General features: G+C 72.5%; 54 protein-coding genes (1 of these 54 cut by a window edge). 21 read left to right on the forward strand and 33 right to left on the reverse strand.

The genetic code is table 11. The features are described from left to right. From ACIBNA_RS26165 to ACIBNA_RS26175, 3 genes are all read right to left on the reverse strand, one after another. Positions 1-572, reverse strand: a 572-nt coding sequence (locus ACIBNA_RS26165; RefSeq protein WP_399167554.1) for a two-component system response regulator, incomplete at its 3' end; no start/stop codon positions are given. Between the two features lie 141 nt (positions 573-713). Then, positions 714-1064: a chorismate mutase gene (locus tag ACIBNA_RS26170; RefSeq protein ID WP_399167555.1), complete on the reverse strand. Its 351-nt coding sequence runs from the start codon at positions 1062-1064 to the stop codon at positions 714-716. Positions 1065-1109: 45 nt separating this feature from the next. Continuing rightward, the gene (locus tag ACIBNA_RS26175) at positions 1110-1562 is read right to left on the reverse strand and encodes a GNAT family N-acetyltransferase (RefSeq protein WP_399167556.1); all 453 of its coding nucleotides are present in this window, start codon (positions 1560-1562) and stop codon (positions 1110-1112) included. Between the two features lie 122 nt (positions 1563-1684). Between ACIBNA_RS26175 and ACIBNA_RS26180 the strand changes: the two genes are divergently transcribed. Further along, positions 1685-2572 carry a hypothetical protein gene (locus ACIBNA_RS26180; RefSeq protein ID WP_399167557.1) on the forward strand — a complete coding sequence of 296 codons (888 nt, stop codon included), beginning with the start codon at positions 1685-1687 and terminating at the stop codon, positions 2570-2572. 41 nt (positions 2573-2613) lie between these two features. Here the strand turns inward: ACIBNA_RS26180 and ACIBNA_RS26185 are convergent, their stop codons facing one another. After that, the gene (locus ACIBNA_RS26185; protein WP_399167558.1) at positions 2614-3537 is read right to left on the reverse strand and encodes an SDR family oxidoreductase; all 924 of its coding nucleotides are present in this window, start codon (positions 3535-3537) and stop codon (positions 2614-2616) included. A gap of 15 nt (positions 3538-3552) precedes the next feature. Continuing rightward, positions 3553-4287, reverse strand: coding sequence for an SDR family oxidoreductase (locus ACIBNA_RS26190; protein WP_399167559.1), 735 nt, complete (start codon positions 4285-4287; stop codon positions 3553-3555). 54 nt (positions 4288-4341) lie between these two features. Between ACIBNA_RS26190 and ACIBNA_RS26195 the strand changes: the two genes are divergently transcribed. The 4 genes from ACIBNA_RS26195 to ACIBNA_RS26210 are packed head-to-tail and all read left to right on the forward strand — an operon-like array spanning position 4342 to position 7690. Then, positions 4342-5085, forward strand: a complete 744-nt coding sequence (locus tag ACIBNA_RS26195; RefSeq protein ID WP_399167560.1) for an enoyl-CoA hydratase family protein — start codon at positions 4342-4344, stop codon at positions 5083-5085. Further along, positions 5086-5922, forward strand: coding sequence for a CoA transferase subunit A (locus ACIBNA_RS26200; protein ID WP_399167562.1), 837 nt, complete (start codon positions 5086-5088; stop codon positions 5920-5922). Further along, positions 5919-6641: a CoA-transferase subunit beta gene (locus ACIBNA_RS26205; protein WP_399167563.1), complete on the forward strand. Its 723-nt coding sequence runs from the start codon at positions 5919-5921 to the stop codon at positions 6639-6641. Before ACIBNA_RS26200 ends, ACIBNA_RS26205 begins: the two co-directional genes overlap by 4 nt. Then, entirely contained in the window at positions 6641-7690 is a 1050-nt protein-coding gene (locus tag ACIBNA_RS26210; RefSeq protein ID WP_399167665.1) for an NAD(P)H-dependent flavin oxidoreductase, read from the forward strand. Before ACIBNA_RS26205 ends, ACIBNA_RS26210 begins: the two co-directional genes overlap by 1 nt. Here ACIBNA_RS26210 and ACIBNA_RS26215 read toward each other — a convergent pair. The 3 genes from ACIBNA_RS26215 to ACIBNA_RS26225 are packed head-to-tail and all read right to left on the reverse strand — an operon-like array spanning position 7674 to position 10295. Then, positions 7674-8831 carry an acetyl-CoA C-acetyltransferase gene (locus ACIBNA_RS26215; RefSeq protein WP_399167564.1) on the reverse strand — a complete coding sequence of 386 codons (1158 nt, stop codon included), beginning with the start codon at positions 8829-8831 and terminating at the stop codon, positions 7674-7676. The two genes, ACIBNA_RS26210 and ACIBNA_RS26215, sit on opposite strands and share 17 nt — an antisense overlap. A gap of 23 nt (positions 8832-8854) precedes the next feature. Next, on the reverse strand, positions 8855-9502 hold the full coding sequence (locus tag ACIBNA_RS26220) for a TetR/AcrR family transcriptional regulator (protein WP_399167565.1): 648 nt from the start codon (positions 9500-9502) through the stop codon (positions 8855-8857). Positions 9503-9509: 7 nt separating this feature from the next. After that, entirely contained in the window at positions 9510-10295 is a 786-nt protein-coding gene (locus tag ACIBNA_RS26225; protein ID WP_399167566.1) for an SDR family oxidoreductase, read from the reverse strand. Between the two features lie 47 nt (positions 10296-10342). Here ACIBNA_RS26225 and ACIBNA_RS26230 point away from each other — a divergent pair, with 47 nt between their 5' ends. Beyond that, positions 10343-11482: an acyl-CoA dehydrogenase family protein gene (locus ACIBNA_RS26230; RefSeq protein ID WP_399167567.1), complete on the forward strand. Its 1140-nt coding sequence runs from the start codon at positions 10343-10345 to the stop codon at positions 11480-11482. Then, positions 11482-12447: an acyl-CoA dehydrogenase family protein gene (locus ACIBNA_RS26235; RefSeq protein WP_399167568.1), complete on the forward strand. Its 966-nt coding sequence runs from the start codon at positions 11482-11484 to the stop codon at positions 12445-12447. The genes ACIBNA_RS26230 and ACIBNA_RS26235 overlap by 1 nt, the downstream gene beginning before the upstream one ends. Here the strand turns inward: ACIBNA_RS26235 and ACIBNA_RS26240 are convergent. The 3 genes from ACIBNA_RS26240 to ACIBNA_RS26250 all read right to left on the reverse strand — a co-directional run bounded on the left by ACIBNA_RS26240 (position 12419) and on the right by ACIBNA_RS26250 (position 15892). Then, a complete protein-coding gene (locus tag ACIBNA_RS26240; protein ID WP_399167569.1) occupies positions 12419-14125 on the reverse strand; it encodes a cytochrome bc complex cytochrome b subunit in 1707 nt (568 codons plus the stop codon). The two genes, ACIBNA_RS26235 and ACIBNA_RS26240, sit on opposite strands and share 29 nt — an antisense overlap. Positions 14126-14422: 297 nt before the next feature. Next, positions 14423-15148 carry a vWA domain-containing protein gene (locus tag ACIBNA_RS26245; RefSeq protein ID WP_399167570.1) on the reverse strand — a complete coding sequence of 242 codons (726 nt, stop codon included), beginning with the start codon at positions 15146-15148 and terminating at the stop codon, positions 14423-14425. 12 nt (positions 15149-15160) lie between these two features. After that, the gene (locus ACIBNA_RS26250; protein WP_399167571.1) at positions 15161-15892 is read right to left on the reverse strand and encodes an ABC transporter ATP-binding protein; all 732 of its coding nucleotides are present in this window, start codon (positions 15890-15892) and stop codon (positions 15161-15163) included. Positions 15893-16030: 138 nt separating this feature from the next. Between ACIBNA_RS26250 and ACIBNA_RS26255 the strand changes: the two genes are divergently transcribed. Genes ACIBNA_RS26255 through ACIBNA_RS26265 form a run of 3 tightly spaced genes read left to right on the forward strand, consistent with a single transcriptional unit; the run spans position 16031 to position 23068 of the window. Next, positions 16031-19366, forward strand: a complete 3336-nt coding sequence (locus ACIBNA_RS26255; protein ID WP_399167572.1) for an FtsX-like permease family protein — start codon at positions 16031-16033, stop codon at positions 19364-19366. Position 19367: 1 nt separating this feature from the next. Further along, entirely contained in the window at positions 19368-22103 is a 2736-nt protein-coding gene (locus tag ACIBNA_RS26260; RefSeq protein WP_399167573.1) for an ABC transporter permease, read from the forward strand. After that, the gene (locus tag ACIBNA_RS26265; protein WP_399167574.1) at positions 22100-23068 is read left to right on the forward strand and encodes an ABC transporter ATP-binding protein; all 969 of its coding nucleotides are present in this window, start codon (positions 22100-22102) and stop codon (positions 23066-23068) included. The genes ACIBNA_RS26260 and ACIBNA_RS26265 overlap by 4 nt, the downstream gene beginning before the upstream one ends. 124 nt (positions 23069-23192) lie before the next feature. Here ACIBNA_RS26265 and ACIBNA_RS26270 read toward each other — a convergent pair whose 3' ends face one another. The 3 genes from ACIBNA_RS26270 to ACIBNA_RS26280 form a co-directional block, all read right to left on the reverse strand. Beyond that, positions 23193-24656 (reverse strand): glutamate synthase subunit beta, encoded by a 1464-nt coding sequence (locus ACIBNA_RS26270; protein WP_399167575.1) that lies wholly within the window; start codon positions 24654-24656, stop codon positions 23193-23195. Then, positions 24649-29256, reverse strand: a complete 4608-nt coding sequence (gene gltB, locus ACIBNA_RS26275) for a glutamate synthase large subunit (RefSeq protein ID WP_399167666.1) — start codon at positions 29254-29256, stop codon at positions 24649-24651. Before gltB ends, ACIBNA_RS26270 begins: the two co-directional genes overlap by 8 nt. A 381-nt stretch (positions 29257-29637) precedes the next feature. After that, positions 29638-30369, reverse strand: a complete 732-nt coding sequence (locus ACIBNA_RS26280) for a VIT1/CCC1 transporter family protein (RefSeq protein ID WP_399167576.1) — start codon at positions 30367-30369, stop codon at positions 29638-29640. 227 nt (positions 30370-30596) lie between these two features. Between ACIBNA_RS26280 and ACIBNA_RS26285 the strand changes: the two genes are divergently transcribed. The 6 genes from ACIBNA_RS26285 to ACIBNA_RS26310 all read left to right on the forward strand — a co-directional run bounded on the left by ACIBNA_RS26285 (position 30597) and on the right by ACIBNA_RS26310 (position 37448). Then, on the forward strand, positions 30597-31640 hold the full coding sequence (locus ACIBNA_RS26285) for an ADP-ribosylglycohydrolase family protein (protein ID WP_399167577.1): 1044 nt from the start codon (positions 30597-30599) through the stop codon (positions 31638-31640). Between the two features lie 86 nt (positions 31641-31726). Further along, complete coding sequence (locus tag ACIBNA_RS26290) at positions 31727-32845, forward strand: ADP-ribosylglycohydrolase family protein (RefSeq protein WP_399167578.1); 1119 nt, start codon at positions 31727-31729, stop codon at positions 32843-32845. Positions 32846-32852: 7 nt separating this feature from the next. Next, complete coding sequence (locus tag ACIBNA_RS26295) at positions 32853-34022, forward strand: ADP-ribosylglycohydrolase family protein (RefSeq protein WP_399167579.1); 1170 nt, start codon at positions 32853-32855, stop codon at positions 34020-34022. Beyond that, positions 34010-35446, forward strand: coding sequence for an ADP-ribosylglycohydrolase family protein (locus ACIBNA_RS26300; RefSeq protein WP_399167580.1), 1437 nt, complete (start codon positions 34010-34012; stop codon positions 35444-35446). Before ACIBNA_RS26295 ends, ACIBNA_RS26300 begins: the two co-directional genes overlap by 13 nt. Continuing rightward, positions 35443-36630: a CaiB/BaiF CoA transferase family protein gene (locus tag ACIBNA_RS26305; protein WP_399167581.1), complete on the forward strand. Its 1188-nt coding sequence runs from the start codon at positions 35443-35445 to the stop codon at positions 36628-36630. Before ACIBNA_RS26300 ends, ACIBNA_RS26305 begins: the two co-directional genes overlap by 4 nt. After that, positions 36627-37448, forward strand: coding sequence for an HpcH/HpaI aldolase/citrate lyase family protein (locus ACIBNA_RS26310; protein WP_399167582.1), 822 nt, complete (start codon positions 36627-36629; stop codon positions 37446-37448). The genes ACIBNA_RS26305 and ACIBNA_RS26310 overlap by 4 nt, the downstream gene beginning before the upstream one ends. 71 nt (positions 37449-37519) lie before the next feature. Here the strand turns inward: ACIBNA_RS26310 and lgt are convergent, their stop codons facing one another. From lgt to hisI, 11 genes are all read right to left on the reverse strand, one after another. Next, on the reverse strand, positions 37520-38455 hold the full coding sequence (gene lgt, locus ACIBNA_RS26315) for a prolipoprotein diacylglyceryl transferase (RefSeq protein WP_399167583.1): 936 nt from the start codon (positions 38453-38455) through the stop codon (positions 37520-37522). Positions 38456-38539: 84 nt separating this feature from the next. Then, entirely contained in the window at positions 38540-39316 is a 777-nt protein-coding gene (locus ACIBNA_RS26320; protein ID WP_399167584.1) for a DsbA family protein, read from the reverse strand. Between the two features lie 86 nt (positions 39317-39402). Then, entirely contained in the window at positions 39403-40221 is an 819-nt protein-coding gene (gene trpA / locus ACIBNA_RS26325) for a tryptophan synthase subunit alpha (protein WP_399167586.1), read from the reverse strand. Further along, the gene (gene trpB, locus ACIBNA_RS26330) at positions 40218-41504 is read right to left on the reverse strand and encodes a tryptophan synthase subunit beta (protein ID WP_399167587.1); all 1287 of its coding nucleotides are present in this window, start codon (positions 41502-41504) and stop codon (positions 40218-40220) included. The genes trpA and trpB overlap by 4 nt, the downstream gene beginning before the upstream one ends. A 57-nt stretch (positions 41505-41561) precedes the next feature. Continuing rightward, on the reverse strand, positions 41562-41783 hold the full coding sequence (trpM, locus tag ACIBNA_RS26335; protein ID WP_399167588.1) for a tryptophan biosynthesis modulator TrpM: 222 nt from the start codon (positions 41781-41783) through the stop codon (positions 41562-41564). Between the two features lie 21 nt (positions 41784-41804). After that, positions 41805-42614, reverse strand: coding sequence for an indole-3-glycerol phosphate synthase TrpC (gene trpC, locus ACIBNA_RS26340; protein WP_037668094.1), 810 nt, complete (start codon positions 42612-42614; stop codon positions 41805-41807). Positions 42615-42752: 138 nt separating this feature from the next. Continuing rightward, positions 42753-43187 (reverse strand): DUF2752 domain-containing protein, encoded by a 435-nt coding sequence (locus ACIBNA_RS26345; protein WP_399167589.1) that lies wholly within the window; start codon positions 43185-43187, stop codon positions 42753-42755. Positions 43188-43270: 83 nt separating this feature from the next. Further along, positions 43271-43522 (reverse strand): HGxxPAAW family protein, encoded by a 252-nt coding sequence (locus tag ACIBNA_RS26350; protein ID WP_399167590.1) that lies wholly within the window; start codon positions 43520-43522, stop codon positions 43271-43273. A gap of 120 nt (positions 43523-43642) precedes the next feature. After that, positions 43643-44284, reverse strand: a complete 642-nt coding sequence (locus tag ACIBNA_RS26355; RefSeq protein WP_399167591.1) for a TIGR02234 family membrane protein — start codon at positions 44282-44284, stop codon at positions 43643-43645. 41 nt (positions 44285-44325) lie between these two features. Continuing rightward, positions 44326-45807: an anthranilate synthase component I gene (locus ACIBNA_RS26360; RefSeq protein WP_399167592.1), complete on the reverse strand. Its 1482-nt coding sequence runs from the start codon at positions 45805-45807 to the stop codon at positions 44326-44328. An 11-nt stretch (positions 45808-45818) separates the two neighbouring features. Continuing rightward, positions 45819-46214, reverse strand: a complete 396-nt coding sequence (hisI, locus tag ACIBNA_RS26365) for a phosphoribosyl-AMP cyclohydrolase (RefSeq protein WP_399167593.1) — start codon at positions 46212-46214, stop codon at positions 45819-45821. 84 nt (positions 46215-46298) lie between these two features. On the opposite strand from hisI, the gene ACIBNA_RS26370 reads away from it, so the two are divergent. Next, a complete protein-coding gene (locus ACIBNA_RS26370) occupies positions 46299-46934 on the forward strand; it encodes a TIGR03085 family metal-binding protein (protein WP_399167594.1) in 636 nt (211 codons plus the stop codon). A gap of 68 nt (positions 46935-47002) precedes the next feature. On the opposite strand, the gene hisF is transcribed toward ACIBNA_RS26370, so the two are convergent. From hisF to hisD, 8 genes are read right to left on the reverse strand one after another with little or no spacing between them, the layout of a single operon-like run. After that, positions 47003-47758 carry an imidazole glycerol phosphate synthase subunit HisF gene (gene hisF / locus ACIBNA_RS26375; RefSeq protein ID WP_274815613.1) on the reverse strand — a complete coding sequence of 252 codons (756 nt, stop codon included), beginning with the start codon at positions 47756-47758 and terminating at the stop codon, positions 47003-47005. Between the two features lie 13 nt (positions 47759-47771). Next, positions 47772-48164, reverse strand: coding sequence for a RidA family protein (locus ACIBNA_RS26380; protein WP_399167595.1), 393 nt, complete (start codon positions 48162-48164; stop codon positions 47772-47774). Beyond that, positions 48161-48886, reverse strand: coding sequence for a bifunctional 1-(5-phosphoribosyl)-5-((5-phosphoribosylamino)methylideneamino)imidazole-4-carboxamide isomerase/phosphoribosylanthranilate isomerase PriA (gene priA, locus ACIBNA_RS26385; RefSeq protein ID WP_399167596.1), 726 nt, complete (start codon positions 48884-48886; stop codon positions 48161-48163). Before priA ends, ACIBNA_RS26380 begins: the two co-directional genes overlap by 4 nt. After that, positions 48883-49536, reverse strand: coding sequence for an imidazole glycerol phosphate synthase subunit HisH (gene hisH / locus ACIBNA_RS26390; RefSeq protein ID WP_399167597.1), 654 nt, complete (start codon positions 49534-49536; stop codon positions 48883-48885). The genes priA and hisH overlap by 4 nt, the downstream gene beginning before the upstream one ends. Beyond that, positions 49533-49697 (reverse strand): hypothetical protein, encoded by a 165-nt coding sequence (locus ACIBNA_RS26395; protein WP_010039417.1) that lies wholly within the window; start codon positions 49695-49697, stop codon positions 49533-49535. The genes hisH and ACIBNA_RS26395 overlap by 4 nt, the downstream gene beginning before the upstream one ends. Continuing rightward, positions 49694-50296, reverse strand: a complete 603-nt coding sequence (gene hisB / locus ACIBNA_RS26400) for an imidazoleglycerol-phosphate dehydratase HisB (protein WP_086601780.1) — start codon at positions 50294-50296, stop codon at positions 49694-49696. The genes ACIBNA_RS26395 and hisB overlap by 4 nt, the downstream gene beginning before the upstream one ends. Then, positions 50293-51405 carry a histidinol-phosphate transaminase gene (locus tag ACIBNA_RS26405; RefSeq protein ID WP_399167598.1) on the reverse strand — a complete coding sequence of 371 codons (1113 nt, stop codon included), beginning with the start codon at positions 51403-51405 and terminating at the stop codon, positions 50293-50295. The genes hisB and ACIBNA_RS26405 overlap by 4 nt, the downstream gene beginning before the upstream one ends. Further along, positions 51402-52727 (reverse strand): histidinol dehydrogenase, encoded by a 1326-nt coding sequence (gene hisD, locus ACIBNA_RS26410; RefSeq protein WP_399167599.1) that lies wholly within the window; start codon positions 52725-52727, stop codon positions 51402-51404. The genes ACIBNA_RS26405 and hisD overlap by 4 nt, the downstream gene beginning before the upstream one ends. Positions 52728-52905: 178 nt before the next feature. On the opposite strand from hisD, the gene ACIBNA_RS26415 reads away from it, so the two are divergent. From ACIBNA_RS26415 to ybaK, 4 genes are all read left to right on the forward strand, one after another. Continuing rightward, positions 52906-54483, forward strand: a complete 1578-nt coding sequence (locus tag ACIBNA_RS26415; RefSeq protein WP_399167600.1) for an oxidoreductase — start codon at positions 52906-52908, stop codon at positions 54481-54483. A gap of 121 nt (positions 54484-54604) precedes the next feature. Then, on the forward strand, positions 54605-55636 hold the full coding sequence (locus ACIBNA_RS26420) for a hypothetical protein (RefSeq protein ID WP_399167601.1): 1032 nt from the start codon (positions 54605-54607) through the stop codon (positions 55634-55636). 11 nt (positions 55637-55647) lie between these two features. Beyond that, positions 55648-56388, forward strand: a complete 741-nt coding sequence (locus tag ACIBNA_RS26425) for an LON peptidase substrate-binding domain-containing protein (protein ID WP_399167602.1) — start codon at positions 55648-55650, stop codon at positions 56386-56388. Between the two features lie 12 nt (positions 56389-56400). Further along, on the forward strand, positions 56401-56581 hold the beginning of the coding sequence (gene ybaK / locus ACIBNA_RS26430) for a Cys-tRNA(Pro) deacylase (RefSeq protein ID WP_399167603.1). 323 nt of this gene lie beyond the right edge of the window; only the first 181 of its 504 coding nucleotides appear in the window; its start codon is at positions 56401-56403; its stop codon lies beyond the right edge, outside the window.

A 56581-nucleotide genomic window follows, 5' to 3' on the forward strand; every position in this document is an offset into this window, starting at 1 on the left:
GTCTCGGTGTGCGCCAGGGCGGGTCGCTCGGGGTGTGCGGCGGTCTCGGTGTGCGCCAGGGCGGGTCGCTCGGGGTGTGCGGCGGTCTCGGTGTGCGCCAGGGCGGGTCGCTCGGGGTGTGCGGCGGTCTCGGTGTGCTCCCGGACGAAGGCGCGCAGCCGGCGCACCTCCTGCTCCAGGGCGAGGTGGTGCTGGTGGGCGTCGTAGAGGTAGCGGACCTTGGTGCGCAGGGCCCAGGGGTCCACGGGTTTCATGACGAGGTCGGCGACGCCGAGGCCGAAGGCGGCGGTGGTCAGTTCGTGGTCGGGGCCGAAGCCGGTGAGCAGGATCACCGGGATGTGCTGGGTCTGTTCCACGCGCCGCATGCAGCGCACGACCTCCAGTCCGCTGACGCCGGGCATGCGCACGTCGAGCAGGAGCAGGCCGACCTGGCCGCGCAGCACCTGCTTGAGCGCCTCGTCGCCGCTGGTGGCCCGGCCCAGCAGGTAGCCCAGCGGGGCCAGGGCGCTCTCCAGCGCGTACAGCGTGTCCTCGTGATCGTCGACGATGAGGATCCTGGTTTCCGACGGCATGGCCCGACGCCCCTCCCTCGTGGAGGACCAGAGTAAGTCCGGGACACTGACGCGCAGTGCTCGTCAGCTGACATGCTGTGCACAGCGCAGCATGCCTCGCGCGGGCCGTCGTGTCACTCCCCTGGGGGCGGTCGCGCGAGGTCAGTTGCCGCCGGGCGTCGAGCCGTTGAGCGCCTCGTCCGCGATGCGCTCGTGGTGACGGATGACCTCGGCGACGATGAAGTTCAGGAACTTCTCCGCGAAGGCCGGGTCCAGTTTGGCGTTCTCGGCGAGGGCGCGCAGCCGGGCGATCTGGCGGGCCTCGCGGGCCGGGTCGGCGGGCGGCAGCTGGTGCCGGGCCTTGAGGTGGCCGACCTGCTGGGTGCACTTGAAGCGCTCGGCGAGCATGTGGACGACGGCCGCGTCGATGTTGTCGATGCTGTCGCGCAGGCGGGCGAGTTCCTCACGGACGGCAGGGTCGACGTCACCGGTGCCGGTGTTGCTGGTGGTCATGGCGTGTCAGCCTAAAGGGCGCGCGCCCGGCGGCCGCGTGCCGTCTCACGACTCGGCGGGGCTCAGCCGCTTGTGGAAGTAGACGTCCTCGTGTCCGCCGGGCACGCCCTCGACGCGGGCCCGTTCCCGGAAGCCGAGCCGCGGGTAGAAACCGGGCGCCTGGAAGCTGTACGTGGAGACGATCATGTCCGTGCAGCCGCGCCGGACGGCCTCGGCCTCCGCGGCGCGCATCAGCCTGCCGCCCCAGCCGGCGTGCCGCTGGTCCGCGCGTACCCAGAGCATGTCCACACAAGCCAGGCTGCCCCAGGTCCAGGCGGTGAGCCCGCCGATCAGGTCGCCGGACTCCTCGACGACGCGGACGGAGAGCGGCTCGGTCGTGGCGCCGTCGGCGGCGGCGGTGTTGAAGGCGGTCAGCTCCTCGTCGAGCCGCTGGTCGAGTTCGTCGTCCTGGCCGCCCACCTGGAGCGAGGCGGCGACGGAGCGCTGTTGGCTGGTCACGGCCCGGATTCTGCCAGCGGCCCAGGGCGGCGACGACCGGTTTTCGCAGCGGCGGCACGGCCCCCTGGCCGTCACACTTTCGTACAGTGGAACCGGGTTCAGGGGCGTCTTGGGGGTGAGGCGTGGCGAACGACGGGCCGGTCGAGCACGGCTACCCGCACCTGGAGACGGTGCGGGCCGCCATCACGGCGCTGTACAAGCGACTGTCGTACGACACGATCCAGACGTTCGCGACCAGTGTGGTCCCCGCCGACGTGGCGTTCTGTGACACCGACGACCTGTACCTGGGGGCGCAGCGGGTGGCGCGCGAGCTGGTGCGGCACTACCGGCTGCCGGACGCCCGGCTGATCGTGAGCTTCCGGGAGATGCGGCACGCGGCGAACGTCGAGCTGGCGGCCGGGCCCGAGTACTTCGTGGAGCTGAACGACCGGTTCCGTACGCATCGGCGGGACATCGGGGCGGCCCTGGCGCACGAGGTGATGCATGTGTACCTGCACCGACTCGACCTGTCCTTCCCGGGCGTGAGGGACAACGAGATCCTGACGGACACGGCGGCGACGTATCTGGGCGCGGGCTGGCTGCTGCTGGACGCGTACCGGGAGGACCGGGCGTCGTCCCAGAAGCTGGGGTATCTCACGCCGGAGGAGTTCGGGTACGTGCTGGCCAAGCGCGCGCTGGTCTTCGGGGAGGACCCGTCGGTGTGGTTCACCAGTCCGCAGGCGTACACGGCGTACGTGAAGGGGATGGAGCTGGCCCGTCGCGATGAGCAGCAGCCGCCGTTGACCGCGGCGGGGTGGGCGGGGCGGCGGCGGTACGCGCGCGATCGGCGGCATGCGCCGGCCGGGCCGCCGCAGCCGGGTGTGCGGTACTCGTTCACTCCGGACGGGGGTGGGCGGTTGCGGGTGTCGTTTCCCTGCCCGACCTGTCATCAGCGGATCAGGGTGCCGGTGCGGGGGCGGGTTCGGGCGCGGTGTGCGTTGTGCCGGAGCGTGTTGGAGTGCGACACGTAGGTGCGCGCCGGGGTGCGGGAAAGGATCGCTCACCAGCCTTCCTACGCCCCGTACACGCGCCCGGGCTCGCCCGCCTCCGCCAGCATTTTCCGCGCCGCCTCCCCCGCCTCCGCCGGAGCCCACCGCTCGCCCTTGTCCACACTCGGGCCCGGGCGCCAGCCCTCCATCACCGTGATCCGGCCGCCCTCCGCCTCGAAGACCCGGCCCGTCACCCCAGCGCTCGCGGCCGAGCCGAGCCAGACGACCAGGGGGGAGACGTTCTCCGGGGCCATCGCGTCGAAGCCCGAGTCGGGTGCCGCCATGGTGTCGGCGAAGGTGCGCTCCGTCATACGGGTCCGGGCGGCGGGGGCGATCGTGTTGACCTGGACGCCGTAGCGGCGCAGTTCGGCCGCCGCGACCAGGGTCAGGGCGACGATCCCGGCCTTGGCGGCGCTGTAGTTGCCCTGCCCGACCGAGCCCAGCAGGCCCGCGCCGCTGCTGGTGTTGACGATCCGGGCCTCGGGCGGGCGGCCCGCCTTGGCCTCGGACCGCCAGTGTGCGGCGGCGTGCCGCAGGGGCAGGAAGTGGCCCTTGAGGTGGACGCGTACGACGGCGTCGAAGTCGTCGTCGTCGAGGTTGACCAGCATCCGGTCGCGCAGGAAGCCCGCGTTGTTGACGAGCGTGTCGAGCCTGCCGTACCTCTCCAGGGCCGTCCGGACGAGGGAGGCGGCGCCCTCGGTCGTGGCGATGTCGCCGCCGTGCGGCACCGCCTCGCCGCCCGCCGCGCGGATCTCCTCGGCGACGCGGGCGGCCGGGCTGCCGGGGCCGGGCGTCCCGCCGGCTCCGGCTGTGCCGTCGAGGCCGACGCCGAGGTCGTTGACGACGAGCCGCGCGCCCTCGGCGGCGAACGCCAGGGCGTGGGCGCGGCCGAGCCCCCGCCCCGCGCCGGTGACGACGACGACCCGCCCGTCGCAGATTCCGCTCATCTCAGGTCTCCTTGTTCACTCGTTCGCGGTCGAGGCGTCCAGGAACGCGGGGCGCTCCCCGCCCCCGTGGACCAGCAGACTCGCCCCGCTGATGTAGGCGGCGGCGTCCGAGGCGAGGAAGGCCGCGGCCCGGCCGACGTCGGACGGCTCGGCGAGACGGCCGAGCGGGACGGTGCGCGCGACGGCCGCGACGCCGTCCTGGTCGCCGTAGTGGAGGTGGGACAGTTCGGTGCGGACCATGCCGACGACGAGGGTGTTGACCCGGATGTCGGGCGCCCATTCAACGGCCATCGAGCGGGCGAGGCTTTCCAGGCCCGCCTTGGCGGCGCCGTAGGCGGCGGTGCCCGGTGAGGGGCGGCCTCCGCTGACGCTGCCGATCATGACGATCGAGCCCTTGGCCCGCCGTAGGTGCTCGTACGCGGCGAGGGACACGGTCAGCGGAGCGACGAGGTTGAGCTCCACCACGCGCGCGTGCCGGTCGGCGCCGGCGTGGGTGAGCGGGCGGTGGGGGCTGCCTCCCGCGTTGTTGACGAGGACGTCCAGCCGGGGCAGCTCGCCGCACAGGCGCCGGACGGCCTCGGCGTCCCGGACGTCCAGCGGCGCGAACTCCGTTCCGGGCACCGGGACTTCCGGCGGGCGGCGGGCGCAGACCACGACCTCGGCGCCCGCCCGTACGAAGGCACGCGCGATACCGGCACCGACGCCCCGGGTCCCGCCCGTGACGACGGCGACCTTCCCGTCCAGCTCCATTCGCTGCTACCTTCCACCTAACAAACGTTTGGTGGAAAGGTAGCTGATGCGGCCATGGGTGTCTCCACCTCGTGCGTGGAAAAGGGCATAGCCGTCGTCACGGCCGACTTCCCGCCGGTGAACGCCCTGCCGGTGGCCGGCTGGTTCGCCCTGGCCAACGCGGTGCGCGCGGCCGGGCGCGACCCGGCGGTCCGGTGCGTGGTGCTGGCGGCCGAGGGGCGCGGGTTCAACGCGGGCGTGGACATCAAGGAGATACAGAAGGACGGCAACAGTGCGCTGATCGGCGCCAACCACGCCTGCGCGGAGGCCTTCGCCGCGGTATACGACTGCGCGGTGCCGGTCGTGGCGGCGGTGCACGGCTTCTGCCTGGGCGGTGGCATCGGGCTGGTGGGCAACGCGGACGTCATCGTGGCGAGCGAGGACGCCGTCTTCGGTCTGCCCGAGCTGGACCGTGGCGCACTGGGCGCGGCCACCCATCTGGCCCGGCTGGTCCCGCAGCACCTGATGCGCGCCCTGTACTACACCTCGCGCACGGCGACCGCGGCCGAGCTGCACGCGCACGGCTCGGTGTGGCAGGTGGTGCCGCCCGGGGAACTGCGAGCCGCCGCACTGACGCTGGCCCGCGAGATCGCCGCCAAGGACGGGCGGCTGCTGCGCCTGGCCAAGGCCGCCCTCAATGGCATCGATCCGGTCGACGTGCGCCGCAGCTACCGCTTCGAGCAGGGCTTCACCTTCGAAGCGGGCCTCAGTGGGGTGGCCGACCGGGTGCGCGCGGGCTTCGGGAAGGAGGGCGCGTAGGTGAGTGACAAGACGATGACGGCCGACGAGGTCGTGTCCCGCCTGTCCAGCGGCATGACCCTCGGCATCGGCGGCTGGGGCTCGCGCCGCAAGCCGATGGCCCTGGTGAGAGCACTGCTCCGGTCACAGATCACCGATCTCACGGTCGTCTCCTACGGCGGCCCGGACGTGGGCATGCTGGCCGCCGCCGGGCGGATCCGGAAACTGGTCACGGCCTTCGTCACCCTCGACTCGATCCCCCTGGAGCCGCACTTCCGCGCGGCCCGCGAGCATGGTGCCTTCGCACTGACGGAGATCGACGAGGCGATGTTCATGTGGGGCCTGCACGCGGCGGCGAACCGGCTGCCGTTCCTGCCGGTGCGGGCCGGTATCGGCTCGGACGTGATGCGGGTCAATCCCGGCTTGCGGACGGTCACTTCACCGTACGAGGACGGGGAGACGTTCGTGGCGATGCCCGCCCTGCGGCTCGACGCGGCCCTGGTGCACATGAACCGCGCCGACCGGCTGGGCAACGGGCAGTACCTGGGCCCGGACCCGTACTTCGACGACCTGTTCTGCGAGGCGGCGGACACGGCGTACGTCAGCTGCGAACGGATCGTCGACACGGCCGAGCTGACGAAGGCGGCACCGCCGCAGACCCTGCTGGTCAAGCGGCACACGGTGACCGGCGTCGTCGAGGCCCCGAACGGGGCGCACTTCACGTCCTGCGCGCCCGACTACGGTCGGGACGAGGCCTTCCAGAAGACGTACGCGACGACACCCTGGCCCAAGTTCGCGGCCCGGTTCCTCGCCGGGGACGAGCGGGCGTATCAGTCGGCCGTCGGGGAGGGGACATGACGGGGGCCGCCACCCGCGCCGAGTACTGCGTGATCGCGTGCGCCGAGGCCTGGCGGGGCGACGGCGAGGTGCTCGCGAGCCCCATGGGGCTGATCCCCTCCATCGGCGCCCGGCTCGCCCGGCTCACCTTCGCGCCTGACCTGCTGCTGACCGACGGCGAGGCGCTGCTGGTCCGCCCGGACGGGACGACGGAGGGCTGGCTGCCGTACCGGCAGCATCTGGCCCTGTTGACCGGCGGCCGGCGGCACGTGATGATGGGCGCGAGCCAGATCGACCGGTTCGGCAATCAGAACATCTCGTGCATCGGCGACTGGCAGCGGCCGAGGCGGCAGCTGCTCGGGGTGCGCGGCGCGCCGGTCAACACCCTCAACAATCCGACCAGTTACTGGATCCCGAAGCACTCCCGGCGGGTCTTCGTCGAGCGGGTCGACATGGTCTGCGGAGTCGGGTACGACCACGCGGCCGGGGCGCGTCACCACCGCATCCCGCGGGTCGTCTCCGATCTGGCTGTCTTCGACTTCGCCACGCCCGACCACTCGATGCGGCTGGCCTCGCTGCACCCGGGTGTCACGGTGGAGCAGGTCAGGGAGGCGACGGGCTTCGAGCTCGCCGTCCCGGACGAGGTGCCACCGACCCGCGAGCCGACCGCGGAGGAGCTCCGGCTGATCCGCGAGGTCGTCGACCCGGCCGGCACCCGCACGAGGGAGGTCGCCTCGTGATGGAGACGGCGCTGACCCGGCTGACCGGTGTCCGCCATCCGGTCGTGCAGACCGGGATGGGCTGGGTGGCGGGACCGCGCCTGGTCTCCGCCACGGCGAGCGCGGGCGCTCTCGGCATCCTGGCCTCCGCGACGATGACGCTCGACCGGTTGCGCACGGCCGTCCGGGAGGTCCGGGCCCGTACCGACGCGCCGTTCGGTGTGAACCTGCGCGCCGACGCGGCGGACGCCGGCGACCGGGTGCGGATCCTGATCGAGGAGGGCGTCCGGGTCGCCTCCTTCGCCCTGGCCCCCTCGCGGGAGCTGATCGGCGAGCTCAAGGAGGCCGGTGTGGTCGTCATGCCGACCGTGGGGGCGCGGCGGCACGCCGAGAAGGTCGCCGCGTGGGGCGCGGACGCGGTGGTCGTGCAGGGCGCGGAGGGTGGCGGGCACACCGGCGAGGTGGCCACGACGGTGCTGCTGCCGCAGGTGGTCGACGCCGTGGACATACCGGTCGTGGCGGCGGGCGGGTTCTTCGACGGGCGGGGGCTGGTCGCGGCGCTGGCCTACGGGGCTGCGGGCGTCGCCATGGGCACGCGGTTCCTGCTGACGTCGGACTCGACCGTGCCGGAGGCGGTGAAGGCGCGGTATCTGGCGGCGACGGTGCGGGATGTGACGGTCACCAGGGCGGTGGACGGGCTGCCGCACCGCATGCTGCGCACGGATCTGGTGGACGCGCTGGAGAACTCGGGCCGTGTGAAAGCCCTGTTCCATGCGACGCGCAGGGCGTCGCGCTTCCGGCGGCTCTCCGGCCTCACCTGGCGTCGCATGGTCCGCGACGGGCTCGCCCTGCGGCACGGCAAGGACCTGACCTGGAGCCAGGTCCTGCTCGCCGCGAACACCCCGATGCTGCTCAAGGCGTCCATGGTGGACGGTCGTACGGACCTGGGCGTGATGACGTCCGGGCAGGTCGCCGGAGTGATCGACGACCTGCCCTCGTGCGCGGAGCTGGTGGAGCGGATCATGGAGGAGGCCGAGGACACCCGCCGGCGTCTCACAGCCTCTCGATGATCGTCACATTGGCCTGTCCGCCGCCCTCGCACATGGTCTGGAGGCCGAACCGGCCGCCGGTGCGCTCCAGTTCGTGCAGCAGGGTCGTCATCAGCTTCACGCCGGTCGCGCCGAGCGGGTGGCCCAGGGCGATGGCACCGCCGTTGACGTTGACCTTCTCCGGGTCCGCGCCCGTCTCCTTCAGCCAGGCCAGGACGACCGGGGCGAAGGCCTCGTTGATCTCCACGAGGTCGATGTCGCCGATGGTCATGCCGGTCTTCTTCAGGGCGTGGGCGGTGGCCGGGATGGGGGCGGTGAGCATGCGGATCGGGTCCTCGCCGCGCACCGAGAGGTGGTGCACGCGCGCGCGGGGGGTGAGCCCGTGTTCGCGCACGGCCCGCTCGGAGGCCAGCAGCATCGCCGCCGCCCCGTCGGAGACCTGCGAGGAACAGGCGGCGGTGATCGTGCCGCCGTCGATGACCGGTCCCAGCCCGGCCATCTTCTCCAGGGAGGTGTCCCGGCGCGGGCCCTCGTCGGCGGTGACGTCCCCGTACGGCACGCTCTCGCGGTCGAAGCGGCCCTCGTCGATAGCGCGCACCGCCCGCTGATGGGACCGCAGGGCGAACTCCTCCTGGTCGCGGCGGCCGATCCCCCACTTCGCGGCGATCATCTCGGCGCCCGCGAACTGGTTGACGGGCTTGTCCCCGTACCGGGCCCGCCAGCCCGCACTGCCCGCGAACGGCCCCTGGGACAGCCCCAGTGGCTCGGCGGCCTGCCGGGTGGCGAAGGCGATGGGGATCATCGACATGTTCTGCACACCGCCGGCGACCACCAGGTCCTGGGTGCCGGACAGCACGGCCTGCGCCGCGAAGTGCACGGCCTGCTGCGAGGAACCGCACTGCCGGTCGACGGTCACGCCCGGCACCTCCTCGGGCAGCCCGGCCGCCAGCCAGCAGGTCCGCGCGATGTCCCCGGCCTGCGGCCCCACGGCGTCCAGACAGCCGAGGACGACGTCCTCGACGGCGGCCGGATCCACGCCGGAGCGGCTCATCAGCTCCTTCAGCACATGCGCACCGAGGTCGGCCGGATGGACCGCGCTCAGTCCTCCCCCGCGCCGCCCGACGGGCGTGCGGACCGCTTCGACGATGTAGGCCTCGGCCATGGCAACTCCCTCACAGTTAAGGGCTATTCGCGTACGGCGATCCCGTCCAGCACCATCGACAGGTACTGCCGGGCGATCTCGTCCGGGCTGTGCCCGCCGCCCGGCCGGTACCAGGACGCGGCCACCCACACCGTGTCGCGCACGAACCGGTAGGTGAGCCGGACGTCGAGGTCGGCCCGGAAGGCTCGCTCGGCGACGCCGCGCTCCAGCGTGGACAGCCACGCCTTCTCGAATCTGCGCTGCGACTCGGCGAGGAACGCGAACCGCTCCTGCGCCACGAGCTGCTTGCTCTCCTTCTGGTAGATCGCGACGGCCGCGCGATGCCGGTCGATCTCCCGGAACGACTCGGTGACCAGGGCCTGAAGCGTCTCGCGCGGGCCGAGTCCGGCACCCAGCACGGCGTCGTAGCCGTCCCAGAGCTCGTCGAGGAAGGTGCGCAGGATCTCCTCCAGCATCGACTCCTTGGAGTCGAAGTGGTAGTAGAGGCTGCCCGCGAGCATCCCCGCGTGGTCCGCGATCTTGCGGACGGTGGTGGCGTTGTAGCCCTGCTCGGCGAAGACCTCGGCGGCGGTGCCGAGGAGTTCGCTACGGCGGTCGGGAGCGGCGGCAGCAGCGGCGGGCTCTGTGGCGGTCACCTGGGGCTTCTTCTTCGTAGGAGGCACGGGTCCCATTGTCGTCCTAGGGGTGCCGGCTGCTGACGGACACCACTTCTCCGGTCATGTACGAGGAGTAGCCGGAGGCCAGGAACACGATCACGTTGGCCACCTCCCAGGGCTCGGCGTACCGCCCGTAGGCCTCGCGGGCGGTCAGCTCGGCGAGCAGCCCGGGCGTGGTCACCTTCACCAGGTGCGGGTGCATGGCGAGGCTGGGCGCGACGGCGTTGACCCGCACCCCGTACTCGGCCGCTTCGACCGCCGCGCACCGGGTCAGCGCCATCACGCCCGCCTTCGCGGCGGCGTAGTGGGCCTGCCCGGCCTGGGCGCGCCAGCCGACGACGGAGGCGTTGTTGACGATCACCCCGCCGTTCCCCCGCATGCGGCGGAGCGCGGCCCGCACGCACCGGAACGTGCCGTTCAGCGTGACGTCCAGGACGCGGGACCACTGTTCGTCGGTCATGTCGACGAGATCCGCGGTGCCGCCGAGACCGGCGTTGTTGACCACGACGTCGAGGCGCCCGTGTTCCCGGACGGCCGTGTCGAAGAGGGCGCGCACCTGCGTCTCGTCGGTGACGTCGCAGGGCACCGCGGCGACCGACGCCGCGCCGAACTCGCCGGCCAACTCCGCCTCGTGCTCCTTGAGCCGCCGCACGTGCGCGTCGCTGATCAGGACGCGCGCGCCCTCCTCCAGGAAGCGGCGCGCGGTGGCCCCGCCGATCCCCGCGCCGGCCGCGGCGGTGATGACGGCGGTCCGCCCCTCCAGCACACCGTGTCCGGGCACGTACGACGGACTCTCGACGTCTGTCATGGGCTCACGCTAACCTACCAAACACTTGTTAGGGAAGGAGAGCGGTCGTGGATCTCGCGTTCTCGCCGGCGGACGAGGAGTTCCGCACCGAGGTGCGTCAGTGGCTGCACGCGCGTGTGCCGCGCGAGCCGTTGCCCTCCCTGGAGACGGCGGAGGGCTTCGAATCCCACCGCGCCTGGGAGGCGGAGCTGGCCGCGGACCGCTGGTCGGTGGTCGACTGGCCGGCGGAGTACGGCGGGCGGGACGCGGGGCTCCTGCGGTGGCTGGTCTTCGAGGAGGAGTACTACGCGGCGGGCGCCCCGGGACGCGTCGGGCAGAACGGCATCCATCTGCTCGCCCCGACCCTCTTCGCCCACGGCACCGAGGAGCAGCGGGCCCGGGCGCTGCCCCCGATGGCCTCCGGGGAGGTGATCTGGGCGCAGGCCTGGTCGGAGCCCGAGGCCGGTTCGGACCTTGCGTCCCTGCGGGCGAGGGCCGTGCGCACGGACGGCGGCTGGCGCTTGAGCGGCCAGAAGACCTGGTCCTCTCGTGCCGCGTTCGCCGACCGCGCGTTCGGCCTGTTCCGCAGTGATCCGGACGCGACGAAGCCCCACCAGGGCCTGACGTACCTCATGTTCGACCTGCGCGCACCCGGCGTCACGGTCCGTCCGATCGCCCGCCTCGACGGCAAGCCGGCGTTCGCGGAGCTGTTCCTGGACGAGGTCTTCGTGCCCGACGAGGACGTGATCGGCGAACCCGGCCGGGGCTGGCGGATCGCGATGGCGACGGCGGGCAACGAACGCGGGCTGATGCTCCGCTCCCCGGGCCGTTTCCTCGCCGCCGCGCGGCGGCTGGACGAGCTGTGGCGGGAGCGGGGCGGTCCGGTGTCCGAGCGCGACCGGGTGGCCGACGCCCTGATCGGCGCCCGCGCCTACCAGCTCTTCACGTACGCGGCCGCCTCCCGCTTCCTGGACGGCGAGGCCCTCGGCCCGGAGTCGAGCCTGAACAAGGTCTTCTGGTCCGAACTCGACCTCGCGCTGCACGAGACGGCCCTCGACCTCCTCGGCCCGCAGGGCGAGCAGGCGGACACCGACTGGGCGGAGCGATACGTCTTCGCGCTCGCCGGCCCGATCTACGCGGGCACGAACGAGATCCAGCGCGACATCATCGCCGAGCGCCTGCTCGGCCTGCCGAAGGGACGCCGCTGATGCGTTTCCTCCTCGACGCCGGGCAACGCGCCTTCGCCGCCTCGCTGGACGCACTGCTGACGGCGGCGGGGACACCGGCGGTGGTGCGGGACTGGAGCCGGGGCGACCATGCGAGCGGGCGGGCGCTGTGGTCCCGTGTCGCGGAGGCGGGCGTGTTCGCGCTGGCGGTCCCGGAGACGTACGAAGGCGGACTGGGGCCGCTTCCGGTCGAACTGGCCGTCGCCTTCGTGGAGCTGGGCCGCCATGCGGTGCCGGGCCCGCTGGTCGAGACGGTGACGGCGGCGGTGCTCCTCACGGGGGCCGACCCGGGCATCGCCAAGCGGCTGCTGCCGGTGCTGGCGTCCGGGGAGACGATGGCGACGGTGGCACCCGAGGGCGCATACGCCCTGGACGGCGACGCGGCCACCCTCCGGCTCTCCTGGGAGCCCAGCGGCATCCGCCTCTCCCCCGGCCACGGCCCCGCCCTCCCCTGCCTCGACCCCGCCCGTCGCCTCACCCCCCTCGCCCCCGGCGGCGAACTCCTCGACGCCCCCACCGGACAGGCCCTCACCTGGGCCCGTCTCGCCACCGCCGCACAAGCCCTCGGGGTGGGCCTCGCACTCCTCGACAGAACCGTCGGATACGTCAGGCAACGCACCCAGTTCGGCGTCCCCGTCGGGTCGTTCCAGGCGGTCAAGCACCGGCTGGCCGACGCGAAGATCGCCCTGGAGTTCGCGCGCCCGCTGGTCTTCGGTGCCGCGCTGACCATGCGGCCGGCCGATGCCGCCGCCGCCAAAGCCGCCGCGTGCGAGGCGGCGTACTCCACCGCCCGCACCGCGCTGCAACTGCACGGCGCGATCGGCTACACGGCGCAGTACGACCTGTCGCTGTGGCTGACCAAGGCCCGGGCCCTGCGCACCGCCTGGGGCGATCCCCACGAGTGCCGGGCCCTGGTCGTCAGTGCGGCTGGTGATCGCCGCTGGTGATCTCCCGGTACTCCTCCACCGTCGGCTTCTCGATCCGCGCGTCGGGCCCGAACATCGCCTTCGCCAGCCGCGCACGCAGCCGCTCGGACCGCTTGACCTTGCGGCGCACGCCCCCCGCGTCGACCACGGGCCCCATCTCGTAGGGCGGGTTCTGCTCGTGCTGGGTGAGGGTGAACAGCTCCGCCTGCGAGAGGGGCTCGTGCACCTCGATGTACTCGCCGTTCGGCAGCCGCTTGATGGTGCCGGTCTCCCTGCCGTGCAGCACCTTGGCGCGGTCGCGGCGCTGGAGGCCCATGCAGATCTTCTTCGTGACGACGAAGGCGACGACCGGCAGCACGAAGGCGCCGATCCGCACGAACCAGGTGATCACGTTGATGGACAGATGCAGATGCGTGGCCACGATGTCGTTGCCGCCGCCGATCAGCAGCACCGCGTACAGGGTCAGCCAGGCCACGCCCAGGCCGGTGCGCACGGGCGCGTTGCGCGGCCGGTCCAGGATGTGGTGCTCGCGTTTGTCGCCGGTGATCCACGCCTCGATGAAGGGATAGGCGCCGATGGCGAGCATGACCAGCGGGAAGAGGGAGAACGGGATGAACACGCCGAGCACCAGCGTGTGGCCCCACAGGTTGATCTCCCATCCCGGCATCACCCGGATCAGGCCCTCCGAGAACCCGAGGTACCAGTCGGGCTGGGCGCCCGTGGTGACCAGGTCGGCGCGGTAGGGGCCGAAGGCCCACACGGGGTTGATCTGGGCGATCGCGCCCATGATGGTCAGGACGCCGAAGACGAGGAAGAAGAAGCCGCCCGCCTTGGCCAAGTAGACCGGCAGGAAGGGCATCCCGACGACCGACCGCTCCTTGCGTCCGGGGCCCGGGAACTGGGTGTGCTTGTGGTAGAAGACCAAGATCAGATGGGCGGTCACCAGGCCCAGCATGATCCCGGGCAGCAGCAGCACATGGACCGGGAAGAGGCGCGAGATGATGTCGTCGCCCGGGAACTCCCCGCCGAAGAGGAAGAACGCCACATACGTCCCGACGATCGGGATCGACAGGATCGCGCCGTGCGCGAAGCGCAGGCCGGTGCCGGACAGCAGGTCGTCCGGGAGGGAGTAGCCGGTCAGGCCGGTGATGATGCCGAGCATCAGCAGGGTCCAGCCGAAGACCCAGTTGAGCTCGCGGGGCTTGCGGAAGGCGCCGGTGAAGAACACCCGCATCATGTGCACCATCATGCCGGTGATGAAGACCAGCGCCGCCCAGTGGTGGATCTGCCGTATCAGCAGCCCGCCGCGGATGTCGAAGCTGATGTCCAGGGTGGACTCGAACGCCCTGCTCATGAGCACGCCGTTGAGCTCCGTGTAGGACCCCTGGTAGACGACCTCCTGCATGCTCGGCTCGAAGAACAGGGTGAGGTAGACACCGGTGAGGATCAGGACGACGAAGCTGTAGAGGGTGACCTCGCCCAGCATGAAGGACCAGTGGTCCGGGAAGACCTTGCGCATGTTGGCCTTGGCCAGCCCGTAGAGGCCGAGCCGCCCGTCCGCCCAGTCGGCGAGCTTCTCGCCCTTGCCGACGGGAGGTCTCCTGCGAGCGGAGGCCGTCCCATACGTCCGTCGTCCGCCGTCGTCGTGCACGTGTCCTGCGCCGTCGTCGTACACCCGTCGTGCGCCGTCGTCGCCCATACGTCGTCGCCTCCCCGTCGGATCCTTCCCAGCGTGGCACGGCAGCGCGGCCGTGCAAATGGGGCGTATGGGCGGCTAGGGGGCTTCTGATGGATCTCCGTGGAAGAAGGAGCGGCGTTCGGTGCGTGCTCTCGGCGTGCCGGGCGGAAGGCCTCGTAGCGGAGCTACTAGGCCTTTTGTCCGGTGCGGCGAGAGTGCGTGCCGGGCGTCGCGACGCCGCGGAGATCCATCAGAAGCCCCCTAGGCCAAGGGGCGGGTCGGTTAGGCCAAGGGGGCGGGCAGGCGGCTCGGGCGGGCTCAGGCCGGCCGCACGATCCCCTGCGCCCGTGCGGCCACCAGCCACTTCGGGAACTCGCCCACCAGCCGGTCGTACAGCTCGGCGTCCGGCACCTTCCGCGGATCCTCGCCCGCGTGGAAGAACCCGGCGTTGTCGACGACCCGCTTGCCCGGCACGGGCAGCTCGTCCAGCTTGCGCAGGAAGTCGAACTGCTTGCTGCCCGGGTCGCCGAAGCCGATGAACTGCCAGAACAGCGGCAGTTTCGCCGCCTTGCACAGGTACCGCTCCGCGGCGAGCTTGTTGATGGGCCCGCCGTCGGTCTGGAAGACCACCAGGGCCGGCTCGGTGGCCCCGCTGTCGACGTAGTGGTCGATGACGGCGTCCATCGCCAGGTGGTAGCTGGTCTTCCCCATGTGCCCGAGCCCGGCCACGATCCGCTCGACCTTCCCCTGATGGTCGGCGAGCGCGATGTCGGTGACGGCGTCGACGTCGGTGGAGAAGAAGACGACCGGAACCGTGCCGTCGTCATCGAGATGCGCCGACAGTCCGAGCACCCGGTCGGCGAGCGCCTGCACACTGCCGTCCTTGTAGTACGGCCTCATCGAGCCGGAGTGGTCGACCACGAGATACACCGCGGCCCGCAGCCCGTCGAGGCCGTGCTTCGTGAGGGACACTCCAGCGCTCTTGTAGAGGTTCACCAGCGCGGGAGCGGTCTCCTGGACCTTGCTCAGACTGATCGCGGTCATGGCCCCACCCTCTCACTCCTCGACGACACTTCCGTCGCTGAGTTCCAGCACCCTGTCGGCCAGGCCGAGGAGTTGCGGGTCGTGGGTGGCGACGAGGGCCGTGACGCCCTCGCTGCGGACCACGGCCCGCAGCAGTTCCATCACCGCCAGGCCGGTGGCGGCGTCGAGCTGGCCGGTCGGCTCGTCGGCGAGCAGCAGGGCCGGGCGGTTGGCGAGGGCCCGGGCGATGGCGACCCGCTGCTGCTGCCCGCCGGAGAGCTCGGAGGGCCGCTGCCTCTCGTGGTCGGCGAGGCCCACCAGGGCCAGGAGCAGCGCCACCCGCTCCTCGCGTTCGCGCGGCTCGGCCCGGCGCAGCCGCAGCGGCACGCCCACGTTCTCTGCGGCGGTGAGGATGGGGATGAGCCCGAAGGACTGGAAGACGAAACCGATCCGGTCGCGGCGCAGTTCCAGCAGCTCGCTCCCGCTCAGCGCCGACAGATCGGTGCCGCCCACGACGACACGGCCGCGCTGCGGGGAGTCGAGGCCGCCGATCATGTGGAGCAGCGTCGTCTTGCCGGAGCCCGAGCGTCCTTTGAGGGCGACCAGTTCACCGCGCCGGACGGCGAAGGAGACCCCGCGCAGCGCGTGCACGGCCGCGGCGCCCGTGCCGTAGGAGTGGTGCAGGTCCTGCACCCGCAGCATCGGCTCCTCGGACGCGTCGTCGGCGAGGGCGGCACCGGACCCCGGGCTGGTGTTCTCGGTCATCACCGCATCCCATACGGAACCGGTCCGGGCGGTCAAGAGCGGAACAACCCGCGTTCGAACGCATGTGTCGGACGGGTAACTCCGTGATATGCATGCCGAGTTGGGAGAACAGCGGCTCGGCCATCGGGTGGGGGAAGAGTGACCGGCTTACTGCTGCTGCGCCTGCGTGCGCATCGGCTGCTCCTCACGGCCGCCCTGCTCGCCGTCCTGCTGACCACCTCGGTGCTCGCCGCCCTGGCCGCCTTCTCCGGCTCCGTCGGGGACGCGGCGCTGCGCGGCACCCTGGGCGGCCGGGCCGCGGCCTCCGCCTCCCTCGTGGTCGAGGCGGACGTGCCCCGGGAGCGGCGGGAGGCGGCGCAGCGGGCCGTGGTGCGCGGGGCACGGGAGGCGTTCGGCGGGCTGCCGGTGACCGTGCGGAGGCTTCAGCGGTCCGGTCCGTACGCGCTGCCCCGTTCCCTCCAGGACGCCGACGCCCGCGCCGGGGAGCCCGACCTCACGCACTTCGCCGCCCTCGACCGGTCCCGGATCAGGCTGGTCTCGGGCACGCTGCCGGGTCCGGCTCCGGCGCCCCGCACCGCCGCCGTGCCGGTCGCCCTGCCGGAGGCGGCCGCCGACCGGGTGAAGCTGCGGCCCGGAGCGCACCTCACGCTCACCGACCGGCTGGGCGGCGAGCCGGTCCGGGTACGGGTGACCGGCGTGTACCGGGCGGCCGACAGTTCCGATCCCTACTGGCAGGCGGACGCCCTCGGCGGCCAGGGCGTACGCACCGTCGCCTTCACCACGTACGGGCCGCTGCTGGCCGACGCGTCGGTGCTCGCCTCCGGCCGCACCTCCGAGGACGGCACCGGCTGGGTGGCGACGGCCGACTACCGGACCTTCACCACCGAGAGCATCGGGGCGCTGCGCGCGGCGGCCGTACGCGCGTCCGGGGCGCTGCGCGAGGACCCGGCACTCGGCGGTGACGCGGACGTGCGCACCGGGCTGCCCGAGGTGCTCGACCGGACCGGGCGGGCCCTGCTGGTGTCCCGGTCCACCCTGATGGTCGTCTCCGTGCAGCTGGTGCTGCTCGCCGGGTACGCGCTGCTGCTGGTGGCCCGGCTGCTGGACAGCGAGCGGGCGGGCGAGACCGAGCTGCTGCGGGCCAGGGGCGCATCGCGCGGCCGGATCGCGGGACTCGCCGCGCTGGAGGCGCTGCTGCTGGCGGTACCGGCCGCGGTCTGTGCCGCGCTGCTGTCCGGCCCGCTGGCCCGGCTGCTGGCCCGGTGGTCCTCGCTCGACGGGATCGGGCTGCGCCTGAGCGCCGTCCCGGCGGGCCGGGTCTGGCTGGTCGCGGGCGGCGTGGCGGCGGCGTGCGCGGTGGCGGTCGTGGCGCCCGCACTGGCGGCGACGGCAGGCGCGCCGGTACGGCTGCGGCGCGTCCGTGCCGCCACGGCCGCCGCGCCCGTGCGCGCCGGAGCCGATGTCGCGCTGCTGCTGATCGCGGGCGTGGCGTACTGGCAGCTCGACCGGCAGACCGAAGCGACCGGCGGCGGGGTGCTCAGCCGGGACCGGGCCGGGGAGCTGGGCATCGATCCGCTGCTGGTCGGGGCGCCCGCGCTGGCGCTGCTGGCGGGCACGGTCCTGACGCTGCGTCTGCTGCCGCTCGCGGCCCGGCTCGCCGAGCGGCGGTCCGCGAGCGGGCGCGGGCTGCCGGCGGCGCTGGCGGGGTGGCAGTTCAGCCGGCGCCCGCTGCGCGGGGCGGGTCCGGTGCTGCTGCTGGTCATCTCCGTGACGACCGGCATGCTGGCGATCGGGCACGGCGCGTCCTGGGACCGGTCGCAGGAGGACCAGGCCGACTTCAGGACGGGCGCCTCCGTGCGGGTCCTCGACCACAGGCCGGGCAGCCCCGGGCAGACCGGTCTCTACACCGCGCTGCCCGGGGCCCGGGACGCCGCTCCCGCGCACCGCGCCGCCCTGGGCCTGTCCGGCGGTCGCGAGGCGACGGTCCTCGCCCTGGACACGGCCCACGCCGGGGACGGGATGCTGATGCGCGGCGATCTCGCCGACGATCCCCCGGCGAAGCTGCTGCGGGCACTGGCGCCGCCCGCGCGGGACGAACACCGGGCGGTGCGGCTTCCCGACGACACCCGGCGGCTCGCCCTCGACGTGCGGATCACCGACGTGCGGACCCGGACGGGACGCTCCCCCTCCGGCCGCGCGCCCCTGCTCACGGTGGTCGTCGAGGACCGGTACGGCATCACGTACCGGCTGGGCGCCGGGAACGTCCCGGTGGACGGCCGCGTCCACCGGATCGCGCTCGACCTGGACGTGACGGCGACGGGCCGCCGCGCCGCCCCGGCCGGTCCGTTGCGGCTGACCGGACTTCAGCTCGACGACCCCTCTCCCGTCGGCCGCCCCGAACAACACCGGTTCACCGTCGAACGGCTGCTCGCCACCGGCCGCGACGGCCCCGCGCGGACCGTCCCTGTGCCCGCCGGGACGCGCTGGCAGGGCGGCCGGACCGTGACGGAGAACGGCGCCGTCGTCGCCCGCAGGGCCGCGAAGCCCGCCGTGTCGGGGACCGCACCGCTGACCGTGTCGTACGGCACCGGCGCCGACGCCGACGAGAGCACCGGAGCCGAGCCGATCTACACCGTCCGCGTCGCCACCGCCGGGGCCGGGGCGCCGCGGAGCCTCTTGGCCGTCGCCACCGGGGACTTCCTGCGGGCGGCGGGGGCCGGGCCCGGAGACACCATCGACGTGCCGCTGTCCGGGGAGCAGGTGCGGGTGCGGATCGTACGGTCGGTCGAGGAGCTGCCGACCACCGCCACCGGCCTGGACGGAGAGACCATCGCCGGCGGGGCGCTGCTGCTCGATCTGCGGGCCGTCGACGCCGTGCTGGCGCAGCGGGGCAGCGCGCCGCTCGCCCCCACCGAGTGGTGGGTGAGCGCCGCCCCCGGCAAGGCCGCCGAGGTCGCCGCCGCGCTGCGGGCGCGCCCCGACCTCGAACGGCAGCAGGTGCTGGTGCGGGACGAGACCGCGGTCGAGCTGCTGCGGGATCCGCTCGGCGCCGGGCCGCGCTCGGCGCTGACGGCGGTGGCGGTGGCCGCCGTGGCTCTCGCCGCCGGGGGTTTCGCGGTGAGCGCCGCCGGTGCGCGGCGGGAGCGGGCCGCGGAGTTCGCGGTGCTGCGCGCCCTGGGCACGCCCCGCCGGGATCTCGCCCGGCTGGTGGCGACGGAGCAAAGCCTGCTCGTCGGCGCCGGTCTGCTCGCCGGGCTCGGTCTCGGCACCGTCCTGAGCCGGGCGGTCGTCCCGCTGATCGTGCTGACCTCCGATGCCGCACGGCCGGTCCCGCCCGTCCTCGTCGAACTCCCGGTGTCCCGAGTGGCCCTGCTCCTCGCGGGGGTGGCCGCCCCGCTCCTGCTGATCACCGCCGCGTCGGCGCTGCGCCGTGCCGAGCCGATGGCCGCGCTCCGCCATCAGGGGGAGGACTGAGATGCCGCCGAACGCGCAGGGCGCGCCCTGGGTGCGGACCCGGCTGCGGACCGCGCCCGTGTCCACCGTCGCCTTCGGTGTGCTGGTGCTGGTCACGGCGTTCCTCGCGGCCGTACTGCCGCGGGCCGTCGAGGCGTACGAGACGGAGGGGCTGCGCGAGGCCCTCGCCACCGCCTCCCCCGAGTCCACCGTGCTGGAGCTGAAGGCTCCGCAGCCCGGTCTCGAACTGCCTGACCCGGCCCGTGCGGACGCGGTGCGGCCTGAGGCGCTCGCGGCGGTCGACGGCCGGGCGCGGGCGCTGCTGCCCGCACCGCTGCGGGCGGATCCGGCCGAGTCGGCGTACGGGGTGCGCACCGGGAAGAGCCTGGAGGCGCTGGACGCGTCGCTGCCCCGGCCAGACGGACTGCCGCCCAAGTTCACACTGCTCGCGCAGTCGCAAGCGGCCGGCCACGCCACCGTGCGGGAGGGCCGGCTGCCCGCCGCCGGCACGCCGGTGACCGTGGACACCAGGGTGGTGGAAGGCGCCGTGACCACCGAGACCGCCCGCACGCTGCGGCTGCGGGCCGGCTCCACGCTCACCCTGGCCGGTTTCCCGGACGGACCGCTGACCGTACGGATCACCGGCATCCTCCAGCCCCGGCATCCGCAGCGGAGTCACTGGTCCGCGGAGCCGGTCCTGCGCACACCGGCCCTGGCCTCCACCGGCAGCCGTCCGCCGCTGTACTACTGGGAGGCTGGCGTCCTGCTGGCGCCCGGGGCGGCACCGGCGCTGCTCGGCGGCCAGGGCGAGCCGGAGAAGTACTGGCGCTTCGCGCCCGCGACCGGGCGGCTCACCGCGGGGGACATCTCGGCGCTCGTCGGCGCGGCCGCGTCCCTCGAGGACGGGCCGGGGCTGGTACGCATGCACCAAGTCGCCGGTCCGACGGCGCAGTTGTCCACCGGCCTGGAGCAGGTCGTCGGCTCCTACACGGACAACCGTGACGCGATCACGCCCGTGGTCGCCGTCGCGGCCTTCGGGATCGCCGCGGTCGCCGTCGGCGTGCTGGTCATGAGCGCCGGCGTGGCCGCCGCCCGCCGTGCCGCCGAACTCGCCCTGCTGCGGGCCCGGGGCGGCTCCCTGCGCGGCATCGCCGGGCGGCTGCTGGCCGAGACCGCAGTGCCGGCGGTGCCCGCGGCGGCCTGCGGTCTGCTGCTCGCGGTGCTCGTCGTGGACGAGGCCCGGCCGCTGCCCGCCGTGCTCGGGGCGGGCGCCGTGGCGCTGCTCGCCTGTGCCGCGCTGCCGGCGCGCGCGGTGGTGGCGCATCGCAGGCCGCGGGCGCACCAGGAGCGCGACGACCTCGCCGAGGCCAGGCCCGGCGGGCGCCGCACGGTCGCCGAACTGACCGTGCTGGTGCTGGCCGCCGGCTCGGTGGCGGCGCTGCGCCGCCGCGGTACGGACGGGGCGGGCGATCTGCTGGTGAGCGCCGCCCCGGTGCTCGTCGGGCTGGTTGCCGCGCTGCTCCTCGTACGGCTGTACCCGCTGCCCCTGCGGTGGGCCGCCGGCCCGGCCGGGCGGCTGCGCGGCGTGGTCGGGTTCCTGTCGCTGGCCCGCGCCGCCCGCTCACCGGCGGCGGTCGCCACGCTGCCGCTGCTCGCCCTGCTGACGGCCCTGACGACGGCCGCGTTCGGGGGGTCGGTGCTGGCGGGCGTGGCGGACACCCGGGACCGGGCCGCGCTGCTGGAGACGGGCGCGGACGCGCGGATCGACACGACCGACGGCACCCCGCTCCCGGCGGGACTGGCGCGGACGGTACGGGATGGGGCGGGCGTACGGCAGGTCACGGCCGTGGGATTCGAGTTCGCCTCGGAGCGCGCGTCCGACGAGACGCGGTCGCTGACGGTGGTCGGCGTCGAGCCGGAGACCTACGCGGAGTTGGCCCGGCAGATGGGTCTCGGGGGGTTCGCGGCCGACCGGTTGGGCAGCGGGGGCGGGGTGCTGGACGCCGTCGCCTCCCCCGAGGTCGCCGAGCGGCTCGGGCGGGCGCCGCGCCGGATCGTGACGGACGGCGCAGCGGTCACGGTGCGGATCACCGCCGTGCGCCCCCGCACCCCGGCCGTCCCCGAGGGCGAGTTCCTGCTGGTCGACGCGGCGGGGCTGAAGGGCTCCGGCGGCCCCACGACCCTGCTGGCGGCCGGTGCCGGACTCGACGCGAAGGCGCTGCGGACGGCCGTGCGCGGCGCCGGCTCCAACCTCTCCGTGACACTGCGCGCCGAGGAACGCGCGGCGCTGTCCGACTCGCCGTTGCAGGCGGGCGCCGAACGGATCTACGGCTGGGCCGTCCTCGCGGGCGCGGGCTACGCCGTGCTGGCCCTTGTGCTCGGCCTGCTGCGGTCCGCGCCGGAGCGGGCCGCGCTGCTGGCCCGGCTGCGCACCCTGGGCCTGACGACCCGCCAGGGGCGTCACCTGCTCGGCCTGGAGGCGCTGCCCCTGGCGCTGCTCGCGGCCGGCGGGGGCATGGCCGTCGGCTGGGCCACGGTCGGGGTGCTCGCCCCCGGCATCGACCTGGACCGGCTCGCTGTGGCCGGCTCGTCCGACGCCACGGCGCCGCAGGGAGCCGTGCTGCGGGCCGACCTGTGGTCGCTGGCCCTGCCCGCCGCGGGCGCGGTGCTGCTGGCGGGGGCGGTGGCCGTCGCGCAGGCCTGGTGGGCGGGACGCCTGACACCGATCACTCACCTCAGGACAGGAGACATGCGATGAGCGGTACGACTCAGTCGCTCGCGGAGCTGGAGCGGCGGGCGGCGCGGCACCGCGACCGGCCGGCGTACGGGCACGACGCCCTGATCGCCTGCGACCGGCTGGTGCGGATCTTCACCAAGCGCGGTGGCGGGGACGCCGTGGAGGTGCAGGCGCTCCAGGGGCTCGATCTCCTGGTGCGGGAAGGCGAGTTGATGGCCCTGGTGGGAGCGTCGGGCAGCGGCAAGTCGACGCTGATGAACATCCTCGCCGGCCTGGACGTCCCGACCGCGGGCACAGCGAAGGTCGCGGGCCGTGATCTGCTGACGATGGACGCGAAGGCCCGGTTGCGGTACCGGCGTGAGGTGGTCGGCTTCGTCTGGCAGCAGACGGCCCGCAATCTGCTGTCGTATCTGACGGCGGCGCAGAACGTCGTCCTGCCCATGCAGCTGGCGGGCGGCTCGCGCAGGAAGCGGGCCGGACGGGCGGACGAGCTGCTGGCCATGCTCGGCGTCGCCGACTGCCGGGACCGGCGTCCGCAGCAGATGTCCGGCGGTCAGCAGCAGCGCGTCGCGATCGCCGTCGCCCTGGCGGGCGCCCCCGCCGTACTCCTCGCCGACGAGCCGACCGGCGAGCTGGACTCGGCGACCGGGCAGCAGGTCTTCGCGGCGTTCCGCCGGGCCAACGAGGAGCTGGGCACGACGGTCGTCATCGTCACGCACGACCAGGCGGTCGCCGGCGAGGTCAGCCGCACGGTCGCGATCCGCGACGGACGCACCTCGACGGAGGTACTGCGCCGCACGGAGGTCGACGAGGCGGGCCGGGAGTCCCTGGTGGCCCGTGAGTACGCGATGCTCGACCGCGCGGGCCGCCTGCAGTTGCCGGCCGAGTACACGACGGCCCTGGGCATGCGGGACCGGGTGCTGCTGGAGCTGGAGGAGGACCACATCCAGGTGTGGCCGGACAAGAACGGGAACGGGAACGGCTGAGGGCATGCGACAGCGCCTGCCCGGTCGTCCGGTCGGGGACGGTGGGGCAGGCGCCATCTGTGTTCCGCACGCCTTTGTGCGGGACGTATGGGTGACCGTCAGGTCACTTCTCTGATGCGCTCCGTCAGACCATCAGCGCGCGGTCCGTCGGGCGGATCGGCGCGTGCAGTTCGCTGGCGCCCGTGAGGTGGCGGTCCACCCCGCGCGCCGCCGAGCGGCCCTCGGCGATCGCCCACACGATGAGCGACTGGCCGCGGCCCGCGTCACCGGCGACGAACACGCCCGGCACGTTGGTCTGGTAGTCGTCGTCACGGGCGATGTTGCCGCGCTCGTCGAGCTCCAGACCGAACTGCTCGACCAGGCCGTTCTCCCGGTCGGTACCGGTGAAGCCCATGGCGAGGGTGACGAGCTGGGCGGGGATCTTGCGCTCGGTGCCCGGCTTCGGGGTCAGCCTGCCGTCGATGAACTCCACCTCGGTGAGGTGCAGCCACTGGACGTTGCCGTCCTCGTCGCCCTCGAAGTGCGTCGTCGACACGGAGTAGACGCGCTCGCCGCCCTCCTCGTGGGCCGAGGTGACCTTGTAGAGCATCGGGAAGGTCGGCCAGGGCTGGTTGACCGGGTGCCGCTCGTCGTTCGGGCGGGGCATGATCTCCAGCTGCGTGACGGAGGCCGCGCCCTGGCGGTGGGCCGTACCGACGCAGTCGGCGCCGGTGTCGCCGCCGCCGATGACCACGACGTGCTTGCCCTCGGCCGAGATGGGGGGCGCCACGTAGTCGCCCTCCTGCACCTTGTTGGCCAGCGGCAGGTACTCCATGGCCTGGTAGATGCCCTTGAGCTCGCGGCCGGGCACCGACAGGTCACGGGCGGTGGTCGCGCCGACGGCCAGGACGACCGCGTCGTACCGCTTCTTCAGGTCCGTCGCCTTCAGGTCGCGGCCGATCTCGATGCCGGTGCGGAAGCGGGTGCCCTCCGCGCGCATCTGCTCGATACGGCGGTTGATGTGCCGCTTCTCCATCTTGAACTCGGGGATGCCGTACCGGAGGAGGCCTCCGATGCGGTCCGCGCGCTCGTAGACGGCGACCGTGTGGCCGGCCCGGGTCAGCTGCTGGGCGGCGGCCAGGCCCGCGGGGCCGGAGCCGATGACGGCGACGGTCTTGCCGGACAGGCGCTCCGGGATCTGCGGGGCGACGTCCCCGGTCTCCCACGCCTTGTCGATGATCGAGACCTCGACGTTCTTGATGGTGACGGCGGGCTGGTTGATGCCGAGCACGCACGCCGACTCACAGGGAGCGGGGCACAGGCGGCCCGTGAACTCCGGGAAGTTGTTCGTCGCGTGCAGGCGCTCCGAGGCGGCGGCCCAGTCCTCGCGGTAGGCGTAGTCGTTCCACTCGGGGATCAGGTTCCCGAGCGGGCAGCCGTTGTGGCAGAACGGGATGCCGCAGTCCATGCAGCGGCTGGCCTGCTTGCTGATGATCGGCAGCAGGGAGCCGGGGACGTAGACCTCGTTCCAGTCCTTGACGCGCTCCTCGGCGGGGCGGGACCTGGCGACCTCGCGCCCGTGGTTCAGGAAGCCCTTCGGGTCAGCCATTGATCGCCGCCTCCATCATCTTCTCGTGGGTCTCGGTCTCGGAGAGACCGGCTCGCTCGGCGGCGTCCTTGGCGGCGAGCACTGCCTTGTACGTGCTGGGGATGATCTTGCTGAAGCGCTCGACGGCGGTGTCCCACTCGGCCAGGAGCTTCTCGGCGACGGTCGAGCCCGTCTCCTCCTGGTGGCGGCGGACCACGTCGTGCAGCCACTGCCTGTCGGTGTCGTCCAGCGCCTCGATGGCGTCCACGTTGCCGGCGTTGACGTTGTCGCGGTCCAGGTCGATGACGTACGCGATACCGCCGGACATACCGGCCGCGAAGTTGCGGCCCGTCTCGCCGAGCACCACCGCGTGACCGCCGGTCATGTACTCGCAGCCGTGGTCGCCCACGCCTTCGGAGACGACCGTCGCGCCGGAGTTGCGGACGCAGAACCGCTCGCCGACCTTGCCGCGCAGGAACATCTCGCCGCCGGTGGCGCCGTAGCCGATGGTGTTGCCGGCGATGACGCTGTACTCGGCGAGGTGGTCGGCCGCGCGGTCCGGGCGGACCACCAGCCGGCCGCCCGAGAGGCCCTTGCCGACGTAGTCGTTGGCGTCGCCCTCCAGGCGCAGCGTGACACCGCGCGGCACGAACGCGCCGAAGGACTGGCCGGCGGAGCCGGTGAAGGTGATGTCGATGGTGTCGTCGGGCAGGCCCGCGCCACCGAACTTCTTCGTCACCTCGTGGCCGAGCATGGTGCCGACCGTGCGGTTGATGTTGCGGATCTCCACCTGGGCGCGGACCGGCTGGGCCTCGGTGGCGTCCGAGGCGGACAGGGCGTCGGCGGCCAGCTTGATCAGCTGGTTGTCGAGCGCCTTCTCCAGGCCGTGGTCCTGGGCGATCAGCTGGTGGCGGACCGCGCCCTCGGGCAGCTCGGGCACGTGGAACAGCGGCTCCAGGTCCAGGCCCTGCGCCTTCCAGTGGTCGACGGCACGCGTGACGTCGAGGGTCTCGGCGTGGCCGACGGCCTCCTCGATGGAGCGGAAGCCCAGCTCGGCGAGGATCTCGCGGACCTCTTCGGCGATGTACTTGAAGAAGTTCACGACGTACTCGGCCTTGCCGTTGTACCGCTCGCGCAGCACCGGGTTCTGCGTGGCGATGCCGACCGGGCAGGTGTCCAGGTGGCAGACGCGCATCATGACGCAGCCGGAGACGACGAGCGGCGCGGTCGCGAAACCGAACTCCTCGGCACCCAGCAGCGCGGCGATGACCACGTCACGGCCGGTCTTCAGCTGGCCGTCGGTCTGCACGACGATGCGGTCGCGCAGGCCGTTGAGCAGCAGCGTCTGCTGGGTCTCGGCCAGGCCGAGCTCCCAGGGACCACCGGCGTGCTTCAGCGAGGTGAGCGGCGAGGCGCCCGTACCGCCGTCGTGGCCGGAGATGAGCACGACGTCCGCGTGGGCCTTGGAGACACCCGCGGCGACCGTGCCGACGCCGACCTCGGAGACCAGCTTGACGTGAATCCGCGCCTGCGGGTTCGCGTTCTTCAGGTCGTGGATCAGCTGGGCCAGGTCCTCGATGGAGTAGATGTCGTGGTGCGGGGGCGGCGAGATGAGGCCGACGCCCGGCGTCGAGTGACGCGTCTTGGCGACCCACGGGTAGACCTTGTGGCCGGGCAGCTGGCCGCCCTCGCCGGGCTTGGCGCCCTGGGCCATCTTGATCTGGATGTCGTCGGAGTTGACCAGGTACTCGGAGGTCACACCGAAGCGGCCGGAGGCGACCTGCTTGATGGACGACCGGCGCGCCGGGTCGTACAGCCGCTCCGGGTCCTCGCCGCCCTCACCGGTGTTGGACTTGCCGCCCAGCTGGTTCATGGCGATGGCGAGGGTCTCGTGCGCCTCCTGCGAGATGGAGCCGTACGACATGGCGCCCGTCGAGAACCGCTTGACGATCTCGGAGACCGGCTCGACCTCGTCGACCGGGATCGGCTGGCGGCCGGACTTGAAGCCGAAGAGCCCGCGGAGCGTCATCAGCCGCTCGGACTGCTCGTTCACGCGCTCGGTGTACTTCTTGAAGATGTCGTAGCGGCCGGAGCGCGTGGAGTGCTGGAGGCGGAAGACCGTCTCCGGGTCGAACAGGTGAGGCTCGCCCTCGCGGCGCCACTGGTACTCGCCGCCTATGTCCAGCGCGCGGTGCGCCGGGGCGATGCCGGAGGCCGGGTAGCCCTTGGCGTGCCGGGCGGCGACCTCCTTGGCGATGACGTCGATGCCGACGCCGCCGATCTTGGTGGCCGTGCCGTTGAAGTACTTCGCGACGAAGGTCTCGTCGAGACCGACGGCCTCGAAGACCTGGGCGCCGCGGTAGGAGGCGACGGTCGAGATGCCCATCTTGGACATGACCTTCAGCACGCCCTTGCCGAGGGCGTAGATGAGGTTGCGGATGGCCTTCTCGGGCTCGACGCCCGGCAGGAAGGTGCCGGCGCGGACCAGGTCCTCGACGGACTCCATCGCCAGGTACGGGTTGACCGCGGCGGCGCCGTAGCCGATGAGCAGGGCGACGTGGTGGACCTCGCGGACGTCGCCGGCCTCGACCAGCAGGCCCACCTGGGTGCGCTGCTTGGTGCGGATGAGGTGGTGGTGGACGGCCGCGGTGAGCAGCAGCGACGGGATCGGCGCGTGCTCGGCGTCCGAGTGGCGGTCCGACAGGACGATCAGCCGGGCGCCGTTCTCTATCGCGGCGTCGGCCTCGGCGCAGATCTCGTCGATCCGTGCGGCCAGCGCGTCACCGCCGCCGTGCACCCGGTACAGGCCGGACAGCGTCGCGGCCTTGAAGCCGGGCATGTCGCCGTCGGCGTTGATGTGGATGAGCTTGGCCAGCTCGTCGTTGTCGATGACCGGGAAGGGCAGCACGACGCTGCGGCAGGAGGCCGCGCTCGGGTCGAGCAGGTTGCCCTGCGGGCCCAGCGAGGAGCGCAGCGAGGTGACGAGCTCCTCGCGGATGGCGTCCAGCGGCGGGTTGGTGACCTGCGCGAACAGCTGGGTGAAGTAGTCGAAGAGCAGCCGCGGGCGGTCCGACAGCGCGGCGATCGGCGAGTCGGTGCCCATCGAGCCGATCGGCTCGGCACCGGCCTTGGCCATCGGCGCGAGGATGACGCGCAGCTCCTCCTCGGTGTAGCCGAAGGTCTGCTGGCGGCGGGTGACCGAGGCGTGCGTGTGCACGATGTGCTCGCGCTCGGGCAGGTCGGACAGCTCGATCTCGCCGGCCTCCAGCCACTCCGCGTACGGCTGTTCGGCGGCGAGCTGGGCCTTGATCTCGTCGTCCTCGATGATGCGGTGCTCGGCGGTGTTGACGAGGAACATGCGGCCGGGCTGCAGGCGGCCCTTGCGGACGACCTTGGCCGGGTCGATGTCCAGGACGCCGACCTCGGAGCCGAGGACGACGAGGCCGTCGTCGGTGACCCAGTAGCGGCCGGGGCGCAGGCCGTTGCGGTCGAGCACGGCGCCGACCTGGGTGCCGTCGGTGAAGGTGACACAGGCCGGGCCGTCCCAGGGCTCCATCAGGTTGGAGTGGAACTGGTAGAAGGCGCGCCGGGTCGGGTCCATGGAGTCGTGGTTCTCCCACGCCTCCGGGATCATCATCAGCACGGAGTGCGGCAGCGAACGGCCGCCCAGGTGCAGGAGTTCGAGGACCTCGTCGAAGGAGGCGGAGTCGGAGGCGTCCGGCGTGCAGACCGGGAAGATCCGCTCGATGGCCTTGTCGTCGGAGCCGAACAGGTCGGAGACCAGCTGCGACTCGCGGGCGACCATCCAGTTGCGGTTGCCCTTGACGGTGTTGATCTCACCGTTGTGCGCGACGAAGCGGTACGGGTGGGCCAGCGGCCACGACGGGAACGTGTTCGTCGAGAACCGGGAGTGCACGAGCGCGATCGCGGAGGCGAAGCGGCGGTCGGACAGGTCCGGGAAGAAGGGCTCCAGCTGGCCGGTGGTCAGCATGCCCTTGTAGACGATGGTCCGCGCGGACAGCGACGGGAAGTACACGCCGGCCTCGCGCTCGGCGCGCTTGCGCAGCACGAAGGCCTTGCGGTCGAGGGCGATGCCCGTCGCGGGCACTGCGGCGCCGTCGCTGACGAAGATCTGGCGGAAGACCGGCATGGTCGACCGGGCGGTGGCACCCAGCAGCTGGGGAGCGACCGGCACCTCGCGCCAGCCGAGCACGGTCAGGCCCTCGTCGGCCGCGATCGTCTCGATCTGCGAGACGGCGTCGGCGGCGGAGTCCTCCGGCAGGAAGGCGGTGCCGACGGCGTAGGCACCGGCCTCGGGCAGTGCGAATCCGGCCACGTCACGGAAGAAGGCGTCCGGAACCTGCGACAGGATGCCGGCGCCGTCGCCGGAGTCGGGTTCGGAGCCGGTGGCACCGCGGTGTTCGAGGTTGCGCAGGACGGTGAGAGCCTGCTCGACCAGGGTGTGGGACGCCTCGCCGGTAAGGGTGGCGACGAAGCCGACGCCGCAGGCGTCGTGCTCGTTGCGGGGGTCGTACATACCCTGCGCAGCAGGGCGAGCATCCATGAACGACCAGTTCTGGCCATTCGCGGAGTGCTGGGACGGCTGGCGCGGCGTACGCATCGGCTCTCCCGTCGTCGTCATGTGGCATATGCAAGTGCCGAGGGACGACGTTGGCCCTCGCGTGATCGCAAAATTTCGTGCAGGTTACATGATGGAGCGATTCTCGGGAACCGGGATATTCCGTTCCAACATGCGGACACCGGCGGCTCGCGGCAGGGGTACCGCACCGACGGTGGAAGCTATGGGGGGCCAGTACGGAACGACCGGGTGAGATCGATGCCCGTCGGGCCCGAGGGCGGGACGGGCGTCTTCGCCCACCCCGCTGATCGCGCCCACGGGCCTCATTGCCCGCAGCGCTTACGGCTCATGCCCCGTGGTTGCGCATTCGAAACCAGCAAGTAACGGCTACTTATGCGGCCCAACGCATAAGTCCGAGTCGAACTATCCTACGGCCGTTCCGAACAAGGTGCCCAGGGCGTACGTCACACCCGCCGCCGCGCCGCCCAGGAACAGCTGCCGCAGCCCGCTGTACCACCAGGTGCGCGCCGTCACCTTGGCCACCACCGCACCACACAGGAAGAGCCCGAGCAGGGCCAGCAGCACGGGCGGCCACAAGCTGCTCGCACCGAGCAGATACGGCAGTACGGGGATCAGCGCGCCCAGCGCGAAGGAGCCGAAGCTCGACACCGCGGCCACGGTGGGCGAGGGCAGATCGCCGGGATCGATGCCCAGCTCCTCCCTGGCGTGGATCTCCAGCGCCTGTTCCGGGTCCTTCGACAGCTGCCGGGCGACCTCACCGGCCAGCCGCGGCTCGACCCCTCTCGCCCGGTAGAGAGCGGCGAGCTCGGCCTCCTCGCACTGCGGGTGCTTGCGCAGCTCGCGCCGCTCCACGTCCAGCTCGGCCTCGACGAGCTCGCGCTGCGAGGCGACGGAGGTGTACTCGCCGGCGGCCATGGAGAAGGCGCCGGCGGCCAGGCCCGCGAGTCCGCTGAGGACGACGGTGTGCTGGCTGACCGAGCCGCCCGCGACACCGGTCATCAGGGCCAGGTTGGAGACGAGGCCGTCCATCGCGCCGAACACCGCGGGACGCAGCCAGCCGCCGTTCACGTCCCGGTGGGTGTGGTTGTCCCGGTGCGCCTCGTGCAGCGCCGCCTCGGTCTCGATGATGGCCATGAAAAATCCCCGTTTCCCTTGCTGAACAAGCTTCTTTGGACAGGTTCCAGATTTTTACAACACACAAAGTACGCCGCGGATTCCGGCGCCGCCAGCAAGGAAAGGCTGGGCTAACCTGCGGTTTTACCCTTCAGCGCTCACCTGATGACGATCTCGCACAGATGTCGACCGGGTGATGCTGTGGCCCCCGAGGCTCGCGGCGGTCGCCGGAGTGGGACACATCCCGTATGGCATCGATCGCCTGCATCCCCTCCGTCCCGGCGCCCGGGGACGCCACCGAACTGCGCGCGCGGGCACGCGGCGCACTGCTGGGCCTGGCCGTCGGTGACGCGCTCGGGGCCCCGGCCGAGAACATGAAGCCCTCCGAGATCCGCGCGCGGTGGGGCCGTATCACCGGCTACGTCGTCGAGCACCCCGCCGGCACGGACGACACCGAGTACGCGATCTTCTCGGGCCTCCTCCTGGCCCGGCACGGCTCGGCACTCACCCCCGCGCACGTGGAAGCGGCCTGGCACGAATGGATCGCCGACCGCGACGAGGGCCCCTTCCGGGGCGCCGGCTTCAGCGAACGCGGCACGCTGGAGAACCTCCGCCGGGGCCTGGCGGCCCCCATCTCCGCCCAGCACCGGCACGCCTGGAGCGACGGTCTGGCCATGCGCGCGGCCCCCTTCGGGGTGTTCACGCCCGGCCGCCCGGCGGAGGCGGCCCGGCTGGTGGCGATCGACGGCTCGGTGAGCCATGACGGCGAGGGCATCTACGGCGGCCAGGCGGTGGCGGCGGGCGTGGCCGCGGCGATGGCGGGCGCCCAGCCGATCGCGGTCGTGGCCGCCGCCCTCGCGGTCGTGCCCGACGACTCCTGGACGGCCCGCTGCCTGCGCCGCGCGGTGACGGCGGCCCACCGCGGCGAACGCGCGGTGCGCTCCGCGGTCGTCATCGGCGGCTACCCCTGGACCGACCTGGCCCCCGAGGCGGTCGCCCTCGCCTTCGGCGCGTACGCGGCGGCCGACGGCGACTTCGAGCAGTCCGTCCTGACGGCGGTGAACATGGGCCGCGACGCGGACACGACGGCGGCGGTCGCGGGCGCCCTGGCGGGCGCGACCCGGGGAGTCTCGGCGATCCCGAAGGCCTGGACGACCCCCATCGGGCCGGTCCGCGGCCGGTGCCTGCCGGCGATGGCGGGTTACCACGTCCTGGACGTGGCGGACCTGCTGACACCGGCGGCACCCACCTACGCACTGGCAACGGACGGGGAGACGGAGGTACCCGCATGACCCCGCCGACACCGTCAGCCGCCGACGGCGAAGCCGCCCCACGGGAGACCAGGACCCTTCGGGTGACAGTTACGGGCGGTGCGCGGATGGGAGACAAAAAGGCCGAAGGCCTCCTGCTCGGACTCGCCGCAGGGGACGCGGCAGGCTGGCCGGCGGCCCGCCACAGAGCCGCCCGCATGCCCGACTGGACCCGCCGCCTCACCCGCGAACTGGACACCTTCGCCGAACACAACGCCACGACCACCCTCCCCGTCCCCATCGCCCTGAACCAACCCCCGGAACCCCTCCGCCTGGGCCCCTCCGACGACGCCGAATGGGCGGCCTTCGCCGCGGAAGCCCTCCTCCGGGCCGGCGACGACACCGCCTTCAACGACCTCAGTCGCGAACGCCGCACCCGAGCCGCGATCGACCTGACCTGGAACGCCATCGCCGGCGAGGTGGCGGCGGCAGCGGACAGCGCTCCGGAGATCGAGTCCGCCGTCCTCCCCCTGCGCGCCCGCATCTCCGTCCGCGCAGGCCTCGGCAACCTCGCCACCGGCCTGCGCCCGCCCGCCACCGGCCACGACAACCCCCACTACTTCGACGACGCGGCCTGCGTACGCGCCTGCGTCCTGGCCGTGGCCCACCCGGGCGACCCCCGGCGCGCCGCCGACCTCGCCGAGTTCGACGCCCACTACACCCAGGACGGCGACGGCGTACACGGCGCCCGCGCGATGGCGGCGGCGCTCGCCCTCGCCCTGGCCGGCGCGGACGTCGACGCCTGCGTCACGGCGGCCCTCGCCGAACTCCCCGAGGAGACGGAGATCGGCCGCAACGCCCGGCACGCCCTGCACCTCGCCGCCGGCGTCGACAGCGCCTTCGCCCTGGTCCCGCCCCTGGAACACCAGATCGTCGACCACGTCTACAGCTACGGCATCGCCGCCGCCGAAACGGTCCCGGTCGCACTCGCCCTGGCCGCGGCGGCCCGCGGCCGCATCGCGGAGGCGATTCCCGCCGCGGCCTGCCTGTCCCGCGTCGCGGACTCCGCCCCGGCCCTGGCGGGCGCCCTCACCGGCGCGCTGGGCGGCGGTGCCTCGATCCCGGCCTCCTGGCGGGAGACCTGCCGCACCCTCTCCGGCTGCGTCCTCCCCCGCCTCACCGGCACGGACCTCGTGGAACTCGCCGAACTCCTGGAAGCCGCACAACCGGCCCACCCGGGTGGATGATGCGGCCATGCAGCCCAAACCGCACCAAAACGCCACACTGGACGAGCGGATCACCGGAGCCCTGGTCGGAGCCGCCGTCGGCGACGCCCTCGGCGGCCCCGTCGAGGGCTACTCGCCCGAGCAGATCATCGAACGCCACGGCGGCCGCGTCCACGGCATCGTCGGTCCCTGGCACGGCGACGACTGGCGCACCGCCCGCCCCCTCGCCCCGTACCACAAGGGCGACGGCCACGTCACCGACGACACCTTGATGACGCACGCCCTGATCCGCGTCTACGCCCGGGTCCGCGACCACCTCGACGCCTACGCGATCGCCGACCACCTCGTCCCCGACCTGATGACCGAACCGCGCTGGATCCCGGAACTGGAGACCGAGGCCCTCCCCCTGCACCGCGTCTTCCTGGCGGAGAAATGGCTGGTGACGAGGATCCACTACGGCCATGCCGACCCGCGCGAGGCCGGCACCGGCAACATCGTCAACTGCGGTGCGGCGATGTACATGTCCCCGGTCGGTCTGGTCAACGCCGCCAACCCGCAGGCGGCCTACGCCGAGGCGCTCGACATCGCCGGCGCGCACCAGTCGTCGTACGGCCGTGAGGCGGCGGGCGTCCTGGCCGCGGCGGTCGCGGCGGCGTGCACCCCGGGAGCCACCCCTGACTCGGTCGTCTCGGCCTGCCTGTCCCTGGCGAAGGACGGCACCCGCACCGCCATCGAGCGGGTCTGCGAGGAGGCCTCCCGTCACCCGGACTTCGAGTCGGCCCTGGGTCCCCTGCGCGCGGCGGTCGCCCCCTACGACACGGTCGGCCCCGACTACCGCGCCCCCTCCCTCGGCGCCCGCCACCCCTCCCGCCTCCACGCGATCGAGGAACTCCCCGTGGCCCTGGGCATGTTGCTCGTGGCCCAGGGCGACTACCGCCACACGGTCCTCGGCGCCGTCAACTACGGCCGCGACTGCGACTCCATCGCCACGATGGCCGGCGCCCTGGCCGGAGCCCTCGGCTCACCGATCCCCCAGGACTGGGCCAAGACGGTCGCGGAGGCCAGTCTCCTGGACCTCTGGGAACCGGCCACGACCCTCACGGCCGTGACCCGCGAGATCTTCACCCAAGACGCCTCCCGCCGCCGCACCCACGAACACGCCTTCGCATCCCTCGGAGGCCCGGAATGCTCCGCCTGACCTGGGTCCAGCCGGAGGACCTGATCGGCCACGAACTCCGCCAGGCGACCCAGGACGGCCGACAACCGTCGAGGATCGCGTCCCGCTGGAAAGCGGCAGGCGGTCCTCAGGCCCCCGCCACGGCAGGCGCGTCCCCCACCCCGACGTCCCGCTACCTCCGCCAACTGGCAGAAGACCTCCTGGACGAACTGGCCGACCTGCCCAGCGCCTTGGCGGACGACGAACCAACGGACCTGGAGAAGATCAGGTCGCTATGCCCAGAATGGCCACCTAGCTGCGGGCAGTCGTGCCGCTGGGGCGGCGCCCATCCCACAGAGAGCGGCACCCCGTCAGCGCGGGTGAGCGCCCCAGCCCAGACCCCAGCCACACCCGACCAACACCTGGAATCCGCCTGGCTCGGCCGAGCCGTCGGCTGCCTCCTGGGCAAACCCGTCGAAAAGCTCCCCATGGAAGCCATCCGCCAACTGGCCAAATCCACTGGCAACTGGCCCCTCACCACCTACCTCACAGCCCGCGGCGTCCCCGAAGACCTCCTCGCCGCACACCCCTGGAACCGCCGCTCGGCAAAAACCTCCCTAGCCGAGAACATCGACGGCATGCCCGAGGACGACGACCTCAACTACCCCCTCCTCAACCTCCTCGTCCTCCAACGCCACGGCAAAACCTTCACCACCACGGACGTGGCCCGCACCTGGCTCGACGAACTCCCCGCCGGACGCACCTTCACCGCCGAACGCATCGCCTACCGCAACCTCCTCACCGGCCTGGAACCCCCGCACACCGCCCGCCACCGCAACCCGTTCCGCGAATGGATCGGCGCCCTGATCCGCGCCGACGTCCACGGCTGGACCAACCCCGGCGACCCGGCCGCCGCCGCGGAACAGGCCCACCGCGACGCCACCCTCACCCACACCGCCAACGGCGTCTACGCGGCGATGTTCACGGCGGCCACCATCGCGACCGCCGCGACAGGCGAACACGACGTCCACACCTGCCTGCGCACCGGCCTCACCGTCGTCCCGCCACGCTCCCGCCTCGCCAGAGCCGTCCACCACGCCATCCAACTCGCCCGGGAACACGACGACTTCGACACGGTCGTCGACGAACTGCACGCCACCCACGCCGCCGACCACCACTGGGTGCACGCCGTCCCCAACACCGCCCTCATCGCCGCCGCCCTCACCCACGCGAACGGTGACTTCTCCGGCTCGATCTGCCGCGCCGTGAGCGGCGGCTGGGACACCGACTCCAACGGCGCGACCGCCGGCAGCATCGCCGGCCTGCTGGCCGCAGACCCCGCGGCCCTGCCCGACCACTGGACGGCCCCCCTGAAGAACCGCCTGTCCACCTCCATCGGCGACTTCAACGGCACCGGCTTCGACACCCTCGCCCACCTCACACACCGGGAGACCCACCGCTCATGACCGCGCCCCTCACCGGCCTCCGCGTCCTGGACCTCGCCACCCTCTTCGCCGGCCCGCTCGCCGCCACCCTGCTCGGCGACTTCGGCGCGGAGGTCGTCAAGGTCGAGCACCCGGCGAAACCGGACCCGTCCCGCGGCCACGGCCCGTCGAAGGACGGCGTGGGCCTGTGGTGGAAGATGCTCGGCCGCAACAAGCGCACCATCACCCTCGACCTGTCGAAGCCCGGCGGCCGCACCACCCTCCTGCGCCTCGCCGCCGGCGCCGACGTGATCATCGAGAACTTCCGCCCCGGCACCCTGGAGAAGTGGGACCTGGGCTGGCCGGAGCTGTCGGCCGCCAACCCCCGCCTGGTCCTGGCCCGCGTCACCGGCTTCGGCCAGTTCGGCCCCTACGCCCACCGCCCCGGCTTCGGCACCCTCGCCGAGGCGATGAGCGGCTTCGCCGCGATCACCGGCGAGCCGGACGCACCCCCGACGCTGCCGCCGTTCGGCCTGGCCGACTCCATCGCGGGCCTGACGACGGCGTACGCGGTGCTGACGGCGCTCGCCGCCCGCGACCGCACCGGCGAGGGCCAGGTGGTCGACATGGCCCTGATCGAACCGATCCTGGCCGCGCTCGGTCCCCAGCCCCTCTGGTACGACCAGCTCGGCCACGTCCAGCCCCGCACCGGCAACCGCTCCCCCAACAACGCCCCGCGCGGCGTCTACCGCACCGCGGACGGCACCTGGGTCGCCGTCTCGACGTCGGCCCAGTCGGTCGCGGAACGCGTGATGCACCTGGTGGGCCGCCCGGAACTGATCGACGAGCCGTGGTTCGCCACGGGCGCCGACCGCGCCCGCCACGCCGACGTCCTGGACGAGGCAGTCGGCTCCTGGATCGCCGCACGCACCCGCACGGACGTCCTGGCGGCCTTCGAGAAGGCCGAGGCGGCCGTGGCCCCGGTCCAGGACGTCCGGGACGTGATGGCGGACCCGCAGTACCAGGCCCTGAACACCATCACCACCGTCGACGACCCGGAGCTGGGCCCCCTGCGCATGCAGAACGTCCTCTTCCGGCTCTCCGCCACGCCCGGCGCGATCCGCTGGGCCGGCCGCCCCCACGGCGCCGACACCGACGAGGTCCTCACCGAACTGGGCCTCACCCCGGCCGACCTCACGGCGCTGCGCGCGGAGGGTGCCCTGTGACCACGTTCCCGCTCACCTGGCTCTACGCCCCGGGCGACCGCCCCCACGTGGTGGCCAAGGCCCTCACCTCCGGCGCCGACATCGTCGTCGTCGACCTGGAGGACGCGGTCGCCCCCGACCGGAAGGCGTACGCCCGTGCCGCCACCGCCGAGCTGCTCGCCGACCTGCCGCCGGTCCCGGTCCATGTCCGCGTCAACGCCCTGGACAGCGCCTGGGCCGAGCAGGACCTCGCCGCCGTGGCCCCGGCTCCCGGCCTCTGCGCCCTGCGGCTCCCCAAGATCAGCTCACCCGCCGAGGTCGTCCGGATCGCCCAGCACGCCGTCCCCACCGGACTGCCCCTGTACGCCCTCCTGGAGACGGCCCTCGGCGTGGAAAGGGCGTACGCCGTCGCCACGGCCCACCCGTCCCTTCGGGGCATCGCGCTCGGGGAGGCGGACCTACGGGCCGACCTGGGTGTTTGTGACGACGCGGGGCTCGACTGGTCCCGCTCCCGGGTGATCGTGGCCGCCCGGGCGGCGGGCCTGCCCCCGCCGGCGCAGTCGGTCCACCCGGACGTCCGCGACCTGGAGGGACTGGCCGCCTCCTGCGCCCACGGCCGCGCCCTGGGCTTCCTGGGCCGGGTCGCGCTTCATCCCCGCCAGCTCCCGGTCATCGAGCGGGCTTTCCTCCCCACCGAGGAGGAGATCGAACAGGCGGAGACGATCATCAAGGCAGCGGCGACGGACCCGGGTGCCCAGGCCCTCCCGGACGGCCGCTTCATCGACACGGCGGTGGTGACGGCGGCCCAGCGCACCCTGTCCCTGGCACGCCGCCGCTGACACCGCCCACCCGGAAAACGCCGAGGGCGCCCGGCAATCTTCGGGCGCCCTCGGTCACGTACGGCAGACGGTCAGGTCTTCTTCGCCGACCCTGCCTCGTCATCGGCCTCGCTCCTGGCCTCGTCCTTGCCGGACTCCGCCTCGTCATCGGCCGTGGCGTCCCCGCCGGTCTTCTCATCGGCGGAGGCCTCCGCGCCCGGCTCCACCACGTCTTCCCGGCCCGGCCGCTTCTTCGACGACACCACGAGGTACGTGACCGCGAGCAGGAACACGAGCATCGCGGTCCACACGTTCAGCCGGAGGCCCAGGATGTGGTGGGCGTCGTCGACCCGCATGTACTCGATCCACGCCCGGCCCGTGCAGTACGCGGCGACGTACAGCGCGAACGCCCGGCCGTGCCCGAGCCGGAAGCGGCGGTCCGCCCAGATGACCAGGACCGCGACGCCGATGCACCACAGCGACTCGTACAGGAAGGTCGGGTGGTACGTGCCCGGCACGCGCCCGTCCGCGGAGGACGTGATCTCCAGGGCCCACGGCAGGTCGGTGGGCTTGCCGTACAGCTCCTGGTTGAACCAGTTGCCCCAGCGGCCGATCGCCTGCGCGAGGGCGATGCCCGGCGCGACGACGTCGGCGTACGCCGGCATCGGGATGCCCCGGCGCCGGCAGCCGATCCACGCGCCCAGCGCGCCCAGCGCGATCGCGCCCCAGATGCCGAGGCCGCCCTCCCAGATCTTGAAGGCGTTCACCCAGTCACGGCCCTCGCTGAAGTACAGCTCGTAGTCCGTGATCACGTGGTAGAGCCGGCCGCCGACGAGGCCGAAGGGCACGGCCCAGACAGCGATGTCGGCCACCGTGCCGGTCCGCCCGCCCCGGGCGATCCAGCGCTTGTTGCCGAGCCAGACGGCAACGAAGACGCCGATGATGATGCAGAACGCGTAGCCGCGCAGCGGAATGGGGCCGAGGTACAGCACACCGCGTGACGGGCTGGGAATGAAGGCAAGTTCCATGGCAAGGTCGACGCTACCGTGCCGGACCGGAGCCGGGGCAGGCAGCCCGGCTACGGGTCCATAACAGGCGCGTGAGAAAAGCCCTTACCCCTTGTTCTGCTCCTGCACCATCTGCTTCAGCTTCGCCGGGGTCATCGTCCGGTCCTGGTAGATGTTCTTGCCGTCGAACAGCACGGTCGGGGTGCCCGAGAAGCCGCCCTTGTCGAAGGCCTGGTGGGACTTGGCGACCCACGCGTTGTGCGTGCCGTCCTCGACGCACGTGCGGAAGGCGGGGGTGTCCAGGCCGTCGACCTTGCCGGCCAGCTCGATCAGCTTGGCGTTCCCGGCGTAGGCGTCGTCGGCCTCCTGGGGCTGGTTGTCGAAGAGCACGTCGTGGTACGCGGGGAACTTCCCGGCGTCCTGGGCGCAGGCCGCGGCGTTGGCCGCGTTGCGGGAGCCGCTGCCGCCCATGTTGCCGTCGATGAGGGTGACCAGGTGGTACTCGACCTTCAGCTGGCCGGCGTTCGTCAGCTCGTGGATCACCGGCCGGTACGTCGTCTCGAAGGACGTACAGGCCGGGCAGCGGAAGTCCTCCCACACCGTGAGCGTGGACTTGGCGCTGTCCTTGCCGACCGGGATGGCCAGGCCGTCCTTGCCCTGTGCTCCCGAGGGGGCCACGACCGGGCCCGAGGCCTCGCTGTCGTCGTCCTTGCCGGCGTTGGCCGCGACGACGCCGATCACCGCCGCGAGTCCCAGGACGGCGACGACGGCCCCGCCCACGATCAGCGCGCGCCGGCGCTTCTCAGCGGACTTCTGCTTCTCGCGCTCGACCGCCAGCTTCTGACGGGCGGTGCGCCTTCCCTCACGGTTCTTCTCGCTCACACCCCGGAAACGAACCGGGGAGGCGCACCGCGCCTCCCCGGCCCCAGGTCCACCCGTACGAGGGACCTGTATGACTACCCGGCTTCTTACGCCTGTCCGCGCACGCCCTTCGCCAGCCCGGCCGCCAGGGTGCGGACGGCCTCGACACCGGCAGCGTCGTCCGGGGCGTCCAGCATGGCCTTGACGAAGGCGGAGCCGACGATCACGCCGTCGGCGAAGCCGGCGACCTCGGCGGCCTGGGTGGCGTTGGAGACGCCGAGCCCGACGCAGACCGGCAGGTCCGTGCCGGTGGCCCGGGTGCGTGCCACCAGGTCCTCGGCCTGCGAGCTGACCGACTCACGGGTTCCGGTGACGCCCATGAGGGAGGCGGCGTAGACGAAACCGCTGCCCGCCGCGGTGATCTGCGCGAGCCGCTCGTCCCTGCTGCTGGGCGCGACGACGAAGACGGTGGCGAGACCGTGCTTCTCGGCGTGCTCCCGCCACAGCGCCGACTCCTGCACGGGCAGGTCGGGCAGGATGCACCCGGCGCCGCCCGCCTCGGCGAGCTCGGCGGTGAACCGCTCGACGCCGTAGCGGTCGATGGGGTTCCAGTACGTCATGACGAGGATCGGCTTGCCGGTGGCCTCGTGGGCCTCGCGGACCGTGCGCATCACGTCGGCGATCTTCACGCCGCCGCGCAGGGCGATGTCGTCGGCGGTCTGGATGACGGGGCCGTCGAGGACGGGGTCGCTGTGCGGCAGGCCCACCTCGACGATGTCGGCACCGCCGTCGATGACGGCCTTGACGGCCTCGATGCCGCCGTCCACGGTCGGGAACCCGGCCGGGAGGTAGGCGATGAGGGCCGAGCGCCCTTCGGACTTGGCCGCGGCGAGGGTGTCGCTCAACAGCTGGATGTTGCCGCTCACTTGGCGTCCCCTTCGATCTCGGCGGTGTCGGTGTCCGCGTCGGCCGCGACCTCGGCGTCGGTGTCGTAGAGGCCGAAGTAGCGGGCGGCGGTGTCCATGTCCTTGTCGCCGCGGCCGGACAGGTTGACCACGATCAGCCCGTCCTTGCCCAGCTCCCTGCCGACCTCCAGGGCGCCGGCCAGTGCGTGGGCGCTCTCGATGGCCGGGATGATGCCCTCGGTGCGGGAGAGCAGGCGCAGGGCCTGCATGGCCGCGTCGTCCGTGACCGCGCGGTACTCGCCGCGGCCGGTGTCCTTGAGGTAGGAGTGCTCGGGGCCGATGCCCGGGTAGTCCAGACCGGCCGAGATCGAGTACGGCTCGGTGATCTGGCCCTCGTCGTCCTGGAGGACGTAACTGCGGGAGCCGTGCAGGATGCCGGGCTCGCCGGCGGTCAGGGTCGCCGCGTGCTCGCCGGTGTCGACGCCGTGGCCTGCCGGCTCGCAGCCGATGAGGCGGACGGACTCGTCCGGGATGAAGGCGTGGAAGAGGCCGATGGCGTTGGAGCCGCCGCCGACGCAGGCGACGGCGGCGTCGGGGAGCCGGCCCGCGCGCTCCAGGAGCTGGCGGCGGGTCTCCACGCCGATGACCCGGTGGAAGTCGCGGACCATGGCCGGGAAGGGGTGGGGGCCGGCGACCGTGCCGAAGAGGTAGTGCGTGTGGTCGACGTTGGCGACCCAGTCGCGGAACGCCTCGTTGATGGCGTCCTTCAGCGTGCGGCTGCCGGACTTCACGGCGATGACCTCGGCGCCGAGCATGCGCATCCGGGCGACGTTGAGGGCCTGGCGCCGGGTGTCGATCTCACCCATGTAGACCGTGCAGTCGAGGCCGAAGAGCGCGCAGGCCGTGGCCGTGGCGACGCCGTGCTGGCCGGCGCCCGTCTCGGCGATGACGCGGGTCTTGCCCATGCGCCTGGTGAGCAGGGCCTGGCCGAGGACGTTGTTGATCTTGTGGGAGCCGGTGTGGTTCAGGTCCTCGCGCTTGAGGAAGACGCGAGCGCCTCCGGCGTGCTCGGCGAAGCGGGGCACCTCCGTGAGCGCCGACGGGCGGCCGGTGTAGTTGACCAGGAGGTCGTCGAGTTCCTTGGCGAACTCGGGGTCGTGCTTGGCCTTGTCGTACTCGACGGCCACCTCGTCGACTGCGGCGACGAGGGCCTCCGGGATGAACTTGCCGCCGAAGGCCCCGAAGTAGCCTTCGGTGTTGGGGGTTTGACCCTCGGGGTCGGGGATGAAGAACTGGCTGGGCATGCGAATACCTCACGGTGAGTGTGTGTCGATCACTAATCGCCGTGGGGGCAGGGATTGTCAGCTGGCTGCGGGCCCGTTGGGGCTGGTCGCGCAGTTCCCCGCGCCCCTGGAAGAAGGGCGTTGCTGCCATCGCATGCCGTTGACCTGGCCCGGCTCGTCACCGATGACGTAGCGAACCCGGCGGCCGTGTACGCGGCGCGCGGGGGCTCGGCAGCCGCGGGGGCGGCAGCCGCGCGCGAGGCGGGCGTACCGGTCCACGGTCGTCATGGTGAGAGTCATCGGGGCAAGCCTAGCGGGTGATCAGCCCCGGCCGTGCCGGAGTGCGGGATGTTCGCCCGCCGCCACCAGGTCGGAGACCGCCGTCTTGGGGTCCTTGCCGGTGACGAGGGATTCACCCACCAGGACCGCGTCGGCGCCGGCGTTGGCGTAGGCGATGAGGTCGTGCGGGCCGCGGACGCCGGACTCGGCGATCTTGATGATGTGGTCGGGGATCTCCGGTGCCACGCGCTCGAACGTGCCGCGGTCGACCTCGAGGGTCTTGAGGTTGCGCGCGTTGACGCCGATCACGCGGGCGCCGGCGTCGACCGCGCGCTCGACCTCGTCCTCGTCGTGCACCTCGACGAGCGGCGTGAGCCCGATGGACTCGGCGCGCTCGATGAGGGACTCCAGGGCGGGCTGGTCGAGAGCGGCGACGATCAGCAGGACGACGTCGGCGCCGTAGGCGCGGGCCTCCCACAGCTGGTACGACGTGACGATGAAGTCCTTGCGCAGGACCGGGATGTCCACGCGGGCGCGGACCGCTTCGAGGTCGGCGAGCGAGCCGCCGAAGCGGCGCTGTTCGGTGAGGACGGAGATGACGGCCGCGCCGCCCGCCTCGTAGTCCGCGGCGAGTCCGGCCGGGTCGGCGATCGCGGCCAGCGCGCCCTTGGACGGGCTGGAGCGCTTGACCTCGCAGATGACCTTGACGCCGTCGCCGCGCAGTGCGGCCGCACCGTCCTTGGCGGCGGGAGCCTTCGCCGCGCGCTCCTTGAGCTCGTCGAGGCTGACGCGCGCCTGCCGCTCCGCGAGGTCGGCACGGACTCCGTCGATGATCTCGTCGAGCACACTCACGCGAGCGGCCCCCTTCCAGACTCTTGACAGTTCCAGCGGCCAGTCGAAAACCGATGGTCACTGCATGGTATCCGCAGCGGGGCGCAGGCCTCGCATCCGGTTGACGCCGGTCCCACTACCTGGACATCCGGCAGTTGATCAAGGATGGAGCCAGCCACCGAAGGGCAGATTCCGGACAACCGTGAAGACCAGCAGCAACGCGCCGAGGCTCCACACCAGCCCCGGACGGGGGTCGATGCGCAGCGGGCGCCCGCGCGCGGCGTGGACCACCCATACGGTCCACAGCACGGCGAAGGCCAGATAGCCGAGGACCGCGAGCGCGTTGGCGTGCAGCGCCGCCGGGAGGTCGCCGTGGACGAACGCGTGCGCGCTGCGCAGGCCGCCGCAGCCGGGGCAGTACAGGCCCGTGTAGTGCAGCAGCGGGCAGACGGGGTAGTGGCCGGGTTCGTTGGGGTCGACCGCGCCCACGTAGGCGAAGGCGGCGGCGACGGCCGCGAGCACCCCGGCGGGGACGGCCAGGCGGCCCGGGACGCTGGGCGTCGCCCTTCGGCTGTCGGCGTTCACGGTATGCATTGTGCCCCGCACACGCGTGAGGGGCGGTCCAGGCACTCGAGTGCCGGCCGCCCCTGACGCGACAACGCGGTCCGCGCCGAGGATCAGCCCTCGGCGCGCGCCGGCTCGCGGTCGCCCGTCATCCGGTGCGGCTTGTGCAGCTCCTTGGGCTGGCCGAGGCCCATCATCCGCATGATGCCGCCGACGACACCGCCGAGCAGCACGACCACCAAGCCGGCCCAGAAGCCCGCCGGCTGGTCCATCACCATGAACGCGCCCGCGACGCAGAAACCGATGAAGGCGATCGTGACACCGGTCCAGGCGGCCGGGGTGTGACCGTGGCTGCTGCCCGCCATTGCTTGCTCCTCGTTGCTGTGTGCGTGTCTGAGCAGGACGCTCGGGCCCATTGTCCCGCACGCGCGCGTGGGCGGTGAGCGGGGGTACGCCTGTGGGTGCGCTCCGCTCCCCCGTGTGGCTCAGGCTCCGGTCGGGTCCTCGCCCCGGTCGAGTGCCTTCCACAGGTCCTCGGGCCGGTCGGGGTCGACGGCGGGGGCCTTGCGGCGCGGCTGGGGCGTGCCGCCCCGCTCGTAGCGGCCGGACATCGCGGGCCACAGCCGGCCGTAGCGCAGGGCGAGCAGTCCGGCCAGGAGGAGCAGGACGCCGCCGACGGCCGCGACGTACGGCCAGGCGGTGTGGCTGAGGGTGTCCACGGAGGCGGAGGTGTCGCCGGAGGCCTGGGCGGCCTGTTCGTCGAGTGCGGAGCCGTCGGAGGCGCCGAGCAGGGCTGCGACGACGATGCCCGCGCCGGAGAGCGCCAGCAGCGCGGCCACGACGACGCGGCCGGCCCGGCGGACGGCGAATACGGCGACGAGCGCGGCGAGGCCCACTACGGCGAGCGCCGCGGGGACGCCCGTGACGTCGCTGCCCTTGGCGGTCAGGGGGAAGGCGCCGCCGGCCACCGTCGCGGTGCCCTCCGCCCAGCGCTGCCGGGTGGCGAGCAGCGCCACGGCCGCGCCGAGCGCGCCGCACAGCAGCGCGACGGCGAGGCTCCGGCGGCCGGCCCGGGCGGATCCGGCGGCTTCGGAACGGGGGTGAGGTGCAGCAGTCACGTACCCCACTATCGCTTGAACCCCGGGCGAACCGTCACCCGGGGTTCATCTCAGGCCTTTCCCAGCCGGTTCGCCGTGTGTACGGCCCTGAGGACCGCCGCCGCCTTGTTGCGGCACTCGGTGTCCTCGGCGACCGGGTCGGAGTCGGCGACGATGCCCGCGCCCGCCTGGACGTAGGCGGTGCTGTCCCTGAGGAGGGCCGTGCGGATGGCGATGGCGGTGTCGGAGTCGCCCGCGAAGTCGAGGTAGCCGACGCAGCCGCCGTACAGCCCGCGCCTGGATGGTTCGAGTTCGTCGATGATCTGCATGGCGCGGGGCTTCGGGGCGCCGGAGAGGGTACCGGCCGGGAAGCAGGCGGTGAGGACGTCGAAGGCCGTGCGGCCCGGGGCGACGCGGCCCGTCACCGTCGAGACGATGTGCATGACGTGCGAGTACCGCTCGATGGACATGAAGTCGACGACCTCGACGGAGCCGGGCTCGCAGACCCGCCCCAGGTCGTTGCGGCCGAGGTCGACGAGCATGAGGTGCTCGGCGCGCTCCTTGGGGTCGGCGAGCAGTTCGTCGGCGAGGGCCTGGTCCTCCTGCGGGGTGGCGCCGCGCCAGCGGGTGCCGGCGATGGGGTGGACCATGGCACGGCCGTCCTCGACCTTGACCAGGGCCTCGGGGGAGGAGCCGACGACGTCGAACCCGTCGAAGCGGAACAGGTACATGTACGGGGACGGGTTGGTGGCCCTCAGGACCCGGTAGACGTCCAGCGCGCTCGCCGTGCACGGCGTCTCGAAGCGCTGGGAGGGAACCACCTGGAAGGCCTCCCCGGCCCGGATGCGCTCCTTGATGTCCTCGACGGCCTCCTGGAACTCGGGGCCGCCCCAGAGCGCGGAGTACTCGGGGAGCTCGGAGGGCGGGAGCGCGGCTGGGGGCTGGGCGACCGCGCGGGAGAGGTCGGCCTGCATGGCGTCGAGGCGGGCCACGGCGTCCGCGTAGGCCTCGTCAACGCCGGTCTCCAGGTCGTTGTGGTTGATCGCGTTGGCGATCAGCAGGACCGAGCCCTCCCAGTGGTCCATCACGGCGAGGTCGCTGGTGAGGAGCATGGTCAGCTCGGGGAGCTTCAGGTCGTCGCGCTCGCCGGGGCCGATCTTCTCCAGGCGGCGCACGATGTCGTAGCCGAGGTAGCCGACCATGCCGCCGGTGAAGGGCGGCAGGCCGTCCTGGTGGGGGGTGTGCAGCGCCTGGATGGTGGCGCGCAGCGCGGCGAGGGGGTCGCCGTCGACCGGGACACCGACGGGCGGGGCGCCGAGCCAGTGGGCCTGTCCGTCGCGCTCGGTCAGCGTCGCCGCCGACCGCACGCCCACGAACGAGTAGCGGGACCACGAGCGGCCGTTCTCCGCGGACTCCAGCAGGAAGGTGCCCGGGCGCTCGGCGGCGAGCTTGCGGTAGAGCGCGACCGGGGTGTCGCCGTCGGCGAGGAGTTTGCGGGTGACCGGGATGACCCGCCGGTCGGTGGCGAGCTTGCGGAACGTCTCGAGGTCCATGGCGGCTGACCTTACTGATCCGTCGTGGAGTCGTCGCAGCCGCCGTCCTTGAGGAGCACGTCGGTGTCGAAGCAGGTGCGCGCGCCGGTGTGGCAGGCGGCGCCGACCTGGTCGACCTTCACCAGGACCGTGTCGGCGTCGCAGTCGAGGGCGACGGACTTCACCCACTGGAAGTGGCCGGAGGTGTCGCCCTTGACCCAGTACTCCCGGCGGCTGCGGGACCAGTACGTGCACCGGCCGGTGGTCAGGGTGCGGTGCAGCGCCTCGTCGTCCATCCAGCCGAGCATGAGCACCTCTCCGGTGTCGTACTGCTGGGCGATGGCGGGCAGGAGGCCGTCGGCGCTGCGCTTGAGGCGGGCTGCGATCTCCGGGTCGAGACGGCTGGGCCGGGGGGACGTGCTGGTCATGACGACCATTGTGCCGCGCGCCACTGCCAGGCCAGGTGGAGTGTCCAGTGGGCGGACTCGGCACGCGGTCGTAGGCTGGGCCGCATGTCGACCCATGCCAAGCGTGAACGACTTCTCCTCGCCGATCTGTTGGAGACCGCGGGCCCGGACGCGCCCACCCTGTGCGAGGGCTGGACGACCCGGGACCTCGCCGCCCACGTGGTGGTGCGCGAGCGCCGCCCGGACGCCGCCGGCGGGATACTGATCAAGCAGCTCGCGCCGCGCCTGGACCGGGTGATGGCGGAGTACACCGACAAGCCGTACGAGGAGCTGATCCAGCTGCTCCGTACGGGGCCGCCGCGTTTCTCGCCCTTCTCTCTCAAGCCGGTCGACGAGATGTCGAACATCATCGAGTTCTACGTCCACACGGAGGACGTGCGGCGCGCCCAGCCCGACTGGTCGCCGCGCGAGCTCGACGCGGTCTTCCAGGACGCCCTGTGGTCCCGGCTGGAGCGCACGGCCCGGCTGATGGGGCGTGGCGTGACGACGGGCCTGGTGCTGCGCCGCCCGGACGGCCAGACGGTCGTCGCCCACCGGGGCACGCCGGTGGTCACGGTGACGGGTGAGCCGTCCGAGCTGGTGCTGTTCTCCTACGGCCGGCAGAGCAAGGCCAAGGTCGAGCTGGACGGCGACGAGGACGCGATCGCGAGACTGCACGAGACGAAGCAGCTCGGGATCTGAGGGGACCTTCGGAGGGCGCATGGGGAAACCCCGGCCGCATCACGCGACCGGGGCTTCCGACAGGCGGGTCACCGCACCGGGTGCCCCGCCTCCCGCAGCGTCTCCTTGACCTCGCCGATGCGCAGATCACCGAAGTGGAACACCGACGCGGCCAGCACCGCGTCCGCGCCCGCCGCGATGGCCGGCGGGAAGTCCGCCAGCTTGCCCGCACCGCCCGAGGCGATGACCGGGACGGTCACGTGCCCCCGCACGGCCGCGATCATCTCCAGGTCGTAGCCGTCCTTGGTGCCGTCCGCGTCCATGGAGTTGAGCAGGATCTCGCCGGCGCCCAGCTCCGCGGCCTGGTGCGCCCACTCGACGGCGTCGATGCCGGTGCCGCGACGGCCGCCGTGGGTGGTCACCTCGAAGGATCCGGACTCGGTGCGGCGGGCGTCCACCGAGAGGACCAGGACCTGGCGGCCGAAGCGTTCCGCGATCTCCCGGATCAGCTCCGGGCGGGCGATCGCGGCCGTGTTGACGCCGACCTTGTCCGCGCCGGCCCGCAGCAGCTTGTCCACGTCCTCCGCGGCGCGCACACCGCCGCCGACCGTGAGCGGGATGAACACCTGCTCGGCCGTGCGGCGCACCACGTCGTACGTCGTCTCGCGGTTGCCCGACGAGGCGGTGATGTCCAGGAACGTCAGCTCGTCGGCGCCCTCGGCGTCGTACACCTTGGCCATCTCGACGGGGTCGCCCGCGTCGCGCAGGTTCTGGAAGTTGACGCCCTTGACGACCCGGCCGTTGTCCACGTCCAGGCAGGGGATGACTCGGACCGCCAGGGTCATGAATCAGGCTCCTCTAATGTCCTCTGAATGCTTCTAGTTCCACCGACACCAGGACGCGCGGGTCGACGAAGCCCTCCACCACGAGGAAGGTCGCGACCGGGCGCACGGAGTCGAACAGCTCCTTGTGGGCCCGGCCCACCTCGTCGAGGTCGCGCGTGTGTGCCAGATACATCCGCGTACGGACCACGGACCCGATGTCGAGCCCGAACTCGCCGATCGCCTCGAGGGCGCTGGTGAAGGCCGCCTTGGACTGCTCGTAGGGGTCGCCCTCCCCGTACAGCACATCGCCCTTGAAGGGCGTCGTGCCCGCCACCAGCACCCGATCGCCCGCCGCCACGGCGCGCGCGAAACCGAAACTCTCTTCCCAGGGACTTCCGCTCTGCACGCGCCGTATGGCATCACTCATGACGACACAGTCTCCAATGCCTCTTCCAGGGTGAACGCCTTCGCGTACAGCGCCTTCCCTACGATCGCGCCCTCTACGCCGAGCGGGACGAGCTCGGCGATCGCACGGAGGTCGTCGAGCGACGAGACACCGCCGGAGGCCACCACCGGGCGGTCCGTCGCCGCGCAGACGTTCTTCAGCAAATCCAGGTTCGGGCCCTGGAGCGTGCCGTCCTTGGCGATGTCGGTGACCACGTAGCGGGCGCAGCCCTCCTTGTTGAGGCGCTCCAGCGTCTCGTAGAGGTCGCCGCCGTCGCGGGTCCAGCCGCGGCCGCGCAGGGTCGTGCCGCGGACGTCGAGACCGACGGCGATCTTGTCGCCGTGCTCGGCGATGACCTTGGCGACCCACTCGGGGCTCTCCAGGGCGGCCGTGCCCAGGTTCACGCGGGTGCAGCCGGTGGCCAGGGCGGCGGCGAGGCTGTCGTCGTCGCGGATGCCGCCGGACAGCTCCACCTTGATGTCCATCGCCCGGGCGACCTCGGCGATCAGCTCGCGGTTGTCGCCGGTGCCGAACGCGGCGTCCAGGTCGACCAGGTGCAGCCACTCGGCGCCGGACCGCTGCCAGGCGAGGGCGGCCTCCAGGGGCGAGCCGTAGGAGGTCTCCGTACCGGACTCGCCGTGCACCAGGCGGACCGCCTGGCCGTCACGGACGTCGACGGCGGGGAGGAGTTCGAGCTTGCTCACAGTGTTCCGATCCAGTTGGTGAGGAGCTGGGCTCCGGCGTCGCCGGACTTCTCGGGGTGGAACTGCGTGGCCCACAGGGCGCCGTTCTCGACGGCCGCGACGAACGGCTTGCCGTGCGTGGACCAGGTGACCTTGGGGGCCTCCATCGCCGGGTTGTGGGTCTGAAGCGACCAGTCGTGGACGGCGTAGGAGTGCACGAAGTAGAAGCGCGCGTCAGCGTCCAGGCCCGCGAACAGCCGCGAGCCGGCCGCCGCCGCCACGGTGTTCCAGCCCATGTGGGGCACGATCTCGGCCTGGAGCGGCTCGACCGAGCCGGGCCACTCGTCGAGGCCCTCGCTCTGAACGCCGTGCTCGATGCCGCGGGCGAAGAGGATCTGCATGCCCACGCAGATGCCCATGACCGGGCGGCCGCCGGACAGCCTGCGGTCGACGATCCAGTCGCCGCGCGCCTCGCGCAGGCCCTTCATGCAGGAGGCGAAGGCGCCGACGCCCGGCACGAGCAGCCCGTCGGCGTTCATGGCCTTGTCGTAGTCACGCGTTATCTCGACGTCGGCTCCCGCGCGCGCGAGGGCTCGCTCGGCGGAGCGGACGTTGCCGAAGCCGTAGTCGAAGACGACGACCTTCTTCTGCTTCTTCCGGGGGTTGCTCAATTCCACACCTCCAGCCTCACGACACCGGCTGCCAGGCACATCGCGGCGCCGATGGAGAGCAGCACGATCAGGCCCTTGGGCATCTTCTGCTTGACGAAGGAGTAGATCCCGCCGACGAGGAACAGGCCGACGACGATCAGCAGGGTCGAGATGCCGTTCACAGGGCGCCCTTCGTGGAAGGGAGGATGCCGGCCGCGCGCGGGTCGCGCTCGGACGCGTAGCGCAACGCCCGGGCGAGCGCCTTGAACTGGCACTCCACGATGTGGTGCGCGTTGCGCCCGTAGGGCACGTGCACGTGCAGCGCGATCTGGGCCTGGGCGACGAAGGACTCCAGGATGTGCCGGGTCATCGTGGTGTCGTACTCGCCGATCATCGGCGCCATCTTCTCGGGCTCGGTGTGCACGAGGTAGGGGCGGCCGGAGAGGTCGACGGTGACCTGGGCGAGGGACTCGTCCAGCGGGACCGTGCAGTTGCCGAAGCGGTAGATGCCGACCTTGTCGCCGAGGGCCTGCTTGAAGGCGGCGCCGAGGGCGAGGGCGGTGTCCTCGATGGTGTGGTGCGAGTCGATGTGCAGGTCGCCCTCGGTCTTCACGGTCAGGTCGAACAGACCGTGCCGGCCGAGCTGGTCGAGCATGTGGTCGTAGAAGCCGACGCCGGTGGAGATCTCCGTCTTGCCGGTGCCGTCGAGGTCGATCTCGACGAGGACCGAGGTCTCCTTCGTCGTCCGCTCGATTCTGCCGACGCGGCCTTCACGAGTCATGAACTCTGCTCCTTCTTCAGTGCACGTACCGCGTCGAGGAACGCGTCGTTCTCTTCGGGGGTTCCGGCCGACACCCGCAGCCACCCGGGGATGCCGTTGTCCCGGACCAGAACGCCCTGGTCGAGGATCTTCTGCCAGGCCGTGTGCGAGTCCTCGAACCTGCCGAACTGCACGAAGTTGGCATCGGACTCCACGACCTCGTAGCCGGTCGCGCGCAGTTCGGTGACCAGGCGGTCCCGCTCGGCCTTGAGCTGCTCGACATAGCCGAGCAGCGTGCCGGTGTGTTCCAGGGCGGCCAGGGCGGTCGCCTGGGTGACGGCCGACAGGTGGTAGGGCAGCCGGACGAGCTGGACGGCGTCCACGACGGCCGGGTGCGCGGCGAGGTAGCCGAGGCGCAGGCCCGCCGCGCCGAACGCCTTCGACATCGTGCGGGAGACGACGAGGTTCGGGCGTCCGTCGAGCAGGGGCAGCAGCGAGTCGCCGTGGCTGAACTCGATGTACGCCTCGTCCACGACCACCATCGACGGCTTCGCCGCCTGCGCGGCCTCGTACAGCGCGAGGACCGTCTCGGGCGGGACCGCGTTGCCCGTGGGGTTGTTGGGGGTGGTGATGAAGACGACGTCGGGCCGGTGCTCGGCGATCGCCTGCTCGGCGGCGGCGAGGTCGATGGTGAAGTCGTCGCCTCGCGGACCGGAGATCCAGCCCGTGCCCGTGCCGCGCGAGATGAGCCCGTGCATCGAGTACGACGGCTCGAAGCCGATCGCGGTGCGGCCCGGCCCGCCGAAGGTCTGGAGCAGTTGCTGGATGACCTCGTTGGAGCCGTTGGCGGCCCAGACGTTGGCCACGCCGACCTCGTGGCCGGACGTGTCCGTCAGGTACTCGGCGAGCTTCGTGCGCAGCTCGACCGCGTCCCGGTCGGGGTAGCGGTTGAGGTTGCGGGCCGCCTCACGGACGCGCTCGGTGATGCGCTCGACCAGCGCCTCGGGCAGCGGGTAGGGGTTCTCGTTGGTGTTCAGCCGTACGGGGACGTCCAGCTGGGGCGCGCCGTAGGGGGACTTGCCGCGCAGCTCGTCCCGTACGGGCAGATCGTCGATACGTACGTCGCTCACTTGCTCTCCGGCACCTTCCAGCCGAACCTTGCCTTGATCGCCGCGCCGTGCGCGGGCAGGTCCTCCGCCTCCGCCAGCGTGACCACGTGGTGCGCGACCTCGGCCAGCGCGTCCTTCGTGTAGTCGACGATGTGGATGCCGCGCAGGAACGACTGGACGGACAGACCCGAGGAGTGGCAGGCGCAGCCGCCGGTGGGCAGGACGTGGTTGGAGCCGGCCGCGTAGTCGCCGAGGGAGACCGGCGCCCAGGGGCCGATGAAGATCGCGCCGGCGTTCCTGACGCGGTCGGCCACGGCTGCCGCGTCGGCCGTCTGGATCTCCAGGTGCTCGGCGCCGTACGCGTCGACCACCTTCAGGCCTTCGTCGATGCCGTCGACCAGGACGATCGCGGACTGCTTGCCGGACAGCGCCGGGACGATCCGGTCGTCGACATGCCTGGTGGCCGCGACCTGCGGCTCCAGCTCCTTCTCCACGGCGTCCGCGAGCTCGGCGGAGTCGGTGACGAGCACGGCGGCGGCCAGCGGGTCGTGCTCGGCCTGGCTGATCAGGTCGGAGGCGACGTGCACCGGGTCGGCCGTGTCGTCGGCCAGGACCGCGATCTCGGTCGGGCCGGCCTCGGCGTCGATGCCGATCCTGCCGGTGAAGTAGCGCTTGGCGGCGGCGACCCAGATGTTGCCGGGGCCGGTGACCATGTTGGCGGGCGGGCAGGACTCGGTGCCGTACGCGAACATCGCGACGGCCGTGGCGCCGCCGGCGGCGTAGACCTCGTCGACGCCGAGCAGTGCGCAGGCGGCGAGGATGGTCGGGTGCGGGAGTCCGTTGAACTCGGCCTGGGCAGGGGAGGCGAGCGCGATGGACTCGACGCCGGCCTCCTGGGCGGGCACCACGTTCATGACCACGGAGGAGGGATACACGGACCGGCCGCCGGGCGCGTACAGCCCGACCCGCTCGACCGGAACCCACTTCTCGGTCACGGAGCCGCCGGGCACGACCTGGGTGGTGTGCGTGCTGCGGCGCTGCTCGCGGTGGACGGTCCGGGCGCGGCGGATGGACTCCTCCAGGGCCGCGCGCACGGCCGGGTCGAGCTCCTGAAGCGCGCGCGTGAGCGCGGCGGCCGGTACCCGCACCTGGTCGAGCCGGACCCCGTCGAACCGCTCGGCGAAATCGATCAGCGCCGCGTCGCCCCGATGATGCACGTCCTCGCAGATCGGACGCACCTTCTCCAGGGCGGCCTGTACGTCGAACTCGGCTCGGGGCAGCAGGTCACGCAGGGCGGGGCCCTCGGGGAGGGCGTCGCCACGCAGATCGATTCGGGAGATCACGTGCTCAATTCTCTCAGACCTCAATGACGCGCCGTTCGCTCGTATCAATGGCTGATACAGAGTGTCGCCGGAACACGGAAGATCCCCTTCACGTTTCGCGTTCGGGGCGTCACCCAGCGGGCATGAACAGGTGTACGAAGCACCTGACCCGCGAGTAGCCGGGGAGGAAGGAAGAGACGTGACCGAGGGGGCCGGCGTGCGTGCCGGGGAGCTGCCCGACGACCTGACCGCGGCCGAGGCCGGAATGTGGCAGGCCTTTCGCAACGGCAGCGTGTACGACCTGAGCAGCGGCGACCCGGTGGTGGACGATCCGCACGGCGGCCACCCCTGGGGCGAGGACCGGACCGTGCGGGCCCGGATCGTCTGCTGGCTGCTCCTGGACGGCCCGCCCGCCCTGGCCGGCCGGGTGTCGTCGCTGAAGCTGACCGGCGTGCGGATCAGCGGCTCGCTGGACCTCGCGGGCGGCACGGTGGTGCCGTACGTCGAGATGCGCCAGTGCCGGTTCGAGGAGGACGTGCTGCTGCCGGAGGCGCGTTTCACGACCGTACGGATGGTGGACTGCTCGGTGCCGCGGCTGGAGGCGGCCCGGGTTCAGACGGAGGGCGATCTGCATCTGCCGCGCTGCCGCTTCCACCGCGGCATCCGGCTCACGGACGCGCAGATCGGCACGGACCTGATGCTCAACCAGGCGATCGTGCACCGGGACCGCCACGGCCGGTCGATCGCCGCGGACGGCCTGACCGTCGGCCAGGACTTACAGGCCGAGCTGCTGGAGTCGCACGGCGAGCTCAGCCTGCGCGCCGCCACCATCGGCGTCTCCCTGAGCCTGCGCGGCGCCCGCCTGGCCAACCCGTATGAGCGGCTCGCCCTGAACGCCCCGCAGCTGACCGTCGAGCGCAGCCTGTATCTGACCCCGGCGGGCGTCGGCGCCCAGGCGATGAGCGGGATGACCCCGGCGCGCGGGACGCGGATCCAGCGGTTCGCGTGCGAGGGCGGGATCCGGCTGGACGACGGGCGGTTCGGTGACGCGGTCGACTTCGAGCGGGCCAGATTCACCCTCACCGACGACCAGGAGCTGTCGCTGCGCCGGGTACAGACGCCGGAGCTGCGGTTCCTCGGCGAGCATCCCGCGCGCGGGCGGGTGGTGCTGTCGGGGGCGAAGATCGTCAACCTGATGGACCGGGCGGACGCCTGGCCCGGCCCGGGGCGGCTGCACATGGGCGGCTTCGCCTACGAGAACCTCGTGCCGCGCGGGCCGTTCCCGCTGGCCGAGCGGCTGGACTGGGTGGCGGCGGCGACGGCAGAGTACAACCCGGAGCCCTACGAGCGGCTCGCGGCCGTGCTGCGGGCCGGCGGGGAGGACGAGGACGCCCGCGAGGTGCTGCTCGCCAAGCAGCGCCGGCACCGGGAGAGCCTGCCGCCGGCCGCCAAGCTGTGGGGCTACGTGCAGGACTGGACGGTCGCCTACGGGTACCGGCCGGCCCGGGCCACGGTGTGGATGGCGGTGCTGTGGGCGGCGGGCTCGCTCGCCTTCGCGCAGGCCGGGCATCCGCCGCTGAAGCGGGGCGAGCATCCGGAGTGGAACCCCGCGCTCTTCACGCTCGATCTGCTGCTGCCGGTCATCGACCTCGGCCAGGTGGGCTTCTGGCAGCTGCGCGGGGGCTGGCAGTGGCTGGCGACGGCGATGATCCTGCTGGGCTGGATCCTGGCTACGACGGTGGCGGCGGGGGCGACGCGGCTGCTGCGGCGCAACTAGTGTCGCCCCTGTGATGGCAGTTGTTGAACTGCCACAGTTTTACGTTCTCTTGACTCTTCGGCTTACAACTTTCCGCGAGTTCCCCGAAGCATCTGGCGCCGCTGTGACCAGCAGACTTTCAATGGTCGGCACCATGGCAATACAGCTGCCGTTCATCCGCGCGAGCCGGATGACAAGAACCGCTTCCCGCCTCGTCGTCGGCCCGCGCGCCAACGACGAGGTGCTGCTCGACGCGCCCGACGCGCGGCTCAGTCCGGCGCTGGTCGCGGCCGCCCATGGCGACCACGGACCGGCCGCCGGGCTGCTCCGCGCCACACGGGCGGCGGCCGAGTGGGAGCGGCGCGACCGGTACGTCACCCGGCTGGCCGCCTTCGCCCGCTCGCGCCCCGACTGGCTGGACGCCTGGCTCGCCACCGCCCCGCACGACCCGGACGCGCTGCTGCTCCGGGCCCAGCTGGCAGTGGACCGGGCCTGGCGGTCACCGGCCCGGGCCGAGGCGCTGCGCGAGGTGAGCCCGCTGATCACGGCCGCCGCGCGGGCCGGCCACGGCGACCCCGTGCCCTGGCGGCTCGCGCTGGACCACGCGTGCGGCGCCCAGGCCGGACACACCTACTTCGAGGAACTGTGGGCGGCGGCCGTCCGCCGCGCCCCGCACCACTACGGCTGTCACGAGTCGGCCCTGCGCTATCTGGCCGCGTCCTGGCACGGTTCGCACCAGGAGTGCTTCGACTTCGCCGACCGGGCCGCGCAGGACGCGCCCGCCGACGCGCTCGTCCAGGCGCTTCCGCTGCGCGCGGCCTTCGGCTACCTCACCGACGGCTGCGGGCCCGAGGTGCCGCGCGAACGGCTGGACGCGGCCGTCGACCGGGCGATCGCGCTGTCCCCGCGACTGCCGGCTGCCGACCCCTGGCCGGCCCGGATGCGGAACCTGCTCGTCTTCGTCCTGGTGTGCCTGGAGCGCTGGCCGGACGCCCGGGAACAGCTGCGCCTGAACGGCCCGTACGCCACCTCGTTCCCCTGGGACCGGGTGTCGGACGACCCCCTCGGCCACTTCCTCCGAGTACGTGACGACATCCGGGACGAAGCGGCCGGCCGGCCGCCCGGGCATCCACGGAGTGAACGGGCCGGACGAGTCCGCTCGCGCGACCATTAGGCTTTTGCGTCGTGACCACCGTCCGGCTCCCCCTCTTCCCCCTGAACTCGGTGCTGTTCCCGGGGCTCGTGCTCCCGCTCAACGTCTTCGAGGAGCGGTATCGCGCCATGATGCGCGAGCTGCTGAAGACACCCGAGGACGAGCCGCGCCGGTTCGCCGTCGTGGCGATCCGCGACGGCCACGAGGTGGCCCCGAGCGCGCCCGGCATGCCCGACCCCACGTCCCTGCCCGAGCGGGGGCCCGCCGTCGGCTTCGGCACGGATCCTGTCAAGGCGTTCCACAAGGTGGGCTGTATCGCGGACGCGGCGACGATCCGCGAGCGGACCGACGGCTCCTTCGAGGTGCTGGCGACCGGCACGACCCGGGTGCGGCTGGTCTCGGTGGAGGCGTCCGGTCCCTTCCTGACGGCCGAGCTGGAGACACTGCCGGAGGAACCCGGCGACGAGGCGGCGCCGTTGGCCGAGGGGGTGCTGCGGTCCTTCCGCCAGTACCAGAAGCGACTGGCGGGCGCGCGGGAACGGTCCCTGACGACCGGCGCCGACCTGCCCGACGAGCCCGGCGTGGTGTCGTACCTGGTGGCCGCGGCGATGATGCTGGACACCCCCACGAAGCAGCGCCTGCTCCAGGCGCCCGACACGGCCTCCCGCCTGCGCGACGAGCTGAAACTCCTTCGCTCCGAGACGGCCATCATCCGTAATCTGCCGTCGTTGCCGTCGTCGGACCTGACGCGCGGCCCGACAAGTCTCAACTGAAGCGGACCGTCAATGGCGAAGAAGTCGAAGAAGCAGCAACAGCCGGGCGGCACCCCCGCGACGGTCGCCCTCACGGCGGCGGGCGTGGAGTTCACGGTCCACTCCTACGATCACGACCCCTCCCACCCCTCCTACGGCGAGGAGGCGGCCGAGGCGATGGGCGTCTCCCCGGACCGCGTCTTCAAGACGCTGG

The organism is Streptomyces sp. NPDC050164, from assembly GCF_044459945.1.
Classification (GTDB): domain Bacteria; phylum Actinomycetota; class Actinomycetes; order Streptomycetales; family Streptomycetaceae; genus Streptomyces; species Streptomyces coeruleorubidus_A.

Coding starts and splice junctions, on each gene's coding strand:
- ACIBNA_RS26170 (WP_399167555.1), bottom strand. CDS start 1,064: ATGACCACCAGCAACACCGGCACCGGTGACGTCGACCCTGCCGTCCGT.
- ACIBNA_RS26185 (WP_399167558.1), bottom strand. CDS start 3,537: ATGAGCGGAATCTGCGACGGGCGGGTCGTCGTCGTCACCGGCGCGGGG.
- ACIBNA_RS26190 (WP_399167559.1), bottom strand. CDS start 4,287: ATGGAGCTGGACGGGAAGGTCGCCGTCGTCACGGGCGGGACCCGGGGC.
- ACIBNA_RS26195 (WP_399167560.1), top strand. CDS start 4,342: ATGGGTGTCTCCACCTCGTGCGTGGAAAAGGGCATAGCCGTCGTCACG.
- ACIBNA_RS26205 (WP_399167563.1), top strand. CDS start 5,919: ATGACGGGGGCCGCCACCCGCGCCGAGTACTGCGTGATCGCGTGCGCC.
- ACIBNA_RS26210 (WP_399167665.1), top strand. CDS start 6,641: ATGGAGACGGCGCTGACCCGGCTGACCGGTGTCCGCCATCCGGTCGTG.
- ACIBNA_RS26215 (WP_399167564.1), bottom strand. CDS start 8,831: ATGGCCGAGGCCTACATCGTCGAAGCGGTCCGCACGCCCGTCGGGCGG.
- ACIBNA_RS26220 (WP_399167565.1), bottom strand. CDS start 9,502: ATGGGACCCGTGCCTCCTACGAAGAAGAAGCCCCAGGTGACCGCCACA.
- ACIBNA_RS26225 (WP_399167566.1), bottom strand. CDS start 10,295: ATGACAGACGTCGAGAGTCCGTCGTACGTGCCCGGACACGGTGTGCTG.
- ACIBNA_RS26235 (WP_399167568.1), top strand. CDS start 11,482: ATGCGTTTCCTCCTCGACGCCGGGCAACGCGCCTTCGCCGCCTCGCTG.
- ACIBNA_RS26240 (WP_399167569.1), bottom strand. CDS start 14,125: ATGGGCGACGACGGCGCACGACGGGTGTACGACGACGGCGCAGGACAC.
- ACIBNA_RS26245 (WP_399167570.1), bottom strand. CDS start 15,148: ATGACCGCGATCAGTCTGAGCAAGGTCCAGGAGACCGCTCCCGCGCTG.
- ACIBNA_RS26250 (WP_399167571.1), bottom strand. CDS start 15,892: ATGACCGAGAACACCAGCCCGGGGTCCGGTGCCGCCCTCGCCGACGAC.
- ACIBNA_RS26260 (WP_399167573.1), top strand. CDS start 19,368: ATGCCGCCGAACGCGCAGGGCGCGCCCTGGGTGCGGACCCGGCTGCGG.
- ACIBNA_RS26265 (WP_399167574.1), top strand. CDS start 22,100: ATGAGCGGTACGACTCAGTCGCTCGCGGAGCTGGAGCGGCGGGCGGCG.
- ACIBNA_RS26270 (WP_399167575.1), bottom strand. CDS start 24,656: ATGGCTGACCCGAAGGGCTTCCTGAACCACGGGCGCGAGGTCGCCAGG.
- gltB (WP_399167666.1), bottom strand. CDS start 29,256: ATGCGTACGCCGCGCCAGCCGTCCCAGCACTCCGCGAATGGCCAGAAC.
- ACIBNA_RS26280 (WP_399167576.1), bottom strand. CDS start 30,369: ATGGCCATCATCGAGACCGAGGCGGCGCTGCACGAGGCGCACCGGGAC.
- ACIBNA_RS26285 (WP_399167577.1), top strand. CDS start 30,597: ATGGCATCGATCGCCTGCATCCCCTCCGTCCCGGCGCCCGGGGACGCC.
- ACIBNA_RS26290 (WP_399167578.1), top strand. CDS start 31,727: ATGGGAGACAAAAAGGCCGAAGGCCTCCTGCTCGGACTCGCCGCAGGG.
- ACIBNA_RS26295 (WP_399167579.1), top strand. CDS start 32,853: ATGCAGCCCAAACCGCACCAAAACGCCACACTGGACGAGCGGATCACC.
- ACIBNA_RS26300 (WP_399167580.1), top strand. CDS start 34,010: ATGCTCCGCCTGACCTGGGTCCAGCCGGAGGACCTGATCGGCCACGAA.
- ACIBNA_RS26305 (WP_399167581.1), top strand. CDS start 35,443: ATGACCGCGCCCCTCACCGGCCTCCGCGTCCTGGACCTCGCCACCCTC.
- lgt (WP_399167583.1), bottom strand. CDS start 38,455: ATGGAACTTGCCTTCATTCCCAGCCCGTCACGCGGTGTGCTGTACCTC.
- trpB (WP_399167587.1), bottom strand. CDS start 41,504: ATGCCCAGCCAGTTCTTCATCCCCGACCCCGAGGGTCAAACCCCCAAC.
- trpM (WP_399167588.1), bottom strand. CDS start 41,783: ATGACTCTCACCATGACGACCGTGGACCGGTACGCCCGCCTCGCGCGC.
- ACIBNA_RS26345 (WP_399167589.1), bottom strand. CDS start 43,187: ATGCATACCGTGAACGCCGACAGCCGAAGGGCGACGCCCAGCGTCCCG.
- ACIBNA_RS26350 (WP_399167590.1), bottom strand. CDS start 43,522: ATGGCGGGCAGCAGCCACGGTCACACCCCGGCCGCCTGGACCGGTGTC.
- ACIBNA_RS26360 (WP_399167592.1), bottom strand. CDS start 45,807: ATGGACCTCGAGACGTTCCGCAAGCTCGCCACCGACCGGCGGGTCATC.
- hisI (WP_399167593.1), bottom strand. CDS start 46,214: ATGACCAGCACGTCCCCCCGGCCCAGCCGTCTCGACCCGGAGATCGCA.
- ACIBNA_RS26370 (WP_399167594.1), top strand. CDS start 46,299: ATGTCGACCCATGCCAAGCGTGAACGACTTCTCCTCGCCGATCTGTTG.
- hisF (WP_274815613.1), bottom strand. CDS start 47,758: ATGACCCTGGCGGTCCGAGTCATCCCCTGCCTGGACGTGGACAACGGC.
- ACIBNA_RS26380 (WP_399167595.1), bottom strand. CDS start 48,164: ATGAGTGATGCCATACGGCGCGTGCAGAGCGGAAGTCCCTGGGAAGAG.
- hisB (WP_086601780.1), bottom strand. CDS start 50,296: ATGACTCGTGAAGGCCGCGTCGGCAGAATCGAGCGGACGACGAAGGAG.
- ACIBNA_RS26420 (WP_399167601.1), top strand. CDS start 54,605: ATGGTCGGCACCATGGCAATACAGCTGCCGTTCATCCGCGCGAGCCGG.